Genomic DNA, 55,656 nt, shown 5'->3' on the forward strand with positions numbered 1-55,656 from the left:
ACCGACCGGGCGTCGGCGGTGCGGCGCGGCGCCAGCCGGGTCGCGGCGACCCGCTCGGCGCGGCGCAGCATCGCCGCCGCGGTGGGGCGCCGGGTGGCGCGGATCCGGCGGTCCGGCGCGGCGGTACGGCAGAGCTCCGCCACGGCGCCCCACACCAGCCCGACCAGCTCCCGCCGCGGCGAGTACAGCGCCCACCGGGCGCCCACGGCCACCGCGACCAGCACCAGCGCGGCGAGCGCGACCAACCGCAGCACCGCGCCGGCGGAGTACGGGCCGAGCACGCCCGCGCGGGTCAGCTGCACCAGGAACCACGCCGCCACGACGGCCAGCTGGGCGGCCCGGAACAGTACCGAGCCGAGCGCCGAACGGCCGACGGAGTCCGCGGCGACGCTGCCCGGCAGCGACCGGCGGGCCGCGATCAACGCGCGGAGCTGCCGGCCGGACAGGCCGGCGGCGAGCAGCCGGCGCCAGATCGCAGGCTGCGGATCGAACGTCGCCAACCAGCTCGTCGGCGCCAGCAGCAGTGCGAGCACCACCTCCGACCGGCGGGGCAGCAGGGACTCGCCAGGGCCCGGCAACGCGGCCGCGCCGGGCCGGCCGGCGTTCGGGGGTCGTTCGGGTCCACGCACCCTGTCATGGTCGGCCCGACGGGCAACCCGGTCAGAGGATGCCGCGGCGGCGGGCCTCGGCGACCGCGCCGGTGCGGTTGTCGGCGCGCAGCTTCGCGTACACCTGGACCAGATGCGACTTGACGGTGGCCTCGGTGATGAACAGCCGCCGGCCGATGGCCTGGTTGGACAGCCCGTCCGCGACCATGCCGAGGATCTGTGTCTCCCGCCGGGTCAGCGCCGGTGCCGGGGTACGGGTGCGTTCCACCAGCCGGGTGGCGACCGACGGGGCGAGCACGGTCCGGCCGGCGGCGGTGTCGTGCACCGCGGTGAGCAGCTGCTCCGGGGTGGCGTCCTTGAGCAGGTACCCGGCGGCGCCGGCGGCGATCGCGGGCAGGATGTCGGCGTCCCGGTCGTAGGTGGTCAGCACCAGCACCCGGGGCGGGTCGGGCAGCCGGCGGATCCGTGCGGTCGCCTCCGCGCCGTCGATGCCCGGGCCCAGCGCCAGGTCCATCAGCACCACGTCGGGGTGCAGCGCGGCGGCCTGGTCGACGCCGTCCGCGCCGGTCGCCGCCTCGCCGACCACGGCGATCTCCGGGTCGGCGGCGAGGGCGGCGCGCAGCCCGCCGCGGACCACCGGATGGTCGTCGACCAGCAGTACCCGGATCATCGGGCACCGCCGGTCCGCGGCACGGTGAGGTTGACCGCGGTACCCCGGCCGGGGGCGGTGTCGACCGACAGGGTGCCGCCGACCTGCTCGGCCCGGGCCCGCATGCCGGCGAGGCCCAGCCCGGTACCGCTGGTGGCGCCGAGCGGCCGGGCCGGGTCGAAGCCGCCCCCGTCGTCCACCACGTCCAGGCTGACGGTGTCCGGCAGGTACGTGAGGGTCAGCTCGATGCGGTCCGCGGCGGCGTGCGCCCGGGCGTTGGCCAGCGCCTCCTGCCCGGTGCGCAGCAGCGTCACCGCGACCGGTGTCGGCAGCGGCCCGGGATCGCCCTCGACGTGCAGGTGGGTACGGTCGCCGGGCTGCTCGGCGACGATCCGGCGCAGCGCGTCGGGCAGCGAGGCGCCGGCCAGCTCGGCCGGGGTGAGGTCGCGGACCAGCCGCCGGGTGTCGGCGAGCGCCCCGCGGGCCGCGCCGATCGCGGTGTCGAGCTGCTCGACCAGCGAGCTGTCGCGCTGCCGGTCGGTCGCCGGAGCGGGCCGGCCGCGCGCTCGGTCCGCGGCCGGCGTGGCGTCGGCGGCATCCCGGTCGGTGGCCGCGGTCACCGACCTTCCCGCGGCGTCGCGGTGGTCCACCGCGGATCCGGTGCCGGTGGCGGTCGCGGACTGGCGCGCGGTGCGCAGCACCAGCACGATGCTGGTCAGGTTCTGGGTCACGGTGTCGTGGATCTCGCGGGCCAGCCGCTCCCGCTCGGCGAGGACGCCGGCCTGCCGCTGCGAGGCGGCCAGCCGGTCCTGCGCGGCGGTCAGCTCGTCGATCAGCTCGGCCCGCTGCCGTACCTGCTCGGCGAGGTCGCGGTAGACCACCGTGATCATGACCGCGACGAGCGCCCCGACCAGCGGGCCGACCACGGCGGCGGCGTCCCAGCGGCCGCGGTCGGTGGCGATCACCACGACGGTGCCGGCGGTCAGCGCCGCCACCACCGGGACCGAGGCGGCCAGCGGGAGCAGCTGGGTACCGAGCAGGAACAGCGGGAACGCCAGCCAGACGAAGCTCGCCGAACCGACCGCGAGCGCCGCGCACCCGGCCACCAGTACGGCGAGCCAGCCGATCGCGAGGCCCCGGGTGCGGCGCCGGCGGGCCAGCACGGCGCCCACCGCGTACCAGCCGGCGACGAGGATCGCGCCGGCGAGCAGCACCGGCCAGCCGCGGTGGCCGGCGGCGCCCGCCGCGCCGAGCGCCAGCAGCCCGACGAACAGGACGTGCTCGCTGCGGCGCAGCAGCAGCAACGCCACCGGGCGGGACGGAGGGTCAGCCATGGTGCTGATCACGCTAGCCGTCCGCACGCACCTCGGCGCCGGTTCCCCGCGGCCCCGGTGACCCGCCCGGCGGCGCGGCCGGTCGGGGCCGGTCGATGCTGCGGAGCCGGCCGGAACCGGTCGATGCTGCGGAGCCGGTCGGAGCCGGTCGGGGCCGGTCGGGGCCGGTCGGGGCGAGCCGGTGCTGCGGAGCCGGTCGGGGTCCGGGTACTGCGGTGCTGGGCGGGGTCGGCCGGCGCTGCGGTACGGCGGTGCCGTGGTCAGCCACCGGCGGCCGACACCGGGACCGGATCGGGTTCGCGGGTCGGGCGGGATGGTCGGGACGGCCACCAGATCCGGTCGCCGACCAGCGCGAACACCGCCGGTACGACGACGGTACGAACCAGCAGGGTGTCGATCAGGACGCCGAGGCCGACGATCAGACCGAGTTGGGCGAGCGTGGTCAGCGGCAGCACCCCGAGGGCGGCGAACACCGCGGCGAGCACGACGCCGGCGCTGGTGATCACCGTGCCGGTGTGGCCGATCGCGCTGATCACGCCGGCGCGGGTGCCGTGCGCGACCGCCTCCTGCCGGGTGCGGTGCGCCACGAAGATCGTGTAGTCGATGCCGAGCGCCACCAGGAACAGGAACGCCACCAGCGGCACGTTCACGTCCAGCGCCGGGAACCCGAACAGCCGGGTACCGGCGAAGGTGCCGGCGCCGATCGCGGCGAGCGCGGACGCCAGGTTGACCGCCACCAGCAGCACCGGCGCGACCAGCGCGCGCAGCAGCAGTACCAGCAGCAGCAGCGCGACACCGAGGATCAGCGGCGCGATCGTGCGCAGGTCGCGGCCGAACGCGTCCCGTACGTCGAGGTCCTGCGCGGTCTGGCCGCCGACCTTCGCCTCGGCGCCCGGCACCGCGTGCACCGCGGCGCGCAGCCGCCGTACCGTGTCGAGGCTCGCGGCGCTGCCGGGCTGGGCGGAGTCGACGACGGTGAGCTTGACCAGCCCGTCCGGTGAGCGGCCGGCGGGCCGCACCCGCACGCCCGGTACCCGTTGCGCGGCGGCGGTGACCGCCGGCGCCGTGTCGGCCCGCGCCACCACGATCAGCGGCGCCGACTCGCCGGCGGGGAAGTGCTCGGCCAGCACCCGCAGCCCGGTGGCGGACGGGGACGGCACCCGGAACTGTTCGAGCTGGCTGAGCCCGACCCGGGTGCCGAGCAGCCCGCCGGCCAGCACCGCGAGGCCGATGACCGAAGTGGCCACCACCAGTGCCGGGCGCCGGGTGACGCCGCCGGCGAGCCGCCGCCAGAACCGGCCGGCCCGGGCGGGCGCGGCGCCGGCGCGCGGGACGAACGGCCAGAACAGCCGCCGGCCGCAGACCGCCAGCGCGGCCGGCAGCAGTACCAGGACGAACAGCAGCGCGAGCACCAGGCCGACGGCCGCGGCGACGCCGAGACCGCGGGTGTTGGGCATCGCGGCGAGCAGCAACGTCAGCAGCGCGGCGACCACGGTGAGGTTGCTGGCGAGGATCGCCGGGCCGGTACCGCGCACGGCGGCGGCGAGGGCGGCCCGGTGGTCGGCGGTGCGGTACAGCTCCTCCCGGTACCGGGAGATCAGCAGCAGCGCGTAGTTGGTGCCGGCGCCGAACACCAGCACGCTGATGATGCCGGCGTCGAACTGCAGGTCGGCGGCGGCACCGAGGGCGGCGGTGACGCGGGCGGCGACCTGGTCGGCGAGGCCGACCACGGCGAGCGGTACCAGCCACAGGATCGGCGAGCGGTAGGTGAGCAGCAGCAGCACCGCGACGATGCCGACGGTGACCGCGAGCAGGGTGAGGTTGGCGCCGTCGAACGCCGCGGCGATGTCGGCACCGAACGCCGGCCCGCCGGTGATCTGGACGCTCAGCCGGTCCGGCGCCACCCGGCGCGCGGTACTGCGCAGCCGGTCGATGGTGTCGGCGATCTCGGCATCGGACCGGTCCGTGTCGACCGGCACGTTCACCACCGCGGCCCGCTGGTCGTGCGCCGCGACCGGTGGCGAGCTCCGCTGCCCGACCCGCCGGCCCAGCGCGGTACCGAGCCGGTCGGTCGCGGCCCGGTCGGCGCCGGTGAGCCGGCCGCGGTCGTGCCGGGTCACCACCGCCACCACCGGCGCCAGCTCGTGCCCGGCGAACCGCTGCTCCAGCTGCCGTACCTGCGCGGACTCCGACCCGGTCGGCAGCGCCTGCGCGGCGCCGGGGGGCTGCGCCCCGCTCGTCGCGCCGGTGACGCCGGCGGCCACCAGCAGCCCGAACACCAGGACCAGCCACGCGCCGCGCCGGCCGGTCACCGTCGCGGCGAGTCGCCGCCACACCCCCGTCATCGCACCCCGACCTCGCTCGTCCGTCCGGATCGCTCACCACGCTAACCGGACATCAGGGCAGGTACCTGGCGCGAAAGGCGGGCCGTGAACCCCGACGAAAGTTGCAGGCCCGGGCCGGGGCCGGCCCGCTGGCGGGGCGCCCGGTATCGGTGCTGTGCGTCTTACGTGATGAGATGAGCGGTGTGCGGGGTCGAGGCGTTTCGGCATGTTGACAACGCTGTCACCAGCCGGGGCAGCCCGGTGTCGAGCCGAGGAACTGGAGCGTCATGCGGATCGGGCGAACCGTCGCCGCGCTGGGCGCCGTCGTGCTGACGGTGGGCCTGGCCGGTGCCTGCAGCAAGAACACCGGGACGGACTCGAAGCCGGACGCGTCCCGCACCTACCACGCGAGCATCTCCACCGACCCGAAGGACTCGCTGGGCCCGGCCCCGGCGGTACCGGGGGCGAAGTCCGGCGGCACGGTGCACATCCTGCAGGAGAAGGACTACGAGCACCTCGATCCGCAGCGCACCTACGTGTCCAACTCCGGCATCATCGAGCAGCTGTTCACCCGGACCCTGACGGCGTTCACGCCCAGCGGCCGGAACGCCACGCTGGTCGGCGACCTCGCCACGAACCCCGGTACCGACGTCGACGGCGACTGCAAGGTCTGGCGCTACACCATCAAGAAGGGCATGCGGTACGAGGACGGGTCGGCGATCACCGCCGCCGACGTGGCACACGGCATCGCCCGGTCGTTCTCGCCGGAGCTGTCCGAGGGGCCGCACTACATCCAGCAGTGGCTGACCGGCAAGCAGGTCTACAACGCCGACTACCAGGGGCCGTACAACGGCGGGAAGGCGTTGCCGCCCAACCTGACCGTGTCCGGCAGCACCCTGACGTTCCACTTCCCGCAACCGCACTGCGACCTGCCGTACGCGGCGGCGATGGCCGAGACCGTGCCGGTGCCGGCGAGCAGGGACACCGGCGCGAAGTACGACCGGCACCCGTTCTCGTCCGGCCCGTACAAGATCGCGAGCTACGAGCGGGACAGCAAGCTCGTGCTGGTGCGCAACCGCTACTGGGACGCGAAGACCGATCCGGTCCGGCACGCCTACCCGGACTCCGTCGAGGTCGACCTCGGCGCGAGCGACGTCGAGCAGACCAACCGGCTGGTCGCCGACAACGGCGCCGACCGGACGGCGCTGTCCACCGCGCAGGTGCCGCAGTCGCTGATCCCGCAGGTACAGAAGAACGACGGTGCCATGCGGCGGTCGCTGACCGGCTCGAACGGCTTCACGTTCTACTTCGCCATCAACTGCGAGCGGGTCACCGACCCCACCATCCGCAAGGCCATGTCGTACGCGGTGGACCGCGGCGCGATCGTCCAGGTGCTGGGCGGCGAGAAGGCGGCGCGGCCGGCGACCACGCTGCTGTCGCCCACGGTGGCCGGCTGGCAGGATTTCGACGCGTTCCCGGCCGGCGCGCACGGCAACCTGGCCAAGGCGAAGAAGCTGCTGAACGGCCGGCACCCGAGCCTGACGTACGCCTACGCCAACTCGTCGGTGAACCAGCGGGAGGCGCCGCTGATCCAGCAGATGTTCCAGCGCGCCGGGTTCCGGGTGGTGCTGCGACCGCTGGATGCCACCAGCTACAACACCGCGCTGGGCAGGCACCCGAAGTACGACTTCTACCAGACCGGCTGGGGTGCCGACTGGCCGTCCGGCGCCGCGACGATCCCGGTGCTGTTCGACGGCCGCTCGATCCGGGCCAACGGCAACAACGACACCGCGTACTTCGAGCAGCCGTCGATCGACCGGCGCATCGACGAGCTGAACCAGATGCCGGCGGCCAAGGCGGGACCGCAGTGGTCGGCGCTGGAGAAGCGGATGATCGCCACCTACGCCCCGGTCATCCCGCTGTACTACCAGCAGTCGTTCCTGCTGCACGGCTCGAAGATCGGCGGTGCGCTGCTGTCCTCCACCGGCGCCGAGTCGTTCCTGAACCTCTACGTCAAGCGGTGACGGGTGGCCGGCTGGTCGCGGTCGACTCCAGCACCGCGGACAGTTCGGCCGGGCTGGCGTTGCCGCCGGTGACCACGATGCCGACCCGCCGGCCCGCGTACCGGTCCGGGTCGGCCAGCAGCGCGGCGAGCCCGGCGGCGCCGGCCGCCTCGGCGAGCGTGTGCGCCCGGGTCAGCAGCACGTGCTGGGCGGCGCGCAGCTGCTCGTCGGACACCAGCACGAAGTCACGCAGGTGGGCGCGCAGCAGCCGCTGGGTCAGCGGGAAGCCGCTGCCGGTGGCCAGCCCCTCCGCGGCGGTACGGTTCGGCGCCTCGACCGGTTCGCCGGCGCGCCACGAGTCGTGCGCGGCGGGGGAGGCGGCCGACTGCACGCCGATCACCTCGCAGCGCGGTGCCAGCGCCGCGGCGACCACGCCGGCCGCGGCGGCGCCGGAACCGCCGCCGACCGGTACCAGCAGGGCGTCGAGGTCGGGGTGGGCGGTGAGCAGTTCGGTGTAGGCGGTGCCGACGCCGGCGACCAGGTCCTCCTCGTGCGCCGGCCCGACCAGCCGCATGCCGTCCGCGGTGTCCGCCGCGTACCGCTGCGCCGCCGTCAGGTCCGCGCCGTGGCAGTCCACCCGCGCGCCGAGCGCCCGTACCGCGGCGAGCTTGGTCGGGTTGGGGTCGGCCGGCATCACGATCCGGCACGGCGCGCCGAAGCGCCGGCAGGCGTACGCGATCGACTGGGCGTGGTTGCCGGTCGAGTAGGTGACGACGCCGCGGGCCCGGTCGGCGACGGACATCCCGGCGAGCAGCGCCAGTCCGCCGCGCACCTTGAACGCGCCGGTCGGCTGCACCTGCTCGTGCTTGACGACCACCCGCGCCCCGGCCGTCTCGTCCAGCAGCGGGTACGACCAGGCCGGGGTCGGCGGCAGCAGCCCGGCGATCGCCCGGCCGGCCCGCAGTACGTCGTTGAGATCCATGCCGCCAGTCTCGCCGCGGCGCACCGATCGGTCCAATGCCAGCTTTCGCGCGAACCCATCGACGAGATTGATAGGTTGTCGTCATGCTGTCCCTGCCCCGGCTCCGGGTGCTGGCCGCGGTGGCGCGGTACGGGTCGGTGACCGCGGCGGCCGAGGCGCTGCACTACGCGCAGGCGTCGGTGAGCCACCACCTGGCCCGGCTGGAGTCCGAGACCGGCGCGGTACTCACCCAGCGGGTCGGCCGTGGCATCCGGCTCACCGAGGCGGGCCGGCTGCTCGCCGCCCGCGCCGAGGAGATCCTGGGCCGGCTCGACACCGCCGAGCGCGAGCTCGCCGCGCTCACCGGGCTCGCCGCCGGCCGGGTCCGGCTGGCCGCGTTCCCGTCCGCGCTCGGTACCTTCGTGCCGGCCGCGCTCGGTGCGCTTGCCGCCGACGTGCCCGGCCTGGACGTGTCGCTGGTCGAGGCCGAACCGCCGGCGGCGCTGCGGCTGCTGCGCTCCGGTGAGATCGACGTCGCCGTCGTGTTCGGCTACCCGCCGGAGCTGGCCGGTACGGGCCCGCCCGGCACGGCTCGTCGCGACGCCGGCGCCGCTGCTGCCGGCCCGCCAGGTGCCGACGGCGACGGTGACGTGCGCGGCGCGGGCGCGCGTGCGACCGGCCCGTTCCGGGCCGACCGCGCCGACCGCGCCGGTGACCCGCGCGTCGCGGGCCTGCGCGGGACCGAGCTGCTGGTCGAGCCGATGTGGCTGATCGCGGCGGAGGCCGGCGGCCCGGAGCTCGCGGCCCACCGGGACGCGCGGTGGATCGCCGGCTGCGAGCGGTGTCGCGCCGACCTGCTGCGCCGGTGCGACGCGGCCGGGTTCGTCCCCGACATCGCGTTCACCACCGACGACTACGTCGCGGTGCAGCGACTGGTCGCGGCCGGGGTCGGGGTGGCGACGCTGCCCGGGCTGGCGCTCGCCGCGCACCGGCACCCGGCCGTGAGCGCGGTCCGGGTACCGGGCTGGCTGCGTACCGTGCGGGCGGTCAGCTACGGCGCGCCACCGGATCCGCCGGCGGTCACCGCGCTGCTCGCAGCGCTCGTCGCGGCCGCCGAACAGTCCACTGTGGACTCTCAGAGCGGGTTGGGCTCACCGACCGGGGTGGTGGTGAAGCCGCCGCCGAGCAGCGCGTCGCCGGGTGCCGGGGCCGACTCGGCGAGGATCTTCTCGGCGAAGCGCTCCGCGTCGTCGCGCGGGGAGTAGCCGAGCGCCCGCGCCTCGGTCAGCGAGTAGTGCCCGCGGGTGTTGTCCGAGGCGCCCCACACCACCCGGAACCCGGGACTCGGCGCGGCCAGGCACGCCTCGAACAGCCGGGCCCCGTCGTCCGGTGACAGCCAGGTCGCGAGGCCACGGACGCCCGGCGGTTCCGGGAAGCACGAACCGATCCGGATGCACACCACGTCCAGCCCGAACCGGTCGTGGTACAGGCTGCCGAGCGCCTCGACCGCCACCTTGCTCACGCCGTAGTAGGTGTCCGGCCGCGGCGGCGCGTTGGCCGGGACACCGCCCGGACCGGCCTCCGCGACCGGCCGCATGCCGACCGCGTGGTTGCTGGACGCGAGGATCACCCGCGGCACGCCGGCGAGCCGGGCGGCCTCCAGCACCGTACGGGTGCCGTCGACGTTGACCGCGAGGATCTGCTCCCACGGCGCCTCCCGGCTGATGCCGCCGAGGTGGATCACCGCCGCCGCGCCGCGGCACGCCGCGGTCATCGCCGCCGGGTCGGTCACCGACGCGGTGACGAGCTCGATCCGCTCGCCCGGACCGGCGGGCGGCTGATCGAGCAGGTCCAGCAGCCGCAACGTCCGACCGGGCCGCGCCAGCCGGGGCCGCATCAGCCGGCCGATGGTACCGGCGGCGCCGGTGACAAGTACCGTCTCGGTCACGATCGACGGGTCCTTTCCGTTGCGGGACAGGGGTTCCCCGATCCGGGTTGGCCGGACCGGGCCGGCTCAGCGGATGCCGGCGCGGCGCAGCTGGGCGCCGAGCTCCTCGGTGATCTCCCGCAGCAGTGCGCAGACCCGCCGTACCGTGGCGTCGGTGGCCTTGCCGACCGGCATCGAGCAGCTCAACGCGTCGGTGGCCGGGATCCGGTAGCCGATCGCGACCGCGGCGCACGCCACGCCCGGGGTGCCCTGCTCGGACTCGGTCGCGTACCCCTGGGCGCGAACGCCGGCGAGCTCGGCGCACAGGGCGTCCCGGCTGGTGACGGTGTGCTCGGTCAGCGCCGGCAGCCGGGCCGGGAGCAGCCGGCCGACCTCCTCGTCGGTCAGCTCGGCCAGCAACGCCTTGCCCAGCGCGGTGGCGTGCGCCGGCAGCGTCCGGCCGACCCGGGAGATCAGGTGCACCGAGTGCCGGGACTCGCGGGTCTCCAGGTACACCACCTCGTCGCCGCTGCGCCGCGCGTAGTGCGTGGTGAACCCGGACCGCTCGCGCAGCCGCTCCAACGCGTCGGTCACGTACGGCAGGGCGGGGTCGCGGTCGAGGTACGCGGTGCCGCAGATCAGCGCGCGCACCCCGAGCCGGAACCGGGTGCCGCCCTCGTCGGACTCGATCCAGCCCAGGTCGTGCAGGGTGCGCAGCAGGCCGTGCAGGCTGGAGCGGGGCACCCCGGTACGGGCGTGCAGGTCCGACAGCGAGGTCCAGGCGCGGTCGGCGGCGAACGTCTCCAGCAGCTCGATCGCCCGCCGGGCCGACTTCACCCCCGCGCCGGACTCGACCGCGTCACCGTCCGTCCCGCCGCCGGCGCGGGTCGGCGCCGGGTCCCGTACCTGCCGTGCCATGGCACTCCTCTCCTGGGCGGCCTGCCCGCAATCGTGCGTACTTGCGCATTGACAGGCACGCTGCCCAACACTAGCTTCTCCGGCAGGATTCTCGTACACGACATCGGTTCACGGTTCAGACGACGTTCAAGTATGTGGACAACCCCGAAGAGGGTGGAATCGTGCACGCACTCGACTGGACGGTCCTCGCCGGCTACTTCGGCGTCATGGTGCTGATCGGCCTGTGGTCGCACCGGCGCATCGGCAACGTCAGCGACTACTTCACCGCCGGCGGCCGGATGCCGTGGTGGCTCGCCGGCATCTCGCACCACATGTCCGGCTACAGTGCGGTGCTGTTCGTCGCCTACGCCGCGGTCGCCTACACCGACGGCATCACCATCTACTTCTGGGGCTTCGCCACCATCGGGATCGGCGTCGGCATCGGCAGCTGGCTGTTCGCGCCGCGCTGGAACCGGCTGCGCAGCAAGTACAAGGTCGCCTCGCCGCTGGAGTTCCTCGCCCGGCGGTACAACGTGACCACCCAGCAACTGCTCGCCTGGAGCGGCGCGCTGCTCAAGGTGTTCGACGTGGCGAGCAAGTGGGCGGCCATCTCGGTGGTGCTCAACGTGTTCGCCGGGGTGCCGCTGACCTGGGGCATCCTGATCACCGGCGCGATCACCCTGGTCTACTGCACCGCCGGCGGGCTGTGGGCCGACGCGCTCACCGACTTCGGCCAGTTCGTCATCCAGGCCATCGCCGCGATCGTGATGATCGTCGTGGTGCTCGGCAAGCTCGGCGGCATCTCCGCGATCTGGACCATGTGGGGCCAGCTGCCGGCCGGCCACCTCTCGCCGACGACCTCCAAGTACACCACCGTGTTCCTGCTGGTGTACGTGCTGGAGAAGACGATCGAGTACAACGGCGGGATGTGGAATCTGGCCCAGCGGTACATGGCGGCCGAGGGTGCGCCGGCCGCCCGCCGCACCGCCCGGCTCTCCTCGCTGCTCTACCTGCTGTGGCCGATCGTGCTGATGTTCCCGATGTTCGCCTCGCCGCTGCTGGTGCACGTCTCCGACGCGACCACGTCGTACGCGGTGATGGCCTCGACGTTCCTGCCGCACGGGCTGATCGGGCTGGTGCTGGCGGGGATGTTCTCGCACACCATGGCGATGGCCTCGTCCGACGCGAACGCCATCTCGTCGGTGGTCACCCGCGACATGCTGCCGGTGATCACCAGCCGGCTGCGACATCGCGCCCACCGCGGCAGCCTCACCACCGCCCGGGTGGTCACCGTGGTGTTCGTGGCGCTGAGCATGCTGGTCGCCACCCAGTCGGCCAACCTCGGCGGGGTCCTCGCGATCGTGGTGTCCTGGGTCGCCGCGCTGATGGGGCCGATCTCGATCCCGCTGCTGCTCGGCATGCTGCCCTGGTTCCGGCACAGCGGGTCGCGCGCCGCGATCGCCTCCTGGGCCTGCGGGCTGGCCGCCTACGTGCTGGTCTACTACGTGGTTCCGTCCAGCCAGGTGGTCGTGGTCGCCACCCCGATCCTGACCTCGCTGGTGGTCTACGTCGGGCTCGGGCTGCTCGCCTCCGAACGCAGCCCCGGTACCGACCAGATGCTCGCCGCGGTCGACCACGACGGCGCCGACGAGCCGGCCGAGCCCGCCGCCGCACCGGCCGGCGGCGGCTGACCGGAGGGTGTGCTCCGTCCACCGTGGACGGAGCACACCGCGGCTCAGGTACGGAGCGCACCGCGGCTCAGGTACGGGTCAGGACGAGTACGGTCGCCTCCGCGGTCGGCTCGGCGGCATCCGGGTCGGCGTCCACCTCGCGTTGCAGCGACGCGAAGCCGGCCGCGATCTGCTCCTCGGACATGTGCTGGAACACCGACATGGACCGGTGCCGCAGCCGCTCCAGCCGCTGCGCCCTGGTCTGGGTGGCCGGATCGCGCAACACCCGCGGCGCGGGGCTCGCGGTGAAACCGGCCGCCTCGAACGTGCCGGTCTCGGCGGCCAGCGACCGGTACATCCGGGCGTCCAGCTCCAGCCCGCCCGGGAAGTGCCGCAGCCACCAGATGTCCGGCATCCGGTCGCTGAACTGGGCCCGCAGCAGCAGCGTGCCACCCGGTCGCAGCACCCGGGCGATCTCGCGCGCGGCGGCGTCCTTGTCCGCCACGTGGTGCCACACCAGGAACAGCAACCCGTAGTCGAACTCGCCGTCGGCGGCGGGGATCGCGGTGGCCGAACCGGCGACGTACCGGACCAGCGGGTGGGCCGACTCCCGCGCCGCGACGGCCCGCATCGCGTCCGCCGGTTCGACCCCGGTGACCGGCCCGAACGCGTCGGCGAGCAGCGGGGAGAACCGACCCGTACCGGAGCCGAGGTCCAGCCCGGACAGCGGTCGGCGGGCGGGCAGGGCGCCGGCGAACAGCGACAGCCAGGCCCGGCCGGCTCCCTCGCCGAGGGCGCGGCTGGCGTGGTAGTCGCGGTGGATGGGTCCGTCGTAGTCGACGCGCTTCATCGAGACTCCCGGAGACGGTGACGCGGCCCCGTCCATTGTCCCGGACGGGGCCGCGTCGCTCGCGTGCGAGCTACACGCGCTGGAAGCAGAGCGCGCAGTTGTGGCCGCCGAAACCGAACGAGTTGTTCAGCGCGGCCGGTACCTCCATCCGCCGGGCGACGTTCGCCGCGACGTCGAGGGTGAGCTCGTCGTCCGGGTCGTCCAGGTTGATCGTCGGCGGCACGACACCGTCGCGTACCGCGAGGATCGTCGCGATCGACTCGATCGCGCCGGCCGCACCGAGCAGGTGACCGGTCATCGACTTGGTCGAGGTGACCACCGGCTGCTCGCCGACCGCCTTGCGGATCGCCGCGATCTCGCCCATGTCGCCGATCGGGGTCGAGGTGGCGTGCGCGTTGACGTGCGCGATGTCGGACGGGGACAGCCCCGCGTCGGCGATCGCCAGCCGCATCGCCCGGGCCTGCTGGGTGCCCTCCGGGTCCGGCTGCACGATGTCGTACCCGTCGGAGGTCAGCGCCGCGCCCGCGAGCTTCGCGTACACGGTCGCGCCGCGCGCGGCGGCTCGGTCGGCGCGTTCCAGGACGACCACGCCGGCGCCCTCCCCGAGCACGAACCCGTCCCGGCCCTTGTCGAACGGGCGGGACGCCCGGGTCGGCTCGTCGTTGCGGGTCGACATGGCCCGCATCGCCGCGAACCCGGCGATCGGCAGCGGGAACGCCACCGCCTCGGTACCACCGGCGAGCACCACGTCGGCCCGGCCGGAGCGGATGATGTCCAGCCCCAGCGCGATGGCCTCCGAGGAGGTCGCGCAGGCGCTGGCAGCCGAGTGCACGCCACCGAGCACGCGGAACTCCAGCCCGACGTACGCGGCCGGCCCGTTCGGCATCAGCATCGGCACCGTGTGCGGGCTGACCAGCCGCGGTCCCCGGGCGAGCAGCCGGTCGTGCTGATCGACCAGGGTGCGGGCGCCGCCGATGCCGGTACCGACGCTGACCGCGACCCGCTCCCGGTCCGGGTCGTCGGAGTCGAGCCCGGCGTCGAGCCAGGCCTGCCGCGCGGCGACCAGCGCCGCCTGCTCGGACCGGTCCATCCGCCGGGCCTTGACCCGGTCGATGTGGTTGGTCGGGTCGTCGGCCATCAGCCCGGCAATGCGCACCGGCAGCTCGGCCGCCCAGTCGGCATCCAGGGTCCGGATACCGGAGCGGCCGGCGACCATGCCCTCCCAGGTGGACGCGACGTCCCCGCCGAGGGGGGTCGTCGCGCCGAGCCCGGTGACTACCACTTCCGGAGTGGAGTGGCTCGTCATCGTGATGTCGCCTCCAGCATTTCGTTCGTCACCGGTCTGCCTGTGCGACCGGTGTACCAGCCGTGGAACGCGGACAGGATGGCGGTCCGGCGGCCGGCCATCCTGTCGGTGCGTGTCGGGGCCAACAGCCTCTCAGGCCGCGTTCTTCTCGATGTAGGTGACCGCGTCGCCGACGGTCTTCAGGTTCGGGACCTCGTCGTCGGGGATCTTCACGCCGAACTTCTCCTCGGCGGCGACCACGACCTCCACCATCGACAGCGAGTCGACGTCCAGCTCCTCGGTGAACGACTTCTCGTCGGCGACGTCGGACTTGTCCACGCCGGCCACCTCTTCCAGAATGTCGGCCAGGCCGGTGCGAATCTCGTCGCGGGTCATGCGGTGTTCCTTCCTTGTCCTGCCGGGTGTCGCGGCGCCTTTCGCCGCACCCGACGTCCCATGGTGCCGTACCCGGGGTGCCGGGTCGGCGACGGCTGCGAAATGTCGACTACGGGCAGCGCACGACCTGCCCCGCGTAGGTGAGCCCACCGCCGAAGCCGAACAGCAGCACCGGCACGCCGGAGGTGAGCTCGCCGCGCTCGATCAGCTTCGACAGCGCCATCGGTACCGACGCGGCCGAGGTGTTGCCCGACTCGACGATGTCGCGGGCGACCACCGCGTTGGTGGCGCCGAGCTTCTTCGCGAGCGGCTCGATGATCCGCAGGTTCGCCTGGTGCGCAACGAATCCACCCAGCTCGGACGGCTCCACGCCGGCCCGGCGGCAGGTCTCCGCGATGAGCTTGGGCAGTTCGGTCTGGGTCCAGCGGAACACCGTCGGCCCGTCCTGCTTGATGTACCCGCGGCGCCCCTCGATGGTCAGCACCGAGCCCTTGCTCGGGTCCGAACCCCACAGCACCGGGCCGACGCCGGGCTCCTCGTCGTCGCCCACCGCCTCGACCACCGCGGCGCCGGCGGCGTCGCCGAACAGGATGCACGAGGTGCGGTCGGTGTAGTCGGTGACGTCGGTGAGCTTCTCCGCGCCGATCACCAGCGCCCGCCGGGCGGCACCGGCCCGGATCGCGTGGTCGGCGGTGGCGAGCGCGTACTCGAAGCCGGAGCAGCCGGTGTTGAGGTCGAACGCCGCCGGCGCGGTGATGCCGAGGTTGTTCGCCACCCGGCAGGCCACGTTCGGGCACCGGTCGATCGACGAGCAGGTGGCCACGATGACCTGGTCGATGTCGTACGGGGTGAGGCCGGCGTTGGCGAGCGCCTTCCCGGCGGCGGCGGTGGCCATGTCGGCGACCGTCTCGCTCTCCGCGACCCGACGCTCCTTGATGCCCACCCGCGAGGTGATCCACTCGTCGGTGGTGTCCACGATGTGGGTCAGGTCCTCGTTGGTGAGCACCTTCGCCGGCTGGTAATGGCCCATCGCGACGATCTTGGTGCCGCGTGCGGGTCCTGCGGGGGTGGTCATGCGTTGTCTCCCGTCTCGGCGAAGCGGGCCGGCTCGCCGTGCCGTGCGATCAGGTCCCGAGCGGCGGGCAGGTCGTCCGGGGTGTTGAGCGTGACGATCTCGGGCGCGCCGCGGCTCTTCAGCTCGCGCTTGACCAGGCCGGACAGCGTGCCGGCCGGCGGCAGCTCGAGGACCGCGGTGACGCCCAGGTCGGCCAGCGTCGCGAGGCACCGGTCCCACCGCACCGAGCTGGTGACCTGGCGGACCAGCCGGCGGACCAGCTCGGTGCCGGAGCCGACCGCGGTGCCGTCGGCGTTGGACAGCAGCAGCCGCCGCGGGTCGCGCACGGTGATGCCGCCGGCGAGCCGCTGCAGCGCCTCCTCGGCCGGCGCCATGTACGGGGTGTGGAACGCGCCGGCCACCGCGAGCGGCCGCACCCGGGTACCGGCCGGCGGCTCGGCGGCGAACTTCTCCAGCGCGGGCAGCGACCCGGCGGCGACGATCTGGCCGGCGCCGTTGCGGTTGGCCGGGGTCAGGCCGGCGGCCTCGATCGCGGCGGCCACCTCGTCCGGGTCGCCACCGAGTACGGCGCTCATCCCGGTCGGCTCGATCGCGCAGGCGGCGGCCATCTCCCGGCCGCGTACGCCGGCGAACAGCATCGCCGACTCGGCGCTCAGCGCGCCGGCGACCGCTGCGGCGGTCAGCTCACCGATGGAGTGGCCGGCGACGACCGAGACGTCGTCCAGCGGCAACTGCTCGGCCGCGACCAACCCGGCCGCGACCAGCAGCGGCTGGGTGCGCGCGGTGTCCTTGATCTCGTCGGCGTCGGCTGCGGTACCCAGGTGCACCAGATCGGCGCCGGCGGCGGTGGACAGCCAGCGCAGCCGGGCCTCGACGCCGTCCACGTCGAGCCACGGTGCCAGGAATCCGGGCTTTTGCGACCCCTGTCCGGGGGCGAGTATCGCGAGCACGCGTTGACTCTGACCGATCCGGCGCCCGTCGCGACCGGTTCTGATCAACCAAACCCGACCACGGACGTTGTGGAGAGTCGACAAAACGAGCGTTCAACCCGCATGATTGGCGGTACGCGGGTCCTCCGGTGACGCTGTGAGTTGTGTCGCCTGACCATCCGGTACGTCGCTGTCCGTACCGGTTTCCGACGCGCCGGGTAGTGTCGCGCTGCCGGTACTGCCGTCGGCCAGCGCCGGCGCCGGCAGCGGCGGCCGCGGCGCCGCCTGGTCCAGCCGGCCCACCACCAGCGCCACCCGCAGCGCGAACGAGTCCCGCGGCTGCGTCGCGGTGAACCCGGTCAGATCGGCGATCCGGCGCAGCCGGTAACGCACCGTGTTCGGGTGCACGTAGAGGGCGCGGGCGGTGGACTCCAGCACCCCGCCCGCGGCGAAGAACGCGTCCAGCGTGTCCAGCAGGTCGCCGGCCCGCTGCAGCGCCCCGTACACGTTGGTGCGCAGCAGCCGGCGAGCCTCCGGGTCACCGGCCAGCGCCCGCTCCGGCAGCAGGTCACCGGCCGACACCGGGCGCGGCGCGTCCGGCCAGGTGTGCGCCGCCCGGTACCCGGCGATCGCGGCCCGGGCCGACTCGGTCGCCTCGTCCAGCGACGGCACCGCCGGGCCGACCACCACCGGCCCGTCACCGAAGTCCTCCAGCAGCTTCGCCGTCGCCGCGACCGGGTCCGGCGCGCCACCGAGCACCGCGACCAGCCGGTTGCCGTGCACCCCGCCCAGCACCTCGACGCCGATCCGGCGCGCCGTGCGGTGCAGCCCGTGCAGTACCGAGGTGGCGTCGCCGGCGGGGGAGCGGCCCACCGCCACCGCGACCGGCGTCGCGTCCGACCAGCCCAGCGCCGCCGCCCGGCTGGCCATCGCGTCGCCGACCTCGCCCCGCAGCAACGCGTCGACCAGCATCGCCTGCAGCCGCGCGTCCCAGGCGCCGCGCGACTCGGCGGCCCGCGCGTACACCCGGGCGGAGGCGAACGCGACCTCGCGGGAGAACCGCAGCAGCGCCTCGGCCAGCGCCGACTCCTCGCCCGGCGCGGCGAGCTCGGGTACCCGCTCCTCGACCACGTCGATGGTCACCTTGATCAGCGCGACTGTGTGCTGCAGCGAGATCGACCGGGCCAGCTCGCGGGGCGCCCCGGCGAACACCTCGTCGCCGAACTCCGGCGGCTTGGCCGGGTCCCGGGTCCAGGCGGCGAACGAGTTGACCCCGGACTGGCAGATCAGCATCACCCAGCTGCGCCGGTCGGCGCTCAGCTCGCGAAACCACGGCAGCGTCGCGTCCATCCGGGCGACGCTCTCGGCGGCCAGGCCGCCGGCCGCCCGCTCGATCCGGCGCAGCGTCGCCTCCAGGGCCACACCACCCGGCCCCGACCCACCGGTGCCCCGGGACCGCGGCGGGGTGTCTCCGTCGCGCGGCTGCGCCTCGTCCGGCCGGTCCGCTGTACTGCTCACACCGTGCAGCCTGCCACGCCGTACCGGTGCGGCGAACGCCCAGGCGATCCGGCGGTGACGGTCGGCATGCGCCGCACCGCGCGCCGGGGTCGCGGGGCACCCGGTCGGGCGATAGGTTCCCAGTTATGACTGATACGTCCGACTCGGCCCCCGGTGGCGTTTCCCGGGCCGCTGTCCTGGTTCCCGGCCGCCGCTACCCCGTCGAGTCGCCGCTGCTGTACTTCGCGCAGGAGGCCGTCGAGGTACGCGACGGGTACGTGGAGCCGGTCCGCTGGACCGCACCCGAACTCGACCAGGCCGGTACCCGCGCGTGGCTGACCAGCGCCGAATCCGAGGCCTGGGTGTGCGGCCAGGTCAGCGACGCCCTCGCCCGGGTGGAGAAGAGCCTGCCCGGCGCCGCCACCGTGCTGGTCGGCAAGTCACTGGGTACCCGCGCCGCCTCGGTCGCGGCCGACCGCGGGTTGCCGGCGATCTGGCTGACCCCGCTGCTGCACACCCCGCGGGTGGTCGCCGAGCTCGGCCGCAGCGAGGCGCCCTTCCTGCTCGTCGGCGGTACCGCGGACGAGGCGTGGAACGGCGCCGAGGCGCGCCGGTTGACCCCGCACGTGGCCGAGATCCCGGGCGCCGACCACGGCATGCTGCTGCCCGGCCCGCTGGCCGCGAGCCTCGCCGCGCACGCCATCGTCGCCACCGCGATCGAGCACTTCCTCGACACCGTCGTCTGGCTCACCACCTGACCGCGACACCCGCTGCCCGTCACCAGTGGGCGGTCAGCCGTTTGCCGTCGTGCAGCCGCAGCGGCGGCTCGGTGTCCGCCAACGCATCGAGGACCCGGCCGGCGAAGATCTCGGGCATCTGCTCGCGGACCTCGTCGGCTGTCATCCACCGGAACTCGCTGGCTTCCTCGTTGACGGTGAGCCGCCCGCCGAGTACCCGACAGCGGAACGTCAGCACGATCGTGCCGGTGGTGGTGTTCTGGTAGACGGCGCCCAGCCGCACCGGTTCCACCTCCAGGCCGGTCTCCTCGCGGACCTCGCGGCGCAGCCCGTCCGGGATGGTCTCGGCGAGTTCCAACATGCCGCCGGGTGGCTCCCAGCGCCCGTCCTCGGGCCGGCGCAGCGCCAGCACCAGGCCGTGGTCGTTGGTCACGGCTGCGGCCACCGCAACCGGATGGCGGGGCAGATCGGCCATCTCCACTACTCCTTCGACAGTGGTCACGGATACGAGAGAATCGTCGGTAGCAGGGTCACATCCGTCAGGTGTAGCGTCCTGCGGGAACCTCGACAGGCAGGGAGTGCTTGGTGGCTCGGTCCCGGAGCTTGAAGCCGGGTCGGCCGGCATACCAACAGATCGCCGACGAGCTGCGTGCCTCGATCAGGTCGGGTGAGCTGGGCGACGGCGACCGGCTCCCGTCCGAAACCGAGTTGATCGAGACCTTCGGCGTCGCGCGAATGACGGTACGGGCCGCACTCCAGGTGTTGCAGCACGAGGGGCTCGCGGTGGCCGAGCACGGACGCGGCGTCTTCGTCCGCCACCGCCGGCCGTTCCGCCGTCGCAGCGTCCAGCGGTTGTCCCGGGCCCAGTGGGGCAGCGGACGAGCCATGTGGGAGGCGGACACCGCCGAGGACCGCACCGTCAGCGCCACCATCGAGGTCACGCGAGAGCGAGCGGCCGACGACATCGCCGATCGTCTGCGGGTCCCGCCGGGTACCGACGTCGTCGTCCGTCGCCGGCTGCACTCCGTCGACGGGCAGCCGCTCCAGTTGTCGGCGGCCCACCTGCCGGCGGAGATCGCGGTCGGTACCCCGATCGCCGAGCCCGACACCGGCCCGGGCGGCACGTACGCGCGGCTGGAGGAGCTGGGATATCCGCTCGAGGGGTTCGTCGAAGAGGTGCAGGCCAGGATGCCCAGCCCGGACGAGGCTCGGCTGCTGGCGCTGCCCACCGGGGTTCCGGTGATCACCATCGTTCGCGTCGCGCACACCTCCGATCGGCCCGTCGAAGTCAACGAGATCGTGGTCAACTCGGACCTCTACGTGCTCGAGTACCAGATCCGTCCCTGACGCCCAGAGTGGCTTGACTCATCTAGACATGCCACTTACCGTATCTCATCTAGATAAGCTGGATCTCTGGAGGTGTCGTGCTGTGGCCGTTACCGAAGAGGTGTCCGATCGGCTCGCCGGGCTGCGCGAACGGATCCGGGACTTCAACGAGCTGATCCAAGGGCGATCGGCGGGCGTGACCTCGCGATCTACCGCGCGCACCGCCGCGGAGCGAGCGACGAGCAGCTCGCCGAGTGGGCCGACATGGACGTCGCGGAGGTCCGCTCGATCGTCGCAGAGGTTCACCCGGATCGGGACGGCATCGATCTCGACCGGGACGGGCCGCGGTGGCGGGTGCTCCAGTGTTGAGGCCCCGACCGACCGCTTGGTGGGTCAGTCGTTCGGGGTGGGGGTCGGGGTGGGGGAGGAGGGGCGCTCGGACGGGGTGACGCCGCTGCTGGGCGTCGGCGAGGAGCCGGTGTCGACCTGGAACGGCTGCGACACCGTACCGAGGGTGCCGCCCTGCTCGTCCTGGGCGGTGACCGTGACGGTGCCGCCGGACGGTGCCGAGGCGAACGTGCGCAGGTACGACAGGGTGCCGGTGACCGTGCGCTCGGCGCCGGGGGCCAGGTCGTGCAGGGTGCCGAGCTGGCAGCCGTCGGCGGTGCAGGAGCCGCCGTCGTGCACCGACAGCCCGTCCGGCGGCAGGATCAGCACGACCGCGTTCGCGATCGGCTCGGTACCGGTGTTGCGGATCGTCACGGTCAGCTGGGTGTCGTGGCCGGGCCCGGCCACGGCGACCGGGCCGGAACCGACCGACACGGCCATCGGACCGGCGCCGGCCGAGGGCACGCCGCCCGGACCGGTGCTGCCGGTGGGCTCGCTCGGGCCGACGGTGTGGCCGGGTGACGCGGTATCGCCGGGCGCGGCGCTGGTGCGATGCGCGGTCGACGGGGAGCTCGCGGCGGTCACGTGCTGCGGGGACCGGCCCTGCTGGGTGGCGAGCAGCGCGCCGCCACCGCCGAGGACCAGCACCAGGCCGGCGGCCGCGGCGGCCACGATCTGGTGCACCTGCCGGCGGTGCCGGGCCGCCTGCCGGATCGTGTCGGCGCCCGGCGCGGGCAGGTCGTGCAGCGCGGCGCTACGGAGGCTGTCGAACGCGGCGCGCAGCTCGCGGTCGTCGTCCGGGTCCGTGTCAGGCATCGTTCACCTCCCCGCGCGGTGTGTCGGTGAGCTGTTCGGCGAGCGCGTTGCGGGCCCGGTACAGCCAGGACTTGACGGTGCCGGGGGCGACACCCTCGCGTTCGGCGATCTCGGCGACGCTCTGGTCGGCCAGATAATGCAACACCACCGCACGGCGCTGCCGGTCGGGCAGGGTGCGCAGCGCCTCGGTGAGCGCGACGTGGTCGGGGCCCGGGCCGGGGATGTGCTCCTCGCGCTGCTTGCGGGCGAACTTCATCGCGGTACGCATCCGCCGCCACTTGCTGGTGGCGAGGTTCCAGGCGACCCGGCGCACCCAGGCGACCGGGTCGTCGTAGCCGCGCAGCGTCTCCCACCGCGGGTACGCCCGGCAGAACGCCTCCTGCACCACGTCCTGAGCGTCGGAGATGTTGCCGAAGTATGCGTAGATCTGCACCGTTATGCCACGAACGTTGGCCGCGTAGAACTCGTCGAAGCTGCGCTCTGCGCTCGACGCGGAATCCGTGGCACTCACCACCCGTAGCCTAGGGGTGCGCGCCAGCGCGCCCGACGCCGAGGTCGGACGTACCGCGATTCCAGGCGCATTCATCCCGTCGAACTCCCGTGTGGGTGAGGGTGCTGCTGCCACAACACGCCACCGTCCGATCGCCGGTTGCGTCGCCTCCACCACATCGATTCCGGCCGGCGGCGCGATTCGCGGTTGACCTGGAGTGCACTCCAGGTGCGATCCTCGGTGGGTGAGCGAGTACCTGACCCCCGGCGAGGTGGCGGCGCGGTTCGACGTCAGCCACGACACCCTCCGTTACTACGAACGCGCCGGCGTGCTCAGTGCGGTCGAACGCTCGGCGAGCGGCCACCGGCGGTACCGCAGTGCCGACGTCGAGCTGCTCGACCTGGTGCGCTGCCTGCGCGAGACCGGGATGCCGATCGCCGCTCTGCGCACCTTCGCCGACCTGATCCGCGCCGGCGAGGGCACCGTGGACGAGCGCATCGACCTGCTGGTCGAGCACGACGCCCAGCTCGGCGAGCGGATCGAGGTGCTCACCGCCCGCCGCCGGCACATCCAGGGCAAGATCGCCTACTACCGCTCGCTCCGCGAGACCTCGGCCGACTGAACGCCGCCGCCGGCCCGGCAGCGCGGCCGCTCCGGTGCGGCAGGCAGGCCGCAGCTCGGTCGGGCTCACCGCGGGTCGGTCACAGCAGGGCGGTGCGGGTCCAGCCGCGGCGCATCCGGACCGCGACGACGGTGCCGGCCGCGAGCGCCAGGGCGAGCAGCACCGCGGCGGCCCGTACGGTGCCGGCGACGTCGCCGGCCAGCGCGGCGTGCAGCCCACCCATGGCCCAGTAGCCGGGGGAGACCGGTGCGACCGCCCGCGCCCAGCCCGGCATCGCCGACAGCGGGGCGAGCGCGCCACCGAGCCCGGCGAGCAGCAGCCCACCGACGTCGCACGCCGCGGACAGCTGCCCGTGCCCGCGGACCACGACCGCCAGGGCGGCGCCGCCGGCGAGCAGTGCGGCACCCCAGCACAGCACCGGTACCGCGAGCAGGGCCGGCTGCGGGCCCAGCCGCAGCCGGAGCACCCCGGCGCCGAAGCCGAGCAGTACCAACTGTTGCAGCAGCAGCACGGCGAACACGGCGGCGGCCTTGCCGAGCATCAGCTCGCCGGCGCCGGCGGGGGTGGCGCGCAGCCGGTCCCAGGTGCGCCAGGTGCGCTCGGCGAGCACCGCGTTGCCCACGATCGACAGCGCCAGCAGCGAGAACATCACCAGCATCCCGGACACCACCTGGGTGGTACCGGCGACCCCGCGCAGCGCCCGCTGGTACAGCGGGGCCTGGACGGCCATCAGCACCATCGGCATCACCAGGTACGCGATGAGGTGACCGGGGTCGCGGGCGACCAGGACGAGGTTGTGGCGCAGCAGCACGCCGACGCGGTACGTGCGGTCAGGCAGCGACATGGTGGGCCTCCCGGCTCAGTGCGTGGTAGAGGTCGTCCAGCGAGGGGCGCCGGATGTCCACGGTGGACAGTCCGGCGGTACGGGCGGGGTCGGTGACGGCGGCGGCGAGCGCGGCGCGCGGGTCGGTACTGCTGATCCGGCGCTCGGTGCCGTCGGCGTAGCCGAGCAGCAGCTCGCCGGGCAGCCCGGTGAGCAGTTCGTCCCGGGTACCGCGGGCGATCACCCGGCCGGCCCGCAGCACCGCGAGGGTGGCGCCCAGCTCGTCGAGCTCGGGCAGGTAGTGGGTGGTGTAGCAGACGGCGACGCCGGCGTCGGCGCGCTGCCGGACCACCGCGAGCATCGCCTGCCGGGTCTGCGGGTCGGCGCCGACGGTCGGCTCGTCGAGCAGCAGCACGGCGGGGCGGTGCAGCAGCGCCGTCGCGGTCTGGGTGCGCCGCTGCTGGCCCCCGGACAGCAGCCCGACCGGCCGGTCGAGCACGGCGGTCAGCTCGGTGGCGGTGGTGACCTCGTCGATCGCCGCGCGCAGGGCGCGGCGGCGCAGGCCGGCGAGGCCGCCGAAGACGCTGAGGTTCTGCCGGACGCTGGCGCTCGGGTAGAGCGCGAGGTGCTGCGGGGCGAGGCCGAGGTGCCGGCGGGCCGCGGCGGGGTGCCGGACGGCGTCGATGCCGGCGATCTCGACGGTGCCGGCGTCCGGCCGGGTCAGGCCGGCGGTGATCTCCACGAACGTGGTCTTGCCGGCGCCGTTGTGGCCGATCAGCCCGACGATCTCGCCGGGCCCGACGGTCAGGTCGAGGCCGGCCAGGGCGGTGGTCGACCCGTACCGCTTGGTCAGGCCGGTGGCGTGCAGCATGGCTGCCTCCCGTAAATGATCTACGCTGTATAAGGCGACGATCTACACTGTATAGCGGGTCCGGTGAGAAGGGAAGAGATGATGATCTACGGTGTCGAGATGACCGATCGGCGGCGCGAGATCCTGACCGAGGCGCTGGCCCTGGCCGACGAGCGGGGTCTCGCGGCGGTGTCCATGCGGGCCGTGGCGCAGCGGGTCGGGGTCACGCCGATGGCGCTGTACCCGCACGTCGGCAGCAAGCAGGACATGCTCGACGGGCTGGTCGAGCTGCTCGTCACCGACCTGCCGATGCCGGCCGCCGGCCTGCCCTGGCCGGAGCGGTTCGCCGGGTTCGCGCGCGCCGCCCGACAGAGCGCCCGGCGCCACCCGACCGCGTTCGCGCTGCTGTTCGACCGGCCGGCGGTCACCGCCGACTCGCTGCTGGTGATCGACTTCCTCTACCAGCTGCTGCTCGACGCCGGGGTGCCGCGCACCGAGATCGCCCGGGCCGAGCGGATGCTCTCGACCTTCGTGCTCGGGTTCGCGGTCAGCGAGCAGGGCGGCCGGTTCGCCGGCGGCCGCCTCCCGGCGCCGGCCCGCCGCGCCCAGCTACCGGCCGACGAACTGCCGGCGCACCACGGACTCGCGGCCGAGCTGGACCAGCCGCTGGACCTCGACGCGGAGTTCGAGGCCGACGTCGCCGACCTGATCGCCCTCATCGAGCACGTGCTCGCCGCGCCGCGCTGAGCCCGGCACCCGGCGGGTTTCCGGTTCGCGGGGGCTCGGGCGTGGGCGCCGAAGGGACCCGGCGGCGACGCGACGAGCCGGCGGGCGCTCAGTGGAGCAGGACGACTTCGAGGTGGCGGGGGCCGTGCACCCCCTCCACCCGGTCGAACTCGATGTCGCTGGTGGCCGACGGGCCCGCAATGAACGTCAACGGCCGCACCGGATCCAGCCGGGCCAGCGCCTCCGGTACCGTACCGACGACCTGGTCGGCGCCGACCACGCAGACGTGATGGTCGGGTACCAGGCTGATCGCCCGCCGGCCCTGCGCCATCCCGGCGTCCAGCACCAGCGTGCCGGTCTCGGCGATCGCCACCGCACAACCGGTCAGTACGGTGTCGGTCGCGTCCAGCGTGGCCAGCGGGTACGGGAAGTTCGCCGAGTCGCGGTAGATCGTGCCGGCGAAGCCGGCGTGCCAGTCGTCCGGCAGGTCGTGCGGAACGAGCAGGGTCGCGGTCTGGTGCCCGGCGAGGATCGCACCCACGGTGCCGGCCAGCTCGTCCGCGGCGCAGCGGTGCACGGTGGCCCGGTAGTCGGCGACGCGCTCGGCGAGCAGGTCGCGCAGCCGCGCCGGGTCGGCGCCGGTGCCGCCCCGGCGGTAGTCGCGCGCCACCGGTACGTCCTCGATCGCCTCGTCGGCCGGCACATCCCGCAGCGCCGTCCGCAACCGGGCCATGATCTCGGCGCGCGCCTCACTCATCGCCGCCCTCCTTCGGCCGCGCCGTACCGGAATCCGGCCGCGCCGTACCGGAATCCGGCTGCGGCGCACGGGGTACCGGTGGTGTCGCGCCGGGATTCGACGGTGCCGTACCGGAATCCGGCCCGGCCGCGGCGGGATCGTGGTCGGTGTGCGGGTCGCCCGGGTGCCGGGCCGCGTCGGCGGCGGGTGGCGCCGACGACGCCGGGCTCGCCGGTACGCCGCCCTGGGCGCGCCACCAGTCGCGGAACGATCGGCGGGCCGGCAGCGGCGCGTCCCGGGACGTGGTCCAGGCCGAAAGCGGCCACGGCAGGTGCGCCAGCGAACCGGCGGGACCGCCGGGCCGCCGGCGCCGGCCGCGGCCGGTGACCGAGGCGACCGGCCCGGTGGCGATGCGGGCCGCGCGCAGCGCGTTCTCGTACCGGCGCTGATCGGACATGACCCAGGACAGGGTGCGCATCGCGGTGCGTTCCGCGGACGGGCGGTCCCGGGCACCGTCCACACCGGACTGTCGCAGGTGGACCAGCACCTCCGGGATGTCGATCTTCACCGGGCAGACCTCGTAGCAGGCGCCGCACAGCGACGACGCGTACGGCAGCGACTTGTTCGCCTTCACACCGGTCAGCTGCGGCGAGATGATCGCGCCGATCGGGCCGGGATACACCGAGCCGTAGGCGATCCCGCCGGTCCGCTCGTACACCGGGCAGACGTTGAGGCAGGCCGAGCAGCGGATGCAGGCCAGCGCCTGCCTGCCGACCGTGTCCGCGAGCGTCGCCGACCGGCCGTTGTCCAGCAGCACGACGTGCACGTCGCTCGGCCCGTCGCCGGGAGCGCTGCCGGTCCAGATCGAGGTGTACGGGTTCATCCGCTCCGCGGTCGAGCTGCGCGGCAGCAGCTGCAGGAACACCTCCAGGTCGGCGAAGCTCGGCACCAGTTTCTCGATGCCGACCACGCTGATCAACGTCTCCGGCAGGGTCAGGCACATCCGGCCGTTGCCCTCGGACTCCAGGACGACCAGGCTGCCGGTGTCGGCGACGGCGAAGTTCGCGCCGGAGATCGCCACCTTGGTGGACAGGAACTTGCGCCGCAGGTGCCGCCGCGCGGCCTCGGCCAGTACCGCGGGCTCGTCGGTGAGGTCGGCCGGCGCGTCGGTCATCTCGCGGCGGAAGATCTCCCGGATCTCGGCCCGGTTGTAGTGGATCGCCGGTACCAGGATGTGCGACTGCTCGCCCTCGTCGAGCTCGACGATCAGCTCGGCCAGGTCGGTCTCGTACGCGGTGATGCCGGCGCGCTCCAGCGCGTCGTTGAGCTCGATCTCCTGGGTGACCATCGACTTGACCTTGACCACCTCGTCGCTGCCGGTGGCCCGGACCAGGTCGGTGACGATCCGGTTGGCCTCGGCGGCGTCGCGGGCCCAGTGCACGGTCGCGCCGGCCGCGGTCGCCGCCTGCTCGAACCGTTCCAGCAGTTCCGGCAGGTGCCGGGCGACCCGGCGCTTGATGGTCCGGCCGGCCTCCCGCAGCTGCTCCCAGTCGTCCACTTCGGACACCGCGGCGGCCCGCTTGTCCCGGATGGTGCGGGTGGCGCGCCGGATGTTCGCGCGCAGCTGCGGATCGGCGACCGCTGCGCGAGCCCGCTGCGGGAACGGCTGCGGCGGCGCCAGGTGCCCGGATCCGTGCGGCAGCACCGGAAGCAGCCGCCTGCCCTGACGATCGACGGTCATCGGCCCGCCTCCCGCGTCGAGGCGCCGGTGCGGTGCGGCTGCCCGCTCATCGACGTTCCTCCTTCGTCGGAACGCCGATGAGGCACCACGACGCGATGCCCATGATTCGCACGCTGACGCTCGCTCATGGCGTACCTCCGGTGGTGGCGAGGATCTCGGCGTAGTGCATGGCGCGCACCCCGGTACGCATCCGGGTCAGGCCGCCGGCGATGTGCGCCAGGCAGGAGTTGTCGGCGGCGGCGAGCACCTCCGCGTCGGTGTCGAGCACGTGCCGGGCCTTGTCGGCGAGCATCGCGGTCGACACGTCCGGGTTCTTCAGCGCGAACGTACCGCCGAAGCCGCAGCACTGGTCGGCCGCGTCCAGCTCGACCAGCCGGATGCCGGCCACCGCGCGCAGCAGCCGCAGCGGCTTGTCGCCCAGCCCCAGCATCCGCAGCCCGTGGCAGGTCGGGTGGTAGGTGACCCGGTGCGGGAACTCGGCGCCGAGCTGCGTCACGCCGAGCACGTCGACCAGCAGCTCGGACAGCTCGTACACCCGGGGGGTCAGGGCGGCGACGCGTTCGGCGAGGGCGGGGTCGTCGGCGGCGAGCCGGGGGTACGACTCGCGCACCATCGCCGCGCACGAGCCGGACGGCGCGACGATCGCCTGGTACGGCTCGAACACGTTGACGAACCGGCGCAGCAGCGGCATCGTCTCGGCCCGGTAGCCGGAGTTGGCGTGCATCTGGCCGCAGCAGGTCTGCGCGGCCGGGAAGTCGACGTCGTGCCCGAGCCGCCGCAGGATGCGCACCACCGCCTGCCCGGTGCCCGGGTACATCAGGTCGTTGACGCAGGTGACGAACAGACCGATCCGCACGTGCTCACTCCTTGCCGGTCTCGGTGGTACTGAACGCGACGATATGCCGCGCGCGGGTCGCGGTCAGGTGTTCGGTCATCGCGGCGGCCGCCGCGGCCGGCTCGCCGGCGGCGATCGCGGCGGCCACCGCGCGGTGCTCGGCGACCGTGTCGGTGGCCGGCCCGGCCGGCAGGTACAGCCGGTGCAGGTGCAGGTGGGCGTGCAGCCGGACGATGGAGTCGGCCAGCATCGGGTTGCCGGACAGCCGGGCGAGCCGGTCGTGGAAGGCGGCGTCGTGCGCGGTGAACGGCGCGTACCGCCGGTAGTCGGTCGGGTCGATCTCGGCCGACGGCGGCGTCACCGCGCTCGTCAGCGCCGCCCGCGCCGCCGCGTCCGGGTGGTTCGCGGCCAGCCGCGCGGCCGGTACCTCCAGCAGCGCGCGCAGCTGGCACAGCTGCTCGAACTGGTCGGCGGTCAGCAGTGGCGTGGCGGTGTAGCCGGACATGGCGCGCTTGCGGACCAGCCCGTCGGACTCCAGCCGCGCCAGCGCCTCCCGTACCGGGGTGGGGGAGACGGCGAGGTCGCGGGCGAGCGCCTCGATGTTGACCCGGGCGCCCGGCTCGATCACCAGGTCCATCAGCTGGCCCTTGATCGACTCGTACACGTCGTCGACCAGCGTGGTACGCCGCGCCGGCGGGCTCACCGGGGCCGGTCCAGGATGGTCACCACGGCAGAATCCTATAGGATCTGCCGGCACCGGCACGAGGAGGAACGCATGGACCCGACCGGCACCATCCGGCTCGGCCGCACGAACCTGCAGGTCACCCGGCTCGGGCTGGGCACCGCACCGCTCGGCGGGCTGTACGACGCGGTCGGCGACGACGCCGCCGTGGCCACCGTGCGCCGCGCCTGGGAGCTGGGCCTGCGGCTGTTCGACACCGCCCCGCTGTACGGCGCGGGCCTGGCCGAACGCCGCCTCGGCGCCGCGCTCGCCGGACTCGACCGCGCCGGGTACGTGCTCGCCACCAAGGTCGGCCGGATGCTCGTGCCGGACGGCCACGTGACCGACTCCGCGGGCCAGGACATCTACGTCGAGGACTCGGGGCTCACACCGGTGTTCGACTTCTCGTACGACGCGACGCTGCGCAGCATCGAGGACAGCCTGCGCCGGCTCGGCGTCGACCGGATCGACATCGCGCACATCCACGACCCCGACGACCACTACGCCGCCGCGCTGGACGGCGCCTACCGGGCCCTGCACGAGCTGCGCGAGCAGGGCGTGATCGGCGCGGTCAGCGCCGGGATGAACCAGTCGGCGATGCTGACCGACTTCGCCCGTGACGGCGACTTCGACTGCTTCCTGCTGGCCGGCCGTTACAGCCTGCTCGACCAGGGGGGCCTGGCCGACCTGCTGCCGGTGGCGGCCGAGAAGGGCATCGCGATCATCGCCGGCGGGGTGTACAACTCCGGGCTGCTGGCCGACCCGCGGCCGGGCGCCACGTTCGACTACGCGCCGGCGTCCGACGAGCTGGTGACGCGGGCCCGGCGGATCGGCGCGGTGTGCGCCCGGCACGGCGTGCCGCTGCCGGCAGCGGCGATCCAGTTCCCGTTCGGGCATCCGGCGGTGGCCTCCGTGGCGATCGGTGCGCGCAGCGTGGCGGAGATCGAAGAGAACGCAGCCATGTTCACACATCCGATCCCTTCCGCGCTATGGTCCGAGCTGAAAGCGGAGAAACTGCTGCGGGAAGGGGTACCGACGCCGTGACACCGGCCGATACATCCGATCACCCTGCGGCAGAGCTCGGGTACACCGTGATCGACGCCCACCACCATCTCTGGCACCCCGACCAGGGCTACGACTGGCTCGACGCGCCGGAACTCGCCCCGATCCGCCGCCCGTTCACCGCCGACGACCTGTGCGCCGAACTCACCGCACACGGAGTGTCGCGTACCGTGCTGGTCGAGGGCGGCTGCTGCCGGGCCGACGAGGTGCCCCGGCACCTCGCCATCGCCGCCGCCACCCCGCAGATCGCCGGTGTCGTCGCCTGGGCCGACCTCATCGACCCCGACCTCGCGACCACCCTCGCCGGCTACCGCGCACTGCCCGGCGCCGGCAAGCTCGTCGGCATCCGCGACCAGGTCCAGGGGCGCGCCGACGCCGACTTCCTGGACACCGACGCGGCGCACGCCGGCCTCGCCGCCGTCGCCGCCAGCGGCCTCGCCTTCGACCTGGTCGTCCGGGTCGACCAGCTGCCGGCCGCCGCCCGCGCCGCCGCCGCCCACCCCGACCTGCGGTTCGTGCTCGACCACCTGGGCAAACCGCGCATCACCGCCGGCGCCGCCGGACTGGCGCAGTGGCGTACCGCGATCGCGCCGCTCGCCGCCTGCGCCAATGCCACCGCGAAGCTGTCCGGGCTGGTCACCGAGGCCGACTGGGCCAGCTGGAGCGTCGACGATCTGCGCCCGTACGTGGCCGCCGCGATCGAGGCGTTCGGTGCCGACCGGCTGATGTTCGGCTCCGACTGGCCGGTCTGCACCACCGCCGCGAGCTACGGCCGGGTACTGGCCGCGCTGCGCGCCGCGCTGCCCGACGAGACCACCGACACCGAGCGCGAGGCCATCTTCGGCACCACCGCGCGCACCACCTACCGACTGGAGGACTGAGAACGTGAAGCTGATGCGGGTCGGCGCGGCCGGCGCCGAACGCCCGGTGCTGCGTACCGACGACGAGCGCCACCTCGACCTGACGCCGGTGACCGCCGACATCGACGGCGCGTTCCTCGCCGGCGACGGCGTCGAGCGGGTCCGCGCCGCGTACGCCGCCGGCGAACTGTCCGACGTGGACGTCACCGGGCAGCGGGTCGGCGCCCCGATCGCCCGGCCCGGCGCGGTGCTGTGCATCGGGCAGAACTACGCCGCGCACGCCGCCGAGTCCGGGTCCGCACCGCCGAGCGTGCCGATCCTGTTCTACAAGGGCAGCAACACCGTCGTCGGCCCGTACGACGAGGTGGCGATCCCGCGCAACAGCGTCAAGACCGACTGGGAGGTCGAGCTCGGCGTGGTGATCGGGCGCACCGCGTCCTACCTGGAGTCGCCGGAGCAGGCGCTGGCCTGCGTCGCCGGGTACGCGGTGTCCAACGACGTGTCCGAGCGGGCGTTCCAGAACGAGCAGTCCGGCGGGCAGTGGTCCAAGGGCAAGAGCTGCGCCACCTTCAACCCGCTCGGCCCGTGGCTGGTCACCGCCGACGAGGTCGGCGACCCGCAGCGACTCGGCCTGCGCTCGTACGTCAACGACCAGCCGCGGCAGGACTCCAACACCGCCGACATGATCTTCACCGTCGGCTACCTGATCTGGCACCTGTCCCAGTACCTGGTGCTCGAACCCGGCGACCTGGTCAACACCGGCACGCCGCAGGGGGTCGCGCTGTCCGGCCGCTTCCCGTACCTGACGGCGGGCGACACGATGCGGCTGTCCATCGACGGGCTCGGCGAGCAGCGCCAGTCCCTCATCAACGCGTAAGGCGGCACCATGGCGACGATCACCGCGGTGGACACCGTGGACATCCGGTTCCCCACCTCACGGGAACTGGACGGCTCCGACGCGATGAACCCCGACCCCGACTACTCCGCCGCGTACGTGGTGCTGCGCACCGACGATCCGGCCGTACCCGACGGGCACGGGTTCACGTTCACCATCGGCCGCGGCAACGACGTGGTGTGCGCGGCGATCGGGGCGCTGGCGCCGCTGGTGATCGGTACCGACGTCGGCGCGCTGTGCGCCGACCTGGGCGAGTTCGGCCGGCGGCTGACGCACGACTCGCAGTTTCGCTGGCTCGGCCCGGAGAAGGGCGTCATGCACCTCGCCGCGGCCGGCATCCTCAACGCCGCCTGGGATCTCGCCGGCAAGTGCGCCGGCAGGCCCGTCTGGCGGCTGCTCGCCGAGATGACCCCGGAGCAGCTGGTCGACCTGGTCGACTGGCGCTACCTGACCGACGCGCTGACCCCGGCCGAGGCGCTGGACCTGTTGCGGGACAAGGCACCCGGCCGGGCCGAGCGGACCGCGGAACTGCTCGCCGACGGGTACCCCGCCTACACCACCTCGCCCGGCTGGCTCGGCTACTCCGACGACAAGGTGGTACGGCTGGCCAAGCAGGCGGTCGCCGACGGGTTCGGCCAGATCAAGCTGAAGGTCGGCGCCGACCTCGACGACGACCTCCGCCGGTTCGCCGCCGCCCGCGCCGCCGTCGGCCCCGACCTGCCCATCGCCGTCGACGCCAACCAGCGCTGGGACGTACCGGCCGCGATCGAGTGGATGGCCGCCCTCGCGCCGTTCAAGCCGTACTGGATCGAGGAACCGACCAGCCCCGACGACGTGCTCGGGCACGCCGCGATCCGGCGCGCGGTGGCACCGACGCTCGTCGCCACCGGCGAACACGTACACAACCGGGTGATGTTCAAGCAGCTGCTGCAGGCGCAGGCCGTCGACATCGTGCAGATCGACGCCGCCCGCGTCGGCGGCGTCAACGAGAACGTCGCGATCCTGCTGCTCGCCGCGAAGTTCGGGGTACCGGTGTGCCCGCACGCCGGTGGCGTCGGGCTGTGCGAGCTGGTCCGGCACCTGTCGATGTTCGACTACGTCGCGGTGTCCGGATCGCTGACCGGGCGGGTCATCGAGTACGTGGATCACCTGCACGAGCACTTCGTCGACCCGGCCGTGATCGACCGCGGCCGCTACCGGGCGCCGGACGTGCCCGGCTTCTCCACCGAACTGAAGCCGGAGTCGATCGCCCGGTTCGGCTATCCGAACGGGCCGGCGTGGCGCTGAGGGTCGACCTGGCCGCCCTGTCGGCCGGTACGGCCGATGCGGGTGCGCTGTCGGCCGGTACGGCCGATGCGGGTGTGCTGTCGGCCGGTGCGGCCGGTGCGGATCTGCTGGCGGCCGGTGCGGGTGCGTCGTCGGCCGGGGCAGCGGCATCGGTGGGCGGCGGGGTGTCGGAGGGTGGGTCGCGCGACACACCTTCCCCCACCCTCCCGGGGGGCGACCCCGGCACAACGATAGTCCGTGATCCGGCCTGTGGCACCGGATCGCGGGCCGGCTGTGGACAACCCCGGGGGGTTGTGGACGCGCTGGACGCCCCCGGCATCGCCGTGCTACCGGCCCGGCCGGTGGCCGCCGTGCTACCGGCTCGGGCGGTGGCCGCCGGCGCGGCCGGCGCCGAGCCCGGTGGTCCGACCGCCGCCGGTCCGCGTGTCCCGACCGACGAGCCGGCGCCGCTCGCCGCGTTGCGCATCCTCGCCGACGCGGTGGCGGCCGGTCACCGCGACCCGTTCGATCCCGCCGTACCGCTGATCCTCGCTGCCGGCCCGCTCGCCGGCAGCGGCGCACCCGGTACCGCGCGGGTGGCCGCCATCGGGCTGTCCCCGCTGTCCGGCACGGTCGGGGAGACGCGCGCCGAGGGCCCGTTCGGCGCCGCGCTGCGGGCCGCCGGCGCCTCCCTGCTGGTACTGACCGGCCGGGCCGCCCGCCCGTCGATCCTGCTGCTGCACAACGGATCCGCCGAGCTGCGCGACGCCGCCGAACTGGCCGACGCCGGTACCGTCGCGGCCACCGATGCGCTGCGTTCCCGCTACGGCGCGCGGGCCGGGATCGCGGTGATCGGCCCGGCGGGGTGGCGCCGCGCCCGGGCCGCGACGATCCTCACCGACCGGTACTTCCCGCTGCCGCGGCTCGGTTTCGGCGCGATCCTCGGCGACCGCAACCTCGCCGCGATCGTCTGCCTGCCCGGCCCACCGGCCCCGGCCCCGGGCGCGGTCGCGCCGGCCCAGTATCCGGCCACGCCGGCCCCGGTCGCGCCGGCCCAGGATCCGGCCACGCCGGCCTCGGAGCCGGCCACGCTGGCCCCGGGTGCGGTCACGCCGGCGCAGGATCCGGCCGCGGCGGCTCCGGGCGGGGCCGCGCCCGTCGCTGCGGATCCGGCCGCGCTGGCCGCGATCGCGGCGCGCTACCGGGCCGAGCAGCCGGCCAACCCGCTCACCGCCTGGCAGCACGAGCCGCCCGGCTTCGGCGTCTGGCCGTACGGGGCCGAGCCCGGGTACGGCGCGCACCGCAACTTCGCCGACACCGCCACCGCGGCCGGCGACGGCCTCGCCCCGGACCGGTTCCTGGCCCGGTACCGGCAGGCCGCGCCGTGCCCGGACTGCCCGACCGACTGCCTGAAGGTGTTCACGCCGCCGGCCGGCCCGCCGGTCGCGCTGCACCAGGAGGCGGTCGCGGCGCTCGGCCCCAACCTCGGCGTCGAGGATGCCGGTACGGTGCTCGCCGCGGTCGCGGCCTGCTTGGATGCCGGCCTGGACCCGGTGTCGGTCGGCGGCACCCTCGGCTGCCTGTACGAGGCCGCGGAGCGAGGCCGGCTCCCGGCCGGCTGGCCGCCCTGCGGCTTCGGTACCGACCCGGGGCCGTTCGTCGCCGCCGCCGCGCGGGGGGCCGACGAGTTCGCCGCGGCGCTGCGGGGCGGCGCCGCCCGGCTCGCGGCACGCCTCGGCGTCCCGGACGCCGCGATGACGGTACGGGGCGTGGAACTGCCGCCGTTCGACCCGCGGATCCAGCCCGGCCTCGCCCTCGCCTACGCCGCCGCGCCGACCGGCCCGCGCTACGACGCGGTCGAGCACGACCTCGACTTCGATCCCGGGCACGGCGCCCCGCACTGCTGGCCGCAGCTGCGCGAACTCGGGCTCACCGCGCCCGAACCGGCGCACCGGTTGGACGCCGCCCGGGCCGACCGCACGGCGGTGCTGCTCGCGCTGTGGTCCGCGCTGGACGCGTACGGCATCTGCCCGTACGCGTCGACCCCGACCCGGCCGTTGAGCCTGGCGCTGATCGGCGACCTGGTCGCCGCCGGCACCGGGTACCGGCCGGACACCGCCGCGCTGCTGGAGCTCGGCGCCGAACGGCTGCGCCGGCAGCACTGGATCAACGCCGCGCTCGGCGTCGCCGAGCCGGACCGGCTCCCGTACCGGATGCACGCCGAACCGGTGGCGGCCGGCGCGCATGCCGGCGCGGTACTCGACCCCGACCGGTTCGCCGCCGCCGTGGCGCGGCTGCGAACCAGGCTCGGACTGGCCTGAACGGAGGAATGCATGGGTGAGTTGGACGGGCTCGTCGCGGTCGTCACCGGCGGCGGATCCGGCATCGGCAAGGCGTGCGCCGAGGCGTTCGTGGCGGCGGGAGCGAGCGTCGGCGCGCTCGACGTGCACCCCGCGGCCCCGACCGACCGGGTACTGCCGGTGACCGCGGACGTGACCGACAACGCGGCGCTCGTCGCGGCGATGGCCGCCGTCGCCGAGAAGTTCGGCGGCATCGACATCCTGGTCAACAACGCCGGCATCAGCTCGGTCGGTACCGTCGCCGACAACGACGACGCCGAGTGGCACCGCAACCTGGACGTCAACGTGGTCGGGGTGGCCCGCGCCACCCGGGCGGCCCTGCCGTACCTGCGGCGCAGCGGGCATGCCGCGATCGTCAACACGTCGTCCATCGCGGCCACCGCCGGCCTGCCGCAACGCGTGCTGTACTCGGCGACCAAGGGCGCCGTGCACGCGATGACCCTCGCGATGGCGGCCGACTTCGTCGCCGACGGGATCCGGGTCAACTGTGTGGAACCGGGCACCGTCGACACGCCGTGGGTGGCGCGGCTGCTGTCCCGTACCGAGGACCCGGCGGGGGAGCGGGCCCGGTTGCAGGCCCGCCAGCCGATCGGCCGGCTGGTCGCCGCCGAGGAGGTCGCGCGCGCGGTCTGCTACCTCGCGTCGCCGGCGTCCGGCTCGACCACCGCCACCGCGCTGCCGGTCGACGGCGGCATGTTCGGCCTCCGCCTGCCCCGCGGCTGACCGCCGGTACGCCGACCGGCCGGTCGCCGCACCGACGTACCGCGGCGACCGCCGGTGCGGCGCGAGCCGGCGGCGCCGTGCCGGACGTCGCCCCGGCGGTGCCGGCGCTGTGCCCGGGGGTGATCGGGCCTGCGTGCTAGCGTGTTGCCCGGTCGTACCGGGGGTCGGCGCCGCAGCGCCGCCTGCCGGCACCGATGACAGGAGAGAACGCATGCAGGTGTTGGTGACCGGCGGTGCCGGGTTTGTCGGCAGCCGGCTCATCCGCGGGCTGCTGGCCGAGTTCGGCGACATCCACATCGTGTCGGTGGACAACTACTTCACCGGCACCGTCGCCAACCACGTCGACGACGAGCGGGTGGAATACCTGCACGACTCCACGGTCAACGTGCGCAAGCTGTGGGCCGACCGCGGCGGCGACCTCGACGCGGTCTTCCACCTGGGCGAGTACTCCCGCATCCCGCAGTCGTTCGACGAGCCGGACCGGGTGTGGGAGTACAACATGTACGGCACCAAGGAGGTCGTCGCGCTCGCCCAGGAGCACGGCGCCAAACTGGTGTACGCGGGCTCCAGCTCGAAGTTCGGCAACGGCGGGCAGGACGAGAACCTCAACCCGTACGCGTGGATCAAGGCCAAGAACGTCGAGTACATCCGCAACGTGTCCGACTGGTACGGCCTGGACTACGTCGTCACCTACTTCTACAACGTGTACGGCCCGGGCCAGATCACCGACGGCCCGTACGCCACCGTCATCGGCATCTTCGAGCGGCAGTACGCCAAGGGCGAGCCGCTGACCGTCGTCGAGCCGGGCACCCAGACCCGCGACTTCACCCACGTCGACGACATCGTCTCCGGCATCATCACCTGCTACCGGCACGGCAGCGGCGACGGCTACCTGCTCGGGTACGGGCAGGAGCGCAGCCTGCTGTCGGTCGCGAAGCTGTTCGACGCGCCGTACGTGCTGATCCCGGCCCGGCGCGGGGAGCGCACCCAGGGCCAGGCCGACACCTCCAAGGCCCGCGCGCTCGGCTGGCAGCCCACCGTCGACCTGCCCGACTACATCGCCCGCATCACCCGCGACCACGCCTGACCCGGCGCCGCCATCGCGATCGGCGGCCACGCCCGCCCCGCGCCGCCCGCGTGGCATCGGCGGCCGGCGGTCAGCCCTCGGCGTCGACCCCGTGATCGGCGACGACGCCCGATCCGCGGCGGCCGCGTGGCATCGGCGGCCGGCGGTCAGCCCTCGGCGTCGTGGGCCAGGGCGCGGCGATCGCCGTCCCCGGCGTCGGTCGGCTCGGGTGCCACCGGCAGCCGTACCGTGAACGCGGCGCCGCGGCCCGGTTCGCCGGTCGCCTCGATGCGGCCGCCGTGCGCGGTGACCACCTCGCGCACCAGCGCCAGCCCCAGCCCGTACCGGCGGCCGGCGCCGTGCTCGCCGCGGGCGAACCGCTCGAAGATCCGGTCGGCGTGCGCCGCGTCCAGCCCCACCCCGGTGTCGGCCACCGTCAGCAGCACGTGGCGGGCGTCCCGGCGCAGCGCGAGCCGTACCGTGCCGCCCGCCGGGGTGTGCCCGATCGCGTTGTCCACCAGCGCGTTCAGCACCCGGCGCAGCGCCGGCCGGACCCCGTGCACCGGGTACCGGTCGGGCGCGTCCACCACCAGCCGCAGCGACCGGCGCGCCAACCGGGCCTGCTCGGCGGCGGCGACGGCGCGGGCGAGCGTACCCAGCTCGACGGCGGACAGGTCGCCGGCGCCGGGCCCGAACTGCGCCGCGAGCAGCAGGTCGTCGAGCACCTCGCCGAACTGCCGGCTGCCGTCCACCAGTCGCTGCGCCTCCTCGGCCGCCACCGCCGGATCGGTACCGGAGTGCAGCCGCCGGGCCAGCAGCTGCGCCCGGGTGTGGATCTGGGTCAGCGGGGTGCGCAGCTCGTGGCTCGCGTCGGCGACGAACCGCTGCTGCCGGTCCAGCGCCTCGGCGAGCGGCCGGATCGCCCGCCCGGCGAGCCAGCGTCCCACCGCCACGGCGGCGAGCAGCCCGCACAGCTCCGCCACCGCCAGCGCCAGGTAGAGCCGGGACCGCTCCTCCGCCTGGTACCGGAGATCCAGCGTCGCCTGCCGCACCGCGTCACGGTGCCACTCGGTACGCACCAGGTAGTCGACGCCGGCCACCCGGTGCTCGCGCACCAGCACCGGGTGCCGCGCCGACACCGCGGCGAGGTCACCGCGCACCGGCAGCGCGGCCGGCGACGCCGGGGTGCGCCGCAGCGTGTCGCCCTGCCGGGCGAACATCCACACGCACGGCCACGGGTGCGCCACCGACGCGGAGGCCAGCGACGCCGCCAGCTCGCGCCGGCCGTCCGCGTGCTGGCCGCGCACCATCAGCCCCCAGGCGAGGACCCCGACCAGCAGCAGCACCCCGGTGATCACCGCGGCGAACTGGCCGGTCAACACCCACCGGCCGCGTGCCACCAGCCGCCGCTCCGGCGGCGTCGCCGGCCGGCTCACAGCGCCCCCGCCTGGTAGCCGAGGCCGCGCACCGTGCGCACCGCGGCCCGGCCGAGCTTGCGCCGCAGGTAGTAGACGTAGGTGTCCACGATGGACTCCGCGGGCGCGTCGCGGAACACCCGGCGGCGCAGCTCGTCCCGGCGGAACACCTGCTTCGGCCGGGCCGCGAGCAGGTGCAGCAGCTCGAACTCGCGCCCGGACAGCGGCACCTCGCGCCGGGACGAGAGCACCGCGGTCCGCCGCTGCACGTCCAACCGTCCGGTACCCAGCGGCAGCACGCCCGCGGTGTCCTGGTGCCGGCGCAGCAGCGCCCGGACCCGCGCCAGCAGCTCCGCCACCTCGAACGGTTTGACCAGGTAGTCCTCCGCGCCGGCGTCCAACCCGGCGACCCGGTCGGCGACCGTGCCGAACGCGGTCAGGAACAGCGCGCCGGCGGTGACGCCCTGCCGGCGCAGTCGCGCCAGCAGGTCCAGCCCGTCGATCGCGGGCAGCCCACGGTCGATGATCAGTGCGTCGTGTTCGTACCGCAGGGCCCGATGCAGCGCGCGCTGCCCGTCGGCGGCCAGCTCCACCGCGTAGCCCTCGTCGCCCAGCAACTCGACCAGCATCGGTCCGAGTTCGGGGTCGTCCTCCGCCACCAGCAGCCGCGCGCCGTCCACCTGGCGACCCTAGCCCGGGCAGCTCTGAGTGGCTTCTGAGATTTCGCGGTGAAAGTGGCTTTTGAAGGCACTGTCGATGTTGGAGGACCGGACGCCATGGACCGTCACCTGCCCACGATCCGCGCCGTACTGGCGCTCGCCACCCGCCTCGGCCTCGGCGTGGTGTTCGTCGCGCACGGCTGGCAGAAGCTCGTCACCGACGGCGTCGGCGCCACCGCCACCGGCTTCGGGCACCTGGGCGTACCCGCGCCGACGATCTCCGCCTGGTACGCGGCGCTGGTCGAGCTGGTCGGCGGGGTGCTGCTGATCGCCGGGCTGGCGCTGCCGGTGGTCGGCGCCCTGCTGTTCCTGGACATGGCCGGCGCCTTCCTGTTCGTGCACGTCAGCCACGGGGTGTTCAGCGCCGCCGGCGGCTTCGAACTGGTCCTGGTCCTCGGCCTCGCCGCCCTGCTCGTCGGTTTCGCCGGCGGCCCGCTGTCGCTCGACCACCTCATCGCCCGGCGCCGCGGCCGGACCGCGGTGCTGGACCCCGCCGCGGCCTGATTCCCGGGCGAACGGCCCGGCAGCCCGGCGACGAGCCGGTGCCGGGCCGTTCCCCGCCGTACCGGGCGCGGCCCGATGGCGCCGGCCGGGCGGTTGACAGCGCCGACTCGCCCGCCTACCTTCCATTCGAAGACATAGTACGTCCTATGTCTGGTTTCGGCAGGAGGGACCCCGCCATGCCCCAGCCGCTCCCACCGACCCGACGACCCGGCCGTACCCGACGGGTCGTCGTGCTGCTCGCCGCCACCCTGCTCGTTCCGACGCTCGCCCCGGCTCCGGCTCCGGCCTCGGCCCGACCGGCCACCACCGGTCCGAGCGCCACCGGATCCACCACCACCGACCCGGCCGCCGGGTTCGGCCAGCAGGTGCTGTTCCGGGCACCCACCGACCTCGCCCACGGCTGCTACCGGATCCCCGCCGTCGTGCGCAGCGCGCACGGCACGCTGCTCGCGTTCGCCGAGCACCGGCTCGCCAACTGCGGCGACGCCGGCGACATCGACCTGGTCGTCCGGCGCTCCACCGACGGCGGCCGTACCTGGGGGCCGCAGATCCTGGTCGACGCCGGCAACGGCGACACCCACGGCAACCCGGTACCGATCGTGGACCGGCGCACCGGCCGGATCCTGCTGATCAGCACGCGCAACCCGGGCCGTACCGACTCGGCCGGCTGCGCGGTGCCCTGCCCCCGCACCCCGTACCTGCAGTACTCCGACGACGACGGCGTCAGCTGGTCCACCCCGCGTGACCTCGGCGCCCAGATCAAGCGTCCGGACTGGGACTCCTGGTACGCGTCCGGGCCCAACCACGGCATCCAGCTCGTGCACGGCCGGTACGCCGGGCGGCTGGTGTTCGGGGTCAACGCCGAGACCAGCGACGGGCACGGCCACCCGATCGCCAACCATGCTGCGCTGGTGTACTCCGACGACGACGGCGACAGCTGGCACCTCGGTGCCGTCGACACGTACCGGTACCCGGCCGGCGGCAGCTACCCGCAGAAGCCGTCGGAGCTCAGCATCGCCGAACGCAGCGACGGATCGATCTACGTCGCCGGCCGTGAACAGGGCGGTACCGACGTCGGCAACCGCGACCACGCGGTCAGCCGGGACGGTGGCGCCTCGTTCTCGACCCCGTTCACCACGATCCCCGACCTGGTCACGCCGATGGTGGAGGGCTCGGTACTGCGGCTCGCCGGCTCGTCCCGGATGCTGTTCGCCGCACCCGCCGACACCGACCGGCGGCGCTGGATGATGATCCGCTCCTCCTACGACGAGGGCCGCACCTGGGACGACGCCGACCAGGGCAAGCTGATCACCACCGACTGGTCCGGCTACTCCGACCTGGTGCAGATCGGCGCCGAGGAGATCGGCCTGCTGTACGAGGGCGGCACGGTCGACGCCCGCGACGAGATCCGGTTCGCCCGCTTCGACACCGCCTACCTGGGCGACCGTCCCGGACCCGGGCCGGGCACCCCGGACCTGTCCGGCGTGCACGGCGACGCGCACCTGATCGGTCCCTGGGCCGGTACCGGATCCTCCCGGTGCCCGGACGGCGGCGGGTGCGGCCCGACGCTGGTCGACGGCAGGTTCGGCTCGGCCGTCGCCCTGGACGGCACCGACGACTTCGTCCGGGTGCCCTACGACCGGGCCCGGCTGCTCGGTGCCGGCGACTTCACCTTCGGCGCCTGGTTCCGGTACGGCAGCAGCACGGCCGGGCAGGCGATCCTGTGGCTCGGTGGGATGGGCGGCAGCGCACCGCAGGTGTGGCTACGGGCCGAGCCGGGCAACCACCGGCTGATCGCGCTGATGACCACCTCGGCCGGCACCGCCTCGATCGCCAGTACCTCCGCCTACGCCGACCGGGCCTGGCACCACGTGACGCTGGAACGGCAGGCCGGCGCCCTGTCGCTGTACGTCGACGGCACGCGGGTCGCCACCGGCGCCGCGGTGAGCGGCTCGGTCACCCGGACCGTGTCGTACCAGCTGGAGCTCGGTCAGCGGCTCGACAACGGCTACCGGTTCGCCGGCCTGCTGGACGAGGTGCGCCTCTACGACCGCGCGCTGACCGCCGACGAGCGGGCCGCCGTCCGGGCGAACCACCCGGTACCCGACGGCGAGGTGCTGCGGCTCCCGTTCGACCGCGCCGACCCGGACTGACCCAACCGACGCCCGGCCCGTCGACCCGGACCGACTGCCCGGGCCTGCGATCCGCACCGACCGAACCGACGCGCGGCCCGTCGACCCGGACCGACTGCCCCGGGCCTGCGACCCGGACCGGCCGAACCGACGTGCGGCCCGTCGACCCGGACCGACTGCCCGGACCTGCGACCCGGACCGACTGCCCGGGCTGCGACCCCGACCGACCACCCGAACGGGCGACCCGGGCCGGCCGACCGAAGCCGGCGACGAAGACGGCCCGACACCTTCACGGTGCCGGGCCGTCCACTGTGGACAGTGCGTCAGCTGTCGCCGCCGGCCTCCGCCTGCGGGGCCGCGTTCACGTCGTCCAGCTGGTACTTCTTGAACGCCTGCGCCGGTACCTGCGCGTCCACCTCGCCGCGCCGGGCGAGCTGGCGCAGCGCCGCCAGGGTGATCGACTCGGCGTCCACGTGGTAGTGCCGGCGCAGCGCGCCGCGGGTGTCAGAGTGGCCGAACCCGTCGGTACCCAGCGAGGTGAAGTCGGTCGGCACGTACCGCGAGATCAGGTCCGGCACCGCCCGCATGTAGTCGCTGACCGCCACCGCCGGGCCGGCCGCACCGGCGAGCTTGCTCGTCACGTACGGGGTGGCCGCCTCCCGCTCCGGATGCAGCAGGTTCTGCTCCTCGACCCGGTCGGCGTCGCGGCGCAGCTCGGTCCACGAGGTCACCGACCACACGTCGGCCGACACGCCCCAGTCGTCGGCGAGCAGCTGCTGCGCCTTGAGCGCCCACGGCATCGCCACACCCGAGGCGAGCAGCTGCACCTTCGGCCCGTCACCGGCGCCCTGCGCGTACCGGTAGATGCCGCGCAGCAGCCCGTCCACGTCCAGGTCCGCCGGCTGCGCCGGCTGCACGATCGGCTCGTTGTAGACGGTGAAGTAGTAGTAGACGTCCTCGGGGTGCTCGCCGTACATCCGGCGCAGGCCGTCGGAGACCAGGTGCGCGATCTCGTACGCGAACGCCGGGTCGTAGCCGATCACCGCCGGGTTGGCGTACGCCAGCAGCGGCGACTGGCCGTCCTGGTGCTGCAGCCCCTCGCCGTTGAGCGTGGTGCGGCCGGCCGTCGCGCCGAGCACGAAGCCGCGGGCCATCTGGTCCGACGCCGCCCAGAACCCGTCGCCGGTGCGCTGGAACCCGAACATCGAGTAGAAGATGTACAGCGGGATCATCGGCACGCCGTGCGTCGCGTAGGACGTACCGGCGGCGGTGAACGAGGCGACCGAGCCGGACTCGGTGATCCCCTCGTGCAGGATCTGGCCGTTGGTCGCCTCCCGGTAGGCGAGGAACAGCTCCCGGTCGACCGGCGTGTAGGTCTGCCCGTGCGGCGAGTAGATCTTCGCCGTGGGGAACAGCGAGTCCATCCCGAACGTGCGTGCCTCGTCCGGGATGATCGGCACCACGTGCGCGCCGAACTCCTTGTCCTTCATCAGCTCCTTGAACAGCCGCACGATCGCCATCGTGGTGGCGATCTTCTGCTTGCCGGAGCCGGCCGCGAACATGTCGTACCGCTCCGGTTTCGGCTGCGGCATCGCGATCACCGGGTGCCGGCGCTCCGGCAGCGAGCCGCCGAGCTGCTTGCGGCGCTCCATCATGTACTGCCACTCGTCGGACTTCTCGCCGGGGTGGAAGTACGGCGGCAGCACCGGGTCCAGCGCCGAGTCGGGGATGTCGAGGTAGAGCCGGTCGCGGAAGCTCTTCAGGTCGTCGGCCTTGAGCTTCTTCATCTGGTGGGTGGCGTTGCGGGCCTCGAAGTGGCTGCCCAGCGTCCAGCCCTTGATCGTCTTGGCCAGGATGACCGTCGGCTGCCCGGTGTGCGAGGTCGCCGCCCGGTACGCCGCGTACAGCTTGCGGTAGTCGTGGCCGCCGCGCTTGAGGTTCCAGATCTCGTCGTCGGTGTAGTTCTCCACCATCCTGCGGGTGCGCGGGTCGCGCCCGAAGAAGTGCTCCCGGACGTACGCGCCGTCCTCGGCCTTGTAGGTCTGGTAGTCACCGTCCGGCGTCACGTTCATCAGGTTGACCAGCGCGCCGTCCGCGTCGGCGGCGAGCAGCGGGTCCCACTCCCGGCCCCAGATCACCTTGATCACGTTCCAGCCGGCGCCGCGGAACAGGCTCTCCATCTCCTGGATGATCTTGCCGTTGCCGCGCACCGGGCCGTCGAGGCGCTGCAGGTTGCAGTTGACCACGAAGGTGAGGTTGTCCAGCTCCTCGCGGGCGGCGAGGGTGAGCGCGCCGAGCGTCTCCGGCTCGTCCATCTCCCCGTCGCCGAGGAACGCCCACACCCGCTGCTGGCTGGTGTCCTTCATGCCGCGGTTGTGCAGGTACCGGTTGAAGCGTGCCTGGTAGATCGCCCCCAACGGGCCGAGACCCATCGAGACGGTGGGAAACTCCCAGAAGTCGGGCAGCAGCCGCGGGTGCGGGTAGGACGGCAACCCACCGCCCGGATTGCTGAACTCCTGCCGGAAGCCGTCCAGCTGGTGCTCGCTCAGCCGCCCCTCCAGGAACGCCCGCGCGTACATGCCGGGGGAGGCGTGCCCCTGGAAGTAGACCTGGTCGCCGCCGCCCGGGTGGTTCTTGCCCCGGAAGAAGTGGTTGAACCCCACCTCGTACAGGCTGGCCGCCGAGGCGTAGGTCGAGATGTGCCCGCCGACCTCGACGCCCGGGCGCTGCGCCCGGTGCACCTGGATCGCGGCGTTCCACCGGATGTACGCCCGGATCCGCCGCTCGATGTACTCGTCGCCCGGGAACCAGGGCTCCTGCTCCGGCGAGATCGTGTTGATGTAGTCGGTGCTGGTCAGCGCGGGCACACCCACCTGGCGCTCCCGAGCCCGCTCCAGCATGCGCAGCATCACGTAGCGCGCACGCTGCCGGCCGCGGTTGTCCACGACCGCGTCCAGCGACTCGACCCATTCGGTGGTTTCCTCCGGGTCGATGTCCGGAATCTGGCTCGGGAGCCCGTCGCTGATCACCGGGCGCTTGCGTTCCGTGGCCACGGGTCGTCCCTCGTCATCTCTTGTGGAGTCTTCTGCTGCTGCCATCCTGCCTCCGATTCGTGGGCGCCGTCACGCCGGCCCGGCCGGTGGGCGAGGATCGGTGCATGTACTCCCAGGAGATCACCGTCCGCACCGGGGGCCGCCCCACCGTCACCGACCTGACCGACTCCGCGCAGCGGTTCCTGGCCGGCGCCGGGCGGGTCGACGGCCTGCTGCACGTGTTCGTACCGCATGCCACCGCCGGCGTGGCGATCCTGGAGACCGGCGCCGGCTCGGACGACGACCTGCTCACCGCGCTGGACGAGCTGCTGCCCCGCGACGACCGCTGGCGGCACCGGCACGGCAGCCCCGGCCACGGCCGCGACCACGTGCTGCCCGCGCTGGTCCCGCCGTACGCGACGGTGCCGGTCCTGGGCGGCCAGCTGGCGCTCGGCACCTGGCAGTCGATCTGCCTGGTCGACACCAACATCGACAACCCGGTCCGCACCGTACGGTTCTCCCTGCTGCCCGGGTGAGCGCCGGCGCGTTCCGCGAGGTTCGTACCACGGTGCCGGGACCGCATCGGCCGGCCGTCCCTTTTGCGGGGCCTCCTAGAGTGGCGGCGTGTCCATCACTCCCGTGCGGGCCATCGGCTGGCTGGTCATCGCCATCCTGATGACCGTCATCTTCACCGGTGTCGGCATCTTCCAGGCGCACACCTACTTCTCCGGTGAGACCGTCACCGCGCACGTCGACCGGTGCGAGACCCACCGGGTCTACTCGCGGCACGGCAGCCACAACGAGACGAACTGCTACGGCACCTGGAAGACCGCCGACGGCCACGAGCACGACGGCGAGATCCCCGGCGCCGGCAGCTACTCCGACGAGGGCAAGGACGTGCAGCTGCGGGCGCTCGGCGACGACGTCGTCGAGGACAGCACGCTGGGTGCGCTCTGGCCGCTCGGGGTCGCCGTGCTCGGCGTCGTGCTGTCGATCGCCGCCGGCTTCGCGGTACGCGGGGCCCGGCGCCGGTCCAGCGGTGGCTCGTTGCTCGGTGGCCTCGGCCGCTTCCGCCGCCCGCCCACCCAGTACGGCCCGCCGCCCCCGCCGTTCGGCCAGCCGTCCGCCCCGTACCCGCCCTACGGCCAGCCCGGCCCGCCACCGTACGGCCCGCCCGGTCCGTACGGCCCGGCACCCGGCCAGCCGGCGCAGCCCGGCCAGCCCTCCCCACCCGGCCAGTACGGCCAGCCGGGCCAGTACGGCCAGCCTGCGCCGTCCGGGCAGCCGGGCCAGTACGGCCAGCCTGCGCCGTACGGCCCGCCGGGGCCCTACGGTGCGCCACAGCACGGCCAGCCACCGGTGCCCCCGCAGTACGGTGCGCCGCCCCGCCAGGGCGCGCCCGGGCCGGTGCCGGGACCGTACGGCGCCGGAGGTCCGCCGGCCGATCCGACCGCGGCGCCGCCGGCCGGCGGTTACCCGCCGTCGTCGGGCGGGTACCCGACTCGGTAAGGGTGGGGCTCCCCGGGCGGCCGGAGACAGGTTAGTCTCCCGCCAGCCCGTGTGTCCCGCTCCGACCGGTGCCGGGATTCGCCGCGCCGGGACGGCTCGGGGAACGTAACTTGGTCGGTGCGGCACCATTGCGGTGGCGTATGGGACGATCCGCTGCGGCGCCCGATCGGGTGCCACGGGGGCGACGACGAGGAGGCACTCGACTGTGAGCGCGACGGCTGGTCAGGCCGACGGCGTGACGAACGTGGCGGAACGGCTCGGGATCGAGCCGAGCAGCATCGTCACGGAGATCGGCTATGACGAGGACGTCGATGAACAACTCCGCGAGGCGGTCATCGACCGCTGTGGGGAGATCGTCGATGAGGACACCGACGAGGTGGTCGACGTGGTCCTGCTGTGGTGGCGGGAAGACGACGGCGACCTGGTCGAGACCCTGATGGACGCCCGGAGCCCACTGGCCGACACCGGGATGATCTGGCTGCTGACCCCGAAGCCGGGGCGGGACGGCCATGTCGAGCCCAGCGAGATCTCCGAGGCCGTGCGCACGGTCGGGTTCCAGCAGACCAGCAACATCAACGCGGCGCGGGACTGGTCCGGCGCGCGGTTGGTCACGCCGAAGGCGGGTCGCGGCAAGCGCTGACCGGCGAGGCGGTCGCTGACCGGGCGGCCGGGCGTCCGCTGCGCGGCCGGCGGTGGGTCGGTGCACCCGCCGGCGGCCATCGCGGTGTGCCCGCAGTCGGGCTGCCGGCCGGGCCGGCCCCGGCCGGTGGCATGCTGGGCACGACCACCGGCGCCGTGGCGGCGGTACCGTCGGCGCCCGCGCCGGCACCCACCACCGCGCCACCCGCCGTCGGGCAACAGACGAGGAGCGTTCGAGAGCACATGCCGATCGAGGTGGGCGCCCAGGCGCCGGATTTCACGCTGAAGGACCAGAACAACCAGGACGTGGCGCTGTCGGACTTCCGCGGCGACAAGAACGTGCTGCTGGTGTTCTACCCGCTGACGTTCACCGGCGTCTGCCAGGGTGAGCTCTGCGAGCTGCAGGAGAACCTGACGCAGTACCAGACCGACGACGCGCAGGTGCTCGCGGTCAGCGTCGACTCGCCGTACGCGCACAAGGTGTGGGCCGAGCGGGAGGGCTACGACTTCCCGATCCTCGCCGACTTCTGGCCGCACGGCGCCGTGGCCACCGCGTACGGGGTGTTCAACGACGCGGCCGGCATCGCCAACCGCGGCACGTTCCTGATCGACAAGCAGGGCGCGGTGCGCTTCGCCGAGATGAACCTGCCCGGCGACGCCCGCGACCAGGCCGCCTGGCGCAAGGCCCTGGCCGAGGTTGCCTGATCGACCCCGACTGGCGGCGGGTACCCTCGTCGCCAGCCCGGGCGCGTAGCTCAGCGGAAGAGCACTCGCCTTACAAGCGAGGGGTCGCAGGTTCGAACCCTGCCGCGCCCACCACCCGGCCATCAGGCAAGATCGACGTCTTTCGAACAGAATTCGATCTTGCCCAGGCCCTCTGACATCACCGGTTGACATCAACCGTCCTGCCCGAGGGCGTCACCGAGCTTGCGCAGCGCCGCCGCCTGCTCGTCCAACGCGGCGTGCGCGTAGATCGTCATTGTGACGTCGATGTGACTGTGTCCGGCGATGGCCTGCACGATGTGCGGCGGGGTGCCGAGGTCGAGCAGCAGCGTTACGCAGGTGTGCCGCAGGTCGTGAAACCGGGTCGACCCCAGTCCGGCACGGTCCCGAACCGAGTAGAAGTGCCGAGTCAGGTTCCTCGGCTCAATCGGAGTCCCGACAGCGGTGGCGAACACGAGCCCGTTGTCGACCCACGACGATCCAGCCCGCAGGCGGTCCTCTGCCTGCCGCGTGCGCTGCTCGCGTAGCGCGGTGATCACGGGTTGGGGGAGCGGCAGCGTCCGGCGCGACTTCCGGGTCTTCGGGGCCTGATCGAGGAGCTTGCCGGAAGCCCGCACCAGGTTGTGCCGCACGGTCAGGCATTGCTTGCTCAGGTCGATGTCCGACCAGCGGAGCCCGAGCAACTCGCCGCGTCGTAACCCGAGCGTGAGCGCCAGGACGTAGACCGCGTGCCACCGGGTCGGCCGGACCGTCGCGAGAAGCTTTCTCGCCTGCGCGGGTGACAACCCGCTGCCCACGTTGTAGTCAGGCGACTCGACCTGCACCAGCTTTGCCACGTTCCGGACGAGCAGCTCCTCGCGGACCGCGTTCTGCAGGGCGTTGCGCAGCACGGCGTGGACGTACTGGACCATCCGAACCGACAGCCCGCTCCGCTTCTTTGCGTTGAGCAGGGTTCGGACGTCTCGCGGCGTGAGCCGGTCGAGGCGCTTGCTGCCGAGCGCCGGCACGAGATGCACGCGGATCACGGTCTCGTAGCCGGCCAGCGTCGACGCCCGGCGGTTCCGGCCCACCACGTCACGCAGCCAGTACCCGAGGTAACGCTCAAGCGTCCAGGTCTTGACCGCGAGAGGGATGCCCTGCGCAGTCTTGGCCTGCATGTCGACGAGCTTGGCGTGGCACTCGTCGCGGGTCCGGCCGTACACGTACTTGCGTTTGCGGTGACCATCCGGCGTCAGGACGTAGTAGGCAGCTTGGAAGCGACCATCCTTTCGAGGGAAGATCGACCCTTCACCGTTCGCGCGGCGAGCCATCAGGCGGCCTCCTGCTCGAGCCGGTCGATCGTCTCCGTGATGGCCTCTCGTGGTACGAGCCGGCGGCGGCCAATCTTGACCGAGCGCAGCAGCCCACCCGCGATCAAGTCGTACGCGGTGGAGCGGCCAACGCCGAGCAGCCGGGCGGCATCTTCGACACGAAGCAGATGCGGCGGCTCCGAGATGAGGGGTGCGGTGGTCAACTGTCCTCCTTGGGGTGCGGGGTGAGGTAGGCGCGGACGTGGCCGGGGGTTCGGGCACGTCGCGCGGTGAGTTCGTAGCGGTCGCCGGTGGCCACGACGACCAGGGCAACGAAGGTCGAGACGTCTTCCGGGGTGCCGATGAGCCGGATGGACAGCGGCTGTGGTGCAGCCGGCGTCTGGTTGGCCATGAAGTCAGACAGCGTGGCCTGTGCCTTGGCGGCTGCCGCGTGGACCGCCGGGATGTGCGGGTCGAGCTTGAAGAGCGCGGGTTGGGTGGCCATGATTGGCCTCCTTTCGTGACGGTGCGCGACGTTGCGCAGCTGTAATTTGTCGACGGTGCGTGACCGTTGCTTCGTGTGTCCCCTGTGGAGTTGTCAAGATGCGAATGCAGCGCCCAGGTTCAGGCGGCGGTGGAAGCGGCGACGACAACGGGCCGGCGTGACCGAGCAGCGTCGGCGGCGGCGCGGGCGAGTGCCTCGTCGGCGGTGGTCAGCCAGCCGGTACCGACGAAGTGCCAGTCGTTGATGACCAGCGTCGTATCGGTGTTGTGCTGCTCGGCGTCGACCTGGGTGGGGTCGATCGCGGTGGGGCCGGCGGTCGGTACACGGTTCTCCGGTCGACGGGCGGCCCGCAGCGCGCCGAGCGTGGTGGAGTAGCGGCGCGACTTGGTGGAAAAGTGGCCGCCGAAGCCGAGCATGTGCGCCCAGTGCCGCAGCCCGCTATACGGGTGCGCGAGGTCAGGGCGCAGTGACCGGGCCGGGCGACCGAGCCGCCAGCAGGCAGCGACGAGCCGGCCGACGTGGGTGCCGCGGTCGGCCCAGATGCCCACGGTGGACTCGCGCAACCGCCGGGCGTTGATGCCGGCGTCCTCAGCGCCCTTGGTGGCGTACTTGGCGATGTACCCGGCAACGTGTTGCTCGGTGAGCTGGGCGTCGGACAGACCACGCCGAACGACGCGGACGTCTACGTGCCGACCTCGGCCACCGTCACCCCACACGATCGGCCACCCGTCCGGGCGGTCGGGGTGCGATGGCGCCTGCAGGCCGGTCGTGGCGGCGGCGGTGCGCAGCGCGGCGGCCAAGTCGTCGGCGTCGACGAGCCAGCGGCCAGACGGGTCGCGTGGCGGGGGCAGGATCGAGTCCGGATCGTCGCGGTCGTAGCCATCGAGCCGGAACAGCGCGTGCAGGTGGACCACGCCGCGACGTTGGTACTCGGCGACCTTGGCGTACCGGACGCGCAGAGTGCGGGTGTTGCCGAGTTGGCGGCGCAGCGCGGTCATGGTGCGGTCCCACAGCTTCGGTACCAGGTGGTTCCAGACGACCTGGTGGTCGTGGTCGTAGCAGTCCAGGCAGAACGGGGTCCCGACCATTGGGTCGCCGGGTGCGTGCATGCGGGTGCACCACAGTCGGCGGCCGTGCGGGCAGCGCGGCCGGTCGTGGCGGGGACGGCAGCGGTAGCCGGCGGCGCCGGCGTGGGCGGGGCCGGAGTGCACCGGGCCGAAACCGGGCGCGGTGAAGGTCGCGAACACCGCCGGGTGTTCGGTGACGGTCTCTGGGACTTCCTTGCCGCCGCGCAGCCCGGCGGCGATCAGGTGGTACGTGTCGTACCGGTAGGTGTGCGCGCAGGCCGGGCAGACAGTGGCGCGACGGTTCTTGCACGCCGCGTACAGCACGCCATCGGGCAGCGTGGTCGACGAAAACACCGACAGCACTTGCCCGGTAGCCCGGTCGATGGTGGTCGACGAGCCGGACAGTCGGACGGGGCGGGTGCATCCCTGAACGTGGGCCGCCTGATCGAGCCACGCACCAAACGACGGGTCCGTGATCCGGTCGGACAGGCCACGAGCGTCCCCGTTGGCCAACAGGTCGGGGTCAAGTGACAGGCCGGTGAAGTCGGACAGCAGGCCCGCCACGACCGACGCCGAACGCGCGGTGTCTTCATGGATGGGGAGCGTGGTGACGGTCATGACGGGCCTCCTTTCCGAGTCAGTCCCTGACGGGTTCGGGAGCGGTCAGCGGGCGCGGCGGTTGGTGTTCGTTTCGCGGTCCCAGAACGCCGCGCACTCATCACAAACCCGGTCTCCGTCGCGGGTGGTGGTGGCGTAGTAGGTGGAGCAGGCTTGGCAGCACTCTTTGGAGTCCAGCCAGGCGTCGCGGTCCTTGGCGTCCCAGAACAGACGTTCGCGCTTCATCGGGTACTCCTGTCTCTGTGGTTGGCGGTCTACTGAGGACGGTCAGCGGTGGGCGCGGCGGATCGGGAGTCGGGATCGGTCGGACTCCGGTACGCCGTCCGCGCAGTCGGCGCACTCGTCGATCCAGCGGCCGGCGTTGTAACCGGACCGGATCCCGATCGAGGACAGGGACCACATGCGCGCGCCGCAGGTGGTGCAGTGCCGGGGCGGCGGGGAGGTCGTGGTAGCCATCGAGGTCTCCTTTCAGACGGCGGCGCGGTGGCCGTTGTGCGGGGCGCCGGTCAGCTCGACGAGGAGTCGGTCGGCTTGCCCGGCCGTGATGCCGAGCGCGGCGCGTAGCCCATCGCGGTCGACCGTGCGGCCCGCCTTGGCGTAGTCGGCGGCAACGGCGTGAGCGCGGTCGAGCAGTCCGACTGGCAGCGGGGGCAGCGGGACGGTTCGAGCGACCGGAACGACCGGCGCGGGAGCAATCGCTTCGGCCGGGACCGGCGCCGACTCGACAGGACCCGACGGCACGTTGTCCTGTTGTGGCGGAACGGTTTCCGTCTCGGATGCGACCCGTGCGGCGGACGCCGGGCGGGAGAGGAGCATCTTGACCAGGACCAGGAAGGCGGCAGCGGGAAGTCCGGCCATCACCCAGCCCCAGAACGAGAACTCCGCACCGGCGACCTGTGCCGACAGCGACAGCAGGGCAGCCGCACCGATCGCCGCGCCCACGAACCGGCCAGATGCAGTACCGGCACGGCGACGGCGCCGGATCTCCAACCCGAGCGCAATCGACATCAGCTCGAGCACGATCGCGTCGGCCCAGCCGATCCACTCGGGCTGACCGTGCTTGACGGCCAGGTCGTGAACGTGGGTGAAGGAGGCGGCGCCGGCCGTGCAACCGATCACCAGCAGAATCGCGACCTGCATACGTGACTCGGCGCTGCCCGCAGGCCGTTCGGTGTCGGTCGACGCCATGGCTCAGCCCTCCTGCTCGGTGTCGTCGGTGGCGGGAGTCGGTACCGGGTCGCGGCGTGGCTTGAACCGCACGGTGGTCATGGACAGGTCGGAGATGGTCTCGTCGTCGATCCAGGCCCACTTGACCCGGCGCGGCAGCGCACCCTCAGCCAGCAGCCACGACACACCCCGGTTCGCGAGATCGATGTCGGTTGCCGAGTAGCCCTGCCTCGCCCAGCCTTCGCCGAGGATCACGTCGGAGGAGGCGAGGGTGGTGGTGCGGTAGGCGGTGCGCATGCTGAACAGGTCCCGCAGCGAGGTCGGTACCACGTCGGAGGTCGGCCGCTGGGTCGCGAACACCGGGATGATCCCGGCCGCCCGGAAGCGGGACACGATGTCGCGGGCCGCCTTGGCGAACGGGCCATTCGTCGTGCCGATCACAGAGGTGTGGTAGGCCAACTCGTCGATGAACAAGACCCAGAGCGGGATGCCCTCGCCCTCAGCGATCTCGCGAGTGAGCTTGCGTTGCACGCCTGGGAGCTTTTCGAGCAGCGCGAGCCGCCGGTCACCTTCGGCCCGAACCATGTTCAGCACCTCGAGCGCGTCGTCGGGGTCCGCGTAGGCGTAGGCAGTGGCGCGGTCGGCCCACGGGGCGAACTGGACCCGGTTGGGATCAATGAACAGCAGCTCTGCGTCCGGGGACTTGGCCGCATGGCAGGTGATGACCTGCTCACCCGACGACTTCCCGGAGCCAGGCTCACCGGCCAGGAAGATCTGACGCTCGACCATCGAGAGCCGCACCGGGTCGCCGTTCTCGTCCATCCCGATGTGGACCGGGTCCCACATCGAGAGCGCGTCGTGATCCAGGCCGTCCCAACGGATCGCGGACGTGGCGGCCAGCGGGTCACGGCGCACCACATCGACGGTGACCAGATCCGACCGGTTCGGGTCGCGCACGATGCGCACGTCGCGGGACTTGGCAGCGGCCCGCAGTTCCTCGGCGCGGGTGTCGAGCAGCTCGGCGGACTGGCCCGGCTTGCAGACCAGCGTCATGCGCTCCCCGACCGGGGTGGTGCGCACCTTGCGGATGCGGGGCAGCTTGCCGGCGTTGTTCTCGAACCGGACACCGGTCAGGCCGTCCCGCATCTGCCGCACCACTCGGGCACGGGCACGCATCCCTGCCGCCCACAGCAGCACCCGGCCCACCCGGTGACGACGCAGCACCGTGCGCAGACCCACGAGCCACGTATGCGCGGCGGCGATCCGCAGCAGCGCCCGACCGAACGGGTTACCGGCGAGCCGATCGGCACGCTTCCCGATCGTGGGAGCGGCCTTACCCACGGCCGCGTAGAGCAGGCGCAGCACGAGCAACACGGCGAGGATCGAGCCGAGGACCTTGCCGGCGGTCACCGGCGAGCCCAGCCAGTTCCACAGCCTCAGCCACACCCAGACGCCGCAGCCGATCAGCAGCAGCTCGACGCGGAACAGGTACGCCGTGCGGAAGAGCCGGCCGATACCGCGACCCAGCGCGGCAACGAACTCGATCGTGGCCGCAGCACGCGGGAACAGCCGCTCAGCCGCAGTTCCCTGCCGCTCCGTGACGGTCTTGTTTCTGCCGCTCATGACGCCCTCCGAGAACCACGCCGGTCCGGGTCAACCACCCAGGCCGGATCCACCGCGAACAGACCGTCCTGACTTGCGCACGACGGACAGAGCCCGTCCTCTGACAGCGCCATGGGCGCCTCAGCGACCCCGCACTGACCGCACCGGCGGTTCTTGACCCGAGCCGGCGCCTTGACATGCGATGAGCGCTTCACCGTCGACCACCGCCCGACGAACCGGCCCGCCTGCCACTGTCCGAACTGGACAGAGCGGCGAACTCATCGGCATGCTCGGCGTACCAGCGGCGTGCCTGCTCGGCACTGGCCTCCGAGCCCGGGGCGGTACGCAGCAGATCGCGCACAGCCTTGTCGTGCAAACGATCTCGGCGCATCAGCGATCACCGCCCCGAAGGCGCGCAGCCTCGCCACGAGCGCGACGCGCCATCTCCGCAGCCTCGGCCGCGTCTGCGCCCAGTTCGTTCGGCTCGGTCGCGATCCGCTCCGAGACTCGCGCCTTGAGGTCGTAGTACGCGGCGCGCTCCTCTGCCGAGGCACCAGGCTTGGGGATCGAAGCGATCAGTTCGTCGATGTCCCGCGAGATAGACCGCCGCGTCCCCATCAGCGATCACCACCGATGCGCGACCGAGCGACGCCCTTGGTGGTGGACGACACCGACCAGGCGTCGACCGACCATGCACACTCGTCGCACAGCCAGGCACCCGGCGGCATCGCAGACAACGACCCGCAGTTGGCGCAGTAGTCCCAGAATGACCGGTCCTCAGCCCGACTCCGGGCACGGGTTACCGTGGGCATGACAGCCCGACCTCCCTTGTGAGGTGTGGGGTGTTGGAAGACGCGGGACGGGCGATCGTTCTTGGCGGAAGGGACGCCCGCCCCGCGTCGCTCTACTTGACCGGCGACAGCGGCTTCTCGCCGCTCTTGCTCGCCACCTGCGCAGCGGTCATCGGCGCGACCATCTCCCGCGCCTTCAGCGACCACGCGACCTTGTAGCGACCCTGCATGACCTCGGTGACATACGCCCGCGCGGTCATCCCGACGAACTCCACCGGCCGGATCGACTCGAAGCCCGGCAGGCCCGGCGGCGGCACCGGCTGCAGCTCGGACAAGATCTTGACCTTGACCGACTTCGACGGACCCTTGACCGCCGGGTCCGCGTCCATCACGGTCACCTGCCACACCGGCAGGCCGGTCTCCTTGTCGATCTCCTGCCGACCGGTCGACTTGCCGCCCTCGAACTGCATGACCTGCTCGACGTCGGTCGTCACGGC

Annotated in this window: 53 protein-coding genes, 1 tRNA gene and 3 pseudogenes (1 of these 57 only partly in view); 22 read left to right on the forward strand and 35 right to left on the reverse strand. The window is 73.3% G+C overall.

Annotated features, from left to right (window positions below):
• The 4 genes from NUM_RS04505 to NUM_RS04520 form a co-directional block, all read right to left on the reverse strand.
• Positions 1–629, reverse strand: a 629-nt coding sequence (locus NUM_RS04505) for a hypothetical protein (RefSeq protein ID WP_207123275.1), incomplete at its 3' end; no start/stop codon positions are given.
• 31 nt (positions 630–660) lie between these two features.
• A complete protein-coding gene (locus tag NUM_RS04510; RefSeq protein ID WP_207123276.1) occupies positions 661–1,278 on the reverse strand; it encodes a response regulator in 618 nt (205 codons plus the stop codon).
• Complete coding sequence (locus tag NUM_RS04515; protein ID WP_207123277.1) at positions 1,275–2,591, reverse strand: sensor histidine kinase; 1,317 nt, start codon at positions 2,589–2,591, stop codon at positions 1,275–1,277. Before NUM_RS04515 ends, NUM_RS04510 begins: the two co-directional genes overlap by 4 nt.
• Before the next feature lie 260 nt (positions 2,592–2,851).
• Positions 2,852–4,936 carry an MMPL family transporter gene (locus NUM_RS04520; protein WP_225918327.1) on the reverse strand — a complete coding sequence of 695 codons (2,085 nt, stop codon included), beginning with the start codon at positions 4,934–4,936 and terminating at the stop codon, positions 2,852–2,854.
• Between the two features lie 266 nt (positions 4,937–5,202).
• Here NUM_RS04520 and NUM_RS04525 point away from each other — a divergent pair, with 266 nt between their 5' ends.
• Complete coding sequence (locus NUM_RS04525) at positions 5,203–6,939, forward strand: ABC transporter substrate-binding protein (protein WP_207123278.1); 1,737 nt, start codon at positions 5,203–5,205, stop codon at positions 6,937–6,939.
• On the opposite strand, the gene NUM_RS04530 is transcribed toward NUM_RS04525, so the two are convergent.
• Positions 6,929–7,900: a threonine ammonia-lyase gene (locus NUM_RS04530; RefSeq protein ID WP_207123279.1), complete on the reverse strand. Its 972-nt coding sequence runs from the start codon at positions 7,898–7,900 to the stop codon at positions 6,929–6,931. The genes NUM_RS04525 and NUM_RS04530 overlap by 11 nt on opposite strands.
• A gap of 83 nt (positions 7,901–7,983) precedes the next feature.
• On the opposite strand from NUM_RS04530, the gene NUM_RS04535 reads away from it, so the two are divergent.
• Positions 7,984–9,144 carry a LysR family transcriptional regulator gene (locus tag NUM_RS04535; protein ID WP_370466923.1) on the forward strand — a complete coding sequence of 387 codons (1,161 nt, stop codon included), beginning with the start codon at positions 7,984–7,986 and terminating at the stop codon, positions 9,142–9,144.
• Positions 9,145–9,329: 185 nt separating this feature from the next.
• On the opposite strand, the pseudogene NUM_RS37905 reads toward NUM_RS04535, so the two are convergent.
• Together NUM_RS37905 and NUM_RS04545 are read right to left on the reverse strand one after the other, a co-directional pair.
• Positions 9,330–9,827 (reverse strand): annotated as a pseudogene (locus NUM_RS37905) (NAD-dependent epimerase/dehydratase family protein); the annotation flags it as partial.
• 66 nt (positions 9,828–9,893) lie between these two features.
• Positions 9,894–10,724, reverse strand: a complete 831-nt coding sequence (locus NUM_RS04545) for an IclR family transcriptional regulator (protein ID WP_207123280.1) — start codon at positions 10,722–10,724, stop codon at positions 9,894–9,896.
• Positions 10,725–10,885: 161 nt separating this feature from the next.
• On the opposite strand from NUM_RS04545, the gene NUM_RS04550 reads away from it, so the two are divergent.
• Complete coding sequence (locus NUM_RS04550; protein ID WP_207123281.1) at positions 10,886–12,394, forward strand: sodium:solute symporter family protein; 1,509 nt, start codon at positions 10,886–10,888, stop codon at positions 12,392–12,394.
• A gap of 67 nt (positions 12,395–12,461) precedes the next feature.
• On the opposite strand, the gene NUM_RS04555 is transcribed toward NUM_RS04550, so the two are convergent.
• From NUM_RS04555 to NUM_RS04580, 6 genes and pseudogenes are all read right to left on the reverse strand, one after another.
• Entirely contained in the window at positions 12,462–13,223 is a 762-nt protein-coding gene (locus NUM_RS04555; RefSeq protein ID WP_207123282.1) for a class I SAM-dependent methyltransferase, read from the reverse strand.
• A 70-nt stretch (positions 13,224–13,293) separates the two neighbouring features.
• Positions 13,294–14,529: a beta-ketoacyl-ACP synthase II gene (gene fabF, locus NUM_RS04560; protein ID WP_207123283.1), complete on the reverse strand. Its 1,236-nt coding sequence runs from the start codon at positions 14,527–14,529 to the stop codon at positions 13,294–13,296.
• 132 nt (positions 14,530–14,661) lie between these two features.
• Complete coding sequence (locus NUM_RS04565) at positions 14,662–14,904, reverse strand: acyl carrier protein (protein WP_030444347.1); 243 nt, start codon at positions 14,902–14,904, stop codon at positions 14,662–14,664.
• Between the two features lie 109 nt (positions 14,905–15,013).
• Entirely contained in the window at positions 15,014–15,979 is a 966-nt protein-coding gene (locus NUM_RS04570; RefSeq protein WP_207123284.1) for a beta-ketoacyl-ACP synthase III, read from the reverse strand.
• A gap of 26 nt (positions 15,980–16,005) precedes the next feature.
• A pseudogene (locus tag NUM_RS04575) lies at positions 16,006–16,929 on the reverse strand (ACP S-malonyltransferase); the annotation flags it as partial.
• A gap of 249 nt (positions 16,930–17,178) precedes the next feature.
• Positions 17,179–18,330, reverse strand: a pseudogene (locus NUM_RS04580) (PucR family transcriptional regulator); the annotation flags it as partial.
• A gap of 221 nt (positions 18,331–18,551) precedes the next feature.
• On the opposite strand from NUM_RS04580, the gene NUM_RS04585 reads away from it, so the two are divergent.
• Positions 18,552–19,163: an alpha/beta fold hydrolase gene (locus tag NUM_RS04585; RefSeq protein WP_207123286.1), complete on the forward strand. Its 612-nt coding sequence runs from the start codon at positions 18,552–18,554 to the stop codon at positions 19,161–19,163.
• Between the two features lie 19 nt (positions 19,164–19,182).
• Here the strand turns inward: NUM_RS04585 and NUM_RS04590 are convergent, their stop codons facing one another.
• A complete protein-coding gene (locus tag NUM_RS04590; protein ID WP_207123287.1) occupies positions 19,183–19,617 on the reverse strand; it encodes an NUDIX hydrolase in 435 nt (144 codons plus the stop codon).
• Positions 19,618–19,727: 110 nt separating this feature from the next.
• On the opposite strand from NUM_RS04590, the gene NUM_RS04595 reads away from it, so the two are divergent.
• On the forward strand, positions 19,728–20,489 hold the full coding sequence (locus NUM_RS04595) for a GntR family transcriptional regulator (RefSeq protein WP_207123288.1): 762 nt from the start codon (positions 19,728–19,730) through the stop codon (positions 20,487–20,489).
• Between the two features lie 372 nt (positions 20,490–20,861).
• On the opposite strand, the gene NUM_RS04600 is transcribed toward NUM_RS04595, so the two are convergent.
• The gene (locus tag NUM_RS04600; RefSeq protein WP_207123289.1) at positions 20,862–21,671 is read right to left on the reverse strand and encodes a COG1361 family protein; all 810 of its coding nucleotides are present in this window, start codon (positions 21,669–21,671) and stop codon (positions 20,862–20,864) included.
• Positions 21,664–22,182, reverse strand: a complete 519-nt coding sequence (locus tag NUM_RS04605; protein WP_225918329.1) for a SigE family RNA polymerase sigma factor — start codon at positions 22,180–22,182, stop codon at positions 21,664–21,666. The genes NUM_RS04600 and NUM_RS04605 overlap by 8 nt, the downstream gene beginning before the upstream one ends.
• A gap of 223 nt (positions 22,183–22,405) precedes the next feature.
• Between NUM_RS04605 and NUM_RS04610 the strand changes: the two genes are divergently transcribed.
• Entirely contained in the window at positions 22,406–22,783 is a 378-nt protein-coding gene (locus tag NUM_RS04610) for a MerR family transcriptional regulator (protein WP_207123291.1), read from the forward strand.
• Positions 22,784–22,862: 79 nt separating this feature from the next.
• Here NUM_RS04610 and NUM_RS04615 read toward each other — a convergent pair whose 3' ends face one another.
• Together NUM_RS04615 and NUM_RS04620 are read right to left on the reverse strand one after the other, a co-directional pair.
• The gene (locus NUM_RS04615; protein ID WP_207123292.1) at positions 22,863–23,627 is read right to left on the reverse strand and encodes an ABC transporter permease; all 765 of its coding nucleotides are present in this window, start codon (positions 23,625–23,627) and stop codon (positions 22,863–22,865) included.
• Positions 23,614–24,477 (reverse strand): ABC transporter ATP-binding protein, encoded by an 864-nt coding sequence (locus tag NUM_RS04620; protein WP_207123293.1) that lies wholly within the window; start codon positions 24,475–24,477, stop codon positions 23,614–23,616. Before NUM_RS04620 ends, NUM_RS04615 begins: the two co-directional genes overlap by 14 nt.
• Before the next feature lie 99 nt (positions 24,478–24,576).
• Here NUM_RS04620 and NUM_RS04625 point away from each other — a divergent pair, with 99 nt between their 5' ends.
• Entirely contained in the window at positions 24,577–25,203 is a 627-nt protein-coding gene (locus tag NUM_RS04625; protein ID WP_207123294.1) for a TetR/AcrR family transcriptional regulator, read from the forward strand.
• A gap of 88 nt (positions 25,204–25,291) precedes the next feature.
• On the opposite strand, the gene NUM_RS04630 is transcribed toward NUM_RS04625, so the two are convergent.
• The 4 genes from NUM_RS04630 to NUM_RS04645 all read right to left on the reverse strand — a co-directional run bounded on the left by NUM_RS04630 (position 25,292) and on the right by NUM_RS04645 (position 29,197).
• Positions 25,292–25,939, reverse strand: a complete 648-nt coding sequence (locus tag NUM_RS04630; RefSeq protein WP_207123295.1) for a LutC/YkgG family protein — start codon at positions 25,937–25,939, stop codon at positions 25,292–25,294.
• Positions 25,932–27,659, reverse strand: a complete 1,728-nt coding sequence (locus tag NUM_RS04635; RefSeq protein WP_207123296.1) for a lactate utilization protein B — start codon at positions 27,657–27,659, stop codon at positions 25,932–25,934. The genes NUM_RS04630 and NUM_RS04635 overlap by 8 nt, the downstream gene beginning before the upstream one ends.
• 124 nt (positions 27,660–27,783) lie before the next feature.
• Positions 27,784–28,515 (reverse strand): (Fe-S)-binding protein, encoded by a 732-nt coding sequence (locus NUM_RS04640; protein ID WP_207123297.1) that lies wholly within the window; start codon positions 28,513–28,515, stop codon positions 27,784–27,786.
• 4 nt (positions 28,516–28,519) lie between these two features.
• A complete protein-coding gene (locus NUM_RS04645) occupies positions 28,520–29,197 on the reverse strand; it encodes a GntR family transcriptional regulator (RefSeq protein ID WP_225918330.1) in 678 nt (225 codons plus the stop codon).
• 72 nt (positions 29,198–29,269) lie between these two features.
• On the opposite strand from NUM_RS04645, the gene NUM_RS04650 reads away from it, so the two are divergent.
• From NUM_RS04650 to NUM_RS04680, 7 genes are all read left to right on the forward strand, one after another.
• Complete coding sequence (locus NUM_RS04650; protein ID WP_207123298.1) at positions 29,270–30,259, forward strand: aldo/keto reductase; 990 nt, start codon at positions 29,270–29,272, stop codon at positions 30,257–30,259.
• 47 nt (positions 30,260–30,306) lie between these two features.
• A complete protein-coding gene (locus NUM_RS04655; protein ID WP_225918331.1) occupies positions 30,307–31,158 on the forward strand; it encodes an amidohydrolase family protein in 852 nt (283 codons plus the stop codon).
• 13 nt (positions 31,159–31,171) lie between these two features.
• On the forward strand, positions 31,172–32,014 hold the full coding sequence (locus NUM_RS04660; RefSeq protein WP_308440540.1) for a fumarylacetoacetate hydrolase family protein: 843 nt from the start codon (positions 31,172–31,174) through the stop codon (positions 32,012–32,014).
• Between the two features lie 9 nt (positions 32,015–32,023).
• Positions 32,024–33,319, forward strand: coding sequence for an enolase C-terminal domain-like protein (locus NUM_RS04665; RefSeq protein ID WP_207123301.1), 1,296 nt, complete (start codon positions 32,024–32,026; stop codon positions 33,317–33,319).
• A 293-nt stretch (positions 33,320–33,612) separates the two neighbouring features.
• The gene (locus NUM_RS04670; RefSeq protein ID WP_207123302.1) at positions 33,613–35,619 is read left to right on the forward strand and encodes an aldehyde ferredoxin oxidoreductase N-terminal domain-containing protein; all 2,007 of its coding nucleotides are present in this window, start codon (positions 33,613–33,615) and stop codon (positions 35,617–35,619) included.
• A 12-nt stretch (positions 35,620–35,631) separates the two neighbouring features.
• Complete coding sequence (locus NUM_RS04675; protein WP_207123303.1) at positions 35,632–36,381, forward strand: SDR family NAD(P)-dependent oxidoreductase; 750 nt, start codon at positions 35,632–35,634, stop codon at positions 36,379–36,381.
• 211 nt (positions 36,382–36,592) lie between these two features.
• Positions 36,593–37,468, forward strand: coding sequence for an NAD-dependent epimerase/dehydratase family protein (locus NUM_RS04680; RefSeq protein ID WP_207123304.1), 876 nt, complete (start codon positions 36,593–36,595; stop codon positions 37,466–37,468).
• A gap of 146 nt (positions 37,469–37,614) precedes the next feature.
• Here the strand turns inward: NUM_RS04680 and NUM_RS04685 are convergent, their stop codons facing one another.
• A complete protein-coding gene (locus NUM_RS04685; protein ID WP_207123305.1) occupies positions 37,615–38,883 on the reverse strand; it encodes a sensor histidine kinase in 1,269 nt (422 codons plus the stop codon).
• Entirely contained in the window at positions 38,880–39,542 is a 663-nt protein-coding gene (locus NUM_RS04690) for a response regulator transcription factor (protein ID WP_225918332.1), read from the reverse strand. Before NUM_RS04690 ends, NUM_RS04685 begins: the two co-directional genes overlap by 4 nt.
• Before the next feature lie 96 nt (positions 39,543–39,638).
• Between NUM_RS04690 and NUM_RS04695 the strand changes: the two genes are divergently transcribed.
• Both NUM_RS04695 and NUM_RS04700 read left to right on the forward strand, forming a co-directional pair.
• On the forward strand, positions 39,639–40,085 hold the full coding sequence (locus tag NUM_RS04695; protein WP_207123306.1) for a DoxX family protein: 447 nt from the start codon (positions 39,639–39,641) through the stop codon (positions 40,083–40,085).
• 176 nt (positions 40,086–40,261) lie between these two features.
• Complete coding sequence (locus NUM_RS04700; RefSeq protein ID WP_207123307.1) at positions 40,262–42,238, forward strand: sialidase family protein; 1,977 nt, start codon at positions 40,262–40,264, stop codon at positions 42,236–42,238.
• Positions 42,239–42,540: 302 nt separating this feature from the next.
• Here NUM_RS04700 and aceE read toward each other — a convergent pair whose 3' ends face one another.
• The gene (gene aceE / locus NUM_RS04705; RefSeq protein WP_207123308.1) at positions 42,541–45,270 is read right to left on the reverse strand and encodes a pyruvate dehydrogenase (acetyl-transferring), homodimeric type; all 2,730 of its coding nucleotides are present in this window, start codon (positions 45,268–45,270) and stop codon (positions 42,541–42,543) included.
• 104 nt (positions 45,271–45,374) lie between these two features.
• Between aceE and NUM_RS04710 the strand changes: the two genes are divergently transcribed.
• The 5 genes from NUM_RS04710 to NUM_RS04730 all read left to right on the forward strand — a co-directional run bounded on the left by NUM_RS04710 (position 45,375) and on the right by NUM_RS04730 (position 48,216).
• Positions 45,375–45,785, forward strand: coding sequence for a secondary thiamine-phosphate synthase enzyme YjbQ (locus NUM_RS04710; RefSeq protein ID WP_207123309.1), 411 nt, complete (start codon positions 45,375–45,377; stop codon positions 45,783–45,785).
• A gap of 88 nt (positions 45,786–45,873) precedes the next feature.
• Positions 45,874–46,758: a hypothetical protein gene (locus tag NUM_RS04715; protein ID WP_207123310.1), complete on the forward strand. Its 885-nt coding sequence runs from the start codon at positions 45,874–45,876 to the stop codon at positions 46,756–46,758.
• Between the two features lie 205 nt (positions 46,759–46,963).
• Positions 46,964–47,398 carry a DUF3052 domain-containing protein gene (locus tag NUM_RS04720; RefSeq protein ID WP_030444372.1) on the forward strand — a complete coding sequence of 145 codons (435 nt, stop codon included), beginning with the start codon at positions 46,964–46,966 and terminating at the stop codon, positions 47,396–47,398.
• A 242-nt stretch (positions 47,399–47,640) separates the two neighbouring features.
• Positions 47,641–48,102 (forward strand): peroxiredoxin, encoded by a 462-nt coding sequence (locus tag NUM_RS04725; protein WP_207123311.1) that lies wholly within the window; start codon positions 47,641–47,643, stop codon positions 48,100–48,102.
• 39 nt (positions 48,103–48,141) lie between these two features.
• Positions 48,142–48,216: transfer RNA gene (locus NUM_RS04730), tRNA-Val, on the forward strand.
• A 77-nt stretch (positions 48,217–48,293) separates the two neighbouring features.
• On the opposite strand, the gene NUM_RS04735 is transcribed toward NUM_RS04730, so the two are convergent.
• From NUM_RS04735 to NUM_RS04775, 9 genes are all read right to left on the reverse strand, one after another.
• Positions 48,294–49,430: a site-specific integrase gene (locus NUM_RS04735; protein WP_207123312.1), complete on the reverse strand. Its 1,137-nt coding sequence runs from the start codon at positions 49,428–49,430 to the stop codon at positions 48,294–48,296.
• Positions 49,430–49,633, reverse strand: coding sequence for a helix-turn-helix domain-containing protein (locus tag NUM_RS04740; RefSeq protein WP_207123313.1), 204 nt, complete (start codon positions 49,631–49,633; stop codon positions 49,430–49,432). Before NUM_RS04740 ends, NUM_RS04735 begins: the two co-directional genes overlap by 1 nt.
• Entirely contained in the window at positions 49,630–49,914 is a 285-nt protein-coding gene (locus NUM_RS04745; protein WP_207123314.1) for a hypothetical protein, read from the reverse strand. Before NUM_RS04745 ends, NUM_RS04740 begins: the two co-directional genes overlap by 4 nt.
• A 119-nt stretch (positions 49,915–50,033) precedes the next feature.
• Positions 50,034–51,599, reverse strand: coding sequence for a replication initiator (locus NUM_RS04750; RefSeq protein WP_207123315.1), 1,566 nt, complete (start codon positions 51,597–51,599; stop codon positions 50,034–50,036).
• A 45-nt stretch (positions 51,600–51,644) separates the two neighbouring features.
• Positions 51,645–51,824, reverse strand: coding sequence for a hypothetical protein (locus NUM_RS04755; RefSeq protein ID WP_030449863.1), 180 nt, complete (start codon positions 51,822–51,824; stop codon positions 51,645–51,647).
• A 42-nt stretch (positions 51,825–51,866) separates the two neighbouring features.
• Positions 51,867–52,055, reverse strand: a complete 189-nt coding sequence (locus tag NUM_RS04760) for a hypothetical protein (RefSeq protein WP_207123316.1) — start codon at positions 52,053–52,055, stop codon at positions 51,867–51,869.
• A gap of 12 nt (positions 52,056–52,067) precedes the next feature.
• A complete protein-coding gene (locus NUM_RS04765; RefSeq protein WP_207123317.1) occupies positions 52,068–52,787 on the reverse strand; it encodes a DUF2637 domain-containing protein in 720 nt (239 codons plus the stop codon).
• A gap of 3 nt (positions 52,788–52,790) precedes the next feature.
• Positions 52,791–54,176, reverse strand: a complete 1,386-nt coding sequence (locus NUM_RS04770; protein WP_207123318.1) for an FtsK/SpoIIIE domain-containing protein — start codon at positions 54,174–54,176, stop codon at positions 52,791–52,793.
• 582 nt (positions 54,177–54,758) lie between these two features.
• Positions 54,759–54,986, reverse strand: a complete 228-nt coding sequence (locus NUM_RS04775) for a hypothetical protein (protein WP_207123319.1) — start codon at positions 54,984–54,986, stop codon at positions 54,759–54,761.
• A gap of 15 nt (positions 54,987–55,001) precedes the next feature.
• Here NUM_RS04775 and NUM_RS37610 point away from each other — a divergent pair, with 15 nt between their 5' ends.
• A complete protein-coding gene (locus NUM_RS37610; RefSeq protein WP_263975104.1) occupies positions 55,002–55,127 on the forward strand; it encodes a hypothetical protein in 126 nt (41 codons plus the stop codon).
• A 145-nt stretch (positions 55,128–55,272) separates the two neighbouring features.
• Here the strand turns inward: NUM_RS37610 and NUM_RS04780 are convergent, their stop codons facing one another.
• Positions 55,273–55,656, reverse strand: partial view of a hypothetical protein gene (locus tag NUM_RS04780; RefSeq protein ID WP_207123320.1) — the 3' portion only. 132 nt of this gene lie beyond the right edge of the window; only the last 384 of its 516 coding nucleotides appear in the window; the start codon falls outside the window, past its right edge; it ends in the stop codon at positions 55,273–55,275.

The organism is Actinocatenispora comari (genome assembly GCF_017312725.1).
Classification (GTDB): domain Bacteria; phylum Actinomycetota; class Actinomycetes; order Mycobacteriales; family Micromonosporaceae; genus Actinocatenispora; species Actinocatenispora comari.

Coding starts and splice junctions, on each gene's coding strand:
- NUM_RS04515 (WP_207123277.1), bottom strand. CDS start 2,591: ATGGCTGACCCTCCGTCCCGCCCGGTGGCGTTGCTGCTGCTGCGCCGC.
- NUM_RS04675 (WP_207123303.1), top strand. CDS start 35,632: ATGGGTGAGTTGGACGGGCTCGTCGCGGTCGTCACCGGCGGCGGATCC.
- NUM_RS04660 (WP_308440540.1), top strand. CDS start 31,172: ATGCGGGTCGGCGCGGCCGGCGCCGAACGCCCGGTGCTGCGTACCGAC.
- NUM_RS04555 (WP_207123282.1), bottom strand. CDS start 13,223: ATGAAGCGCGTCGACTACGACGGACCCATCCACCGCGACTACCACGCC.
- NUM_RS04600 (WP_207123289.1), bottom strand. CDS start 21,671: ATGCCTGACACGGACCCGGACGACGACCGCGAGCTGCGCGCCGCGTTC.
- NUM_RS04760 (WP_207123316.1), bottom strand. CDS start 52,055: ATGGCTACCACGACCTCCCCGCCGCCCCGGCACTGCACCACCTGCGGC.
- NUM_RS04725 (WP_207123311.1), top strand. CDS start 47,641: ATGCCGATCGAGGTGGGCGCCCAGGCGCCGGATTTCACGCTGAAGGAC.
- NUM_RS04665 (WP_207123301.1), top strand. CDS start 32,024: ATGGCGACGATCACCGCGGTGGACACCGTGGACATCCGGTTCCCCACC.
- NUM_RS04765 (WP_207123317.1), bottom strand. CDS start 52,787: ATGGCGTCGACCGACACCGAACGGCCTGCGGGCAGCGCCGAGTCACGT.
- NUM_RS04745 (WP_207123314.1), bottom strand. CDS start 49,914: ATGGCCACCCAACCCGCGCTCTTCAAGCTCGACCCGCACATCCCGGCG.
- NUM_RS04510 (WP_207123276.1), bottom strand. CDS start 1,278: ATGATCCGGGTACTGCTGGTCGACGACCATCCGGTGGTCCGCGGCGGG.
- NUM_RS04545 (WP_207123280.1), bottom strand. CDS start 10,724: ATGGCACGGCAGGTACGGGACCCGGCGCCGACCCGCGCCGGCGGCGGG.
- NUM_RS04525 (WP_207123278.1), top strand. CDS start 5,203: ATGCGGATCGGGCGAACCGTCGCCGCGCTGGGCGCCGTCGTGCTGACG.
- NUM_RS37610 (WP_263975104.1), top strand. CDS start 55,002: ATGCGCGACCGAGCGACGCCCTTGGTGGTGGACGACACCGACCAGGCG.
- NUM_RS04755 (WP_030449863.1), bottom strand. CDS start 51,824: ATGAAGCGCGAACGTCTGTTCTGGGACGCCAAGGACCGCGACGCCTGG.
- NUM_RS04520 (WP_225918327.1), bottom strand. CDS start 4,936: ATGACGGGGGTGTGGCGGCGACTCGCCGCGACGGTGACCGGCCGGCGC.
- NUM_RS04775 (WP_207123319.1), bottom strand. CDS start 54,986: ATGGGGACGCGGCGGTCTATCTCGCGGGACATCGACGAACTGATCGCT.
- NUM_RS04750 (WP_207123315.1), bottom strand. CDS start 51,599: ATGACCGTCACCACGCTCCCCATCCATGAAGACACCGCGCGTTCGGCG.
- NUM_RS04535 (WP_370466923.1), top strand. CDS start 7,984: ATGCTGTCCCTGCCCCGGCTCCGGGTGCTGGCCGCGGTGGCGCGGTAC.
- NUM_RS04615 (WP_207123292.1), bottom strand. CDS start 23,627: ATGTCGCTGCCTGACCGCACGTACCGCGTCGGCGTGCTGCTGCGCCAC.
- NUM_RS04630 (WP_207123295.1), bottom strand. CDS start 25,939: ATGAGTGAGGCGCGCGCCGAGATCATGGCCCGGTTGCGGACGGCGCTG.
- NUM_RS04695 (WP_207123306.1), top strand. CDS start 39,639: ATGGACCGTCACCTGCCCACGATCCGCGCCGTACTGGCGCTCGCCACC.
- NUM_RS04700 (WP_207123307.1), top strand. CDS start 40,262: ATGCCCCAGCCGCTCCCACCGACCCGACGACCCGGCCGTACCCGACGG.
- NUM_RS04570 (WP_207123284.1), bottom strand. CDS start 15,979: ATGACCACCCCCGCAGGACCCGCACGCGGCACCAAGATCGTCGCGATG.
- NUM_RS04585 (WP_207123286.1), top strand. CDS start 18,552: ATGACTGATACGTCCGACTCGGCCCCCGGTGGCGTTTCCCGGGCCGCT.
- fabF (WP_207123283.1), bottom strand. CDS start 14,529: ATGACGAGCCACTCCACTCCGGAAGTGGTAGTCACCGGGCTCGGCGCG.
- NUM_RS04620 (WP_207123293.1), bottom strand. CDS start 24,477: ATGCTGCACGCCACCGGCCTGACCAAGCGGTACGGGTCGACCACCGCC.
- NUM_RS04565 (WP_030444347.1), bottom strand. CDS start 14,904: ATGACCCGCGACGAGATTCGCACCGGCCTGGCCGACATTCTGGAAGAG.
- NUM_RS04625 (WP_207123294.1), top strand. CDS start 24,577: ATGACCGATCGGCGGCGCGAGATCCTGACCGAGGCGCTGGCCCTGGCC.
- NUM_RS04650 (WP_207123298.1), top strand. CDS start 29,270: ATGGACCCGACCGGCACCATCCGGCTCGGCCGCACGAACCTGCAGGTC.
- NUM_RS04635 (WP_207123296.1), bottom strand. CDS start 27,659: ATGACCGTCGATCGTCAGGGCAGGCGGCTGCTTCCGGTGCTGCCGCAC.
- NUM_RS04710 (WP_207123309.1), top strand. CDS start 45,375: ATGTACTCCCAGGAGATCACCGTCCGCACCGGGGGCCGCCCCACCGTC.
- NUM_RS04530 (WP_207123279.1), bottom strand. CDS start 7,900: ATGGATCTCAACGACGTACTGCGGGCCGGCCGGGCGATCGCCGGGCTG.
- NUM_RS04735 (WP_207123312.1), bottom strand. CDS start 49,430: ATGGCTCGCCGCGCGAACGGTGAAGGGTCGATCTTCCCTCGAAAGGAT.
- NUM_RS04590 (WP_207123287.1), bottom strand. CDS start 19,617: ATGGCCGATCTGCCCCGCCATCCGGTTGCGGTGGCCGCAGCCGTGACC.
- NUM_RS04680 (WP_207123304.1), top strand. CDS start 36,593: ATGCAGGTGTTGGTGACCGGCGGTGCCGGGTTTGTCGGCAGCCGGCTC.